45 protein-coding genes (1 of these 45 cut by a window edge) are annotated in these 56,740 nt (G+C 69.0%); 12 read left to right on the forward strand and 33 right to left on the reverse strand.

Going from position 1 to position 56,740, the window contains the following annotated elements; all coding sequences use genetic code 11:
- The 6 genes from ABDJ40_RS07900 to ABDJ40_RS07925 all read right to left on the reverse strand — a co-directional run.
- The coding region (locus ABDJ40_RS07900) for a condensation domain-containing protein (RefSeq protein WP_347608506.1) at positions 1-1,980 on the reverse strand (1,980 nt) is incomplete at its 3' end.
- Positions 1,981-2,204: 224 nt separating this feature from the next.
- A complete protein-coding gene (locus ABDJ40_RS07905; RefSeq protein WP_347608509.1) occupies positions 2,205-3,890 on the reverse strand; it encodes a hypothetical protein in 1,686 nt (561 codons plus the stop codon).
- Positions 3,891-3,985: 95 nt separating this feature from the next.
- Complete coding sequence (locus ABDJ40_RS07910) at positions 3,986-5,806, reverse strand: cyclic peptide export ABC transporter (RefSeq protein WP_347608512.1); 1,821 nt, start codon at positions 5,804-5,806, stop codon at positions 3,986-3,988.
- Positions 5,803-9,183 carry a non-ribosomal peptide synthetase gene (locus ABDJ40_RS07915; protein WP_347608515.1) on the reverse strand — a complete coding sequence of 1,127 codons (3,381 nt, stop codon included), beginning with the start codon at positions 9,181-9,183 and terminating at the stop codon, positions 5,803-5,805. The genes ABDJ40_RS07910 and ABDJ40_RS07915 overlap by 4 nt, the downstream gene beginning before the upstream one ends.
- An 11-nt stretch (positions 9,184-9,194) precedes the next feature.
- On the reverse strand, positions 9,195-11,219 hold the full coding sequence (locus ABDJ40_RS07920) for an AMP-binding protein (protein WP_347608518.1): 2,025 nt from the start codon (positions 11,217-11,219) through the stop codon (positions 9,195-9,197).
- Between the two features lie 211 nt (positions 11,220-11,430).
- Positions 11,431-11,922 (reverse strand): VOC family protein, encoded by a 492-nt coding sequence (locus ABDJ40_RS07925; RefSeq protein ID WP_347608521.1) that lies wholly within the window; start codon positions 11,920-11,922, stop codon positions 11,431-11,433.
- 535 nt (positions 11,923-12,457) lie between these two features.
- Here ABDJ40_RS07925 and ABDJ40_RS07930 point away from each other — a divergent pair.
- Both ABDJ40_RS07930 and ABDJ40_RS07935 read left to right on the forward strand, forming a co-directional pair.
- Positions 12,458-13,156, forward strand: a complete 699-nt coding sequence (locus tag ABDJ40_RS07930; protein ID WP_347608524.1) for a glutathione S-transferase family protein — start codon at positions 12,458-12,460, stop codon at positions 13,154-13,156.
- A 21-nt stretch (positions 13,157-13,177) separates the two neighbouring features.
- A complete protein-coding gene (locus tag ABDJ40_RS07935) occupies positions 13,178-13,462 on the forward strand; it encodes a YciI family protein (protein WP_347608526.1) in 285 nt (94 codons plus the stop codon).
- Positions 13,463-13,489: 27 nt separating this feature from the next.
- Here ABDJ40_RS07935 and ABDJ40_RS07940 read toward each other — a convergent pair whose 3' ends face one another.
- The 7 genes from ABDJ40_RS07940 to glk form a co-directional block, all read right to left on the reverse strand.
- A complete protein-coding gene (locus ABDJ40_RS07940) occupies positions 13,490-13,882 on the reverse strand; it encodes a DUF488 domain-containing protein (protein WP_347608529.1) in 393 nt (130 codons plus the stop codon).
- A 27-nt stretch (positions 13,883-13,909) separates the two neighbouring features.
- Complete coding sequence (locus ABDJ40_RS07945) at positions 13,910-14,542, reverse strand: hypothetical protein (protein WP_347608532.1); 633 nt, start codon at positions 14,540-14,542, stop codon at positions 13,910-13,912.
- A 23-nt stretch (positions 14,543-14,565) separates the two neighbouring features.
- Complete coding sequence (locus tag ABDJ40_RS07950) at positions 14,566-15,111, reverse strand: NADPH-dependent FMN reductase (protein ID WP_347608535.1); 546 nt, start codon at positions 15,109-15,111, stop codon at positions 14,566-14,568.
- A 16-nt stretch (positions 15,112-15,127) separates the two neighbouring features.
- Positions 15,128-16,234: a proline iminopeptidase-family hydrolase gene (locus ABDJ40_RS07955; protein ID WP_347608538.1), complete on the reverse strand. Its 1,107-nt coding sequence runs from the start codon at positions 16,232-16,234 to the stop codon at positions 15,128-15,130.
- A gap of 96 nt (positions 16,235-16,330) precedes the next feature.
- Positions 16,331-16,780: an SRPBCC family protein gene (locus ABDJ40_RS07960; protein WP_347608541.1), complete on the reverse strand. Its 450-nt coding sequence runs from the start codon at positions 16,778-16,780 to the stop codon at positions 16,331-16,333.
- Positions 16,781-16,930: 150 nt separating this feature from the next.
- Positions 16,931-19,621, reverse strand: a complete 2,691-nt coding sequence (locus tag ABDJ40_RS07965; RefSeq protein WP_347608544.1) for a TonB-dependent receptor — start codon at positions 19,619-19,621, stop codon at positions 16,931-16,933.
- A gap of 266 nt (positions 19,622-19,887) precedes the next feature.
- Entirely contained in the window at positions 19,888-20,916 is a 1,029-nt protein-coding gene (glk, locus tag ABDJ40_RS07970) for a glucokinase (RefSeq protein ID WP_347608547.1), read from the reverse strand.
- 414 nt (positions 20,917-21,330) lie between these two features.
- Here glk and ABDJ40_RS07975 point away from each other — a divergent pair, with 414 nt between their 5' ends.
- Positions 21,331-23,226 (forward strand): glucokinase, encoded by a 1,896-nt coding sequence (locus tag ABDJ40_RS07975; protein WP_347608550.1) that lies wholly within the window; start codon positions 21,331-21,333, stop codon positions 23,224-23,226.
- A gap of 55 nt (positions 23,227-23,281) precedes the next feature.
- On the opposite strand, the gene ABDJ40_RS07980 is transcribed toward ABDJ40_RS07975, so the two are convergent.
- The 4 genes from ABDJ40_RS07980 to ABDJ40_RS07995 all read right to left on the reverse strand — a co-directional run bounded on the left by ABDJ40_RS07980 (position 23,282) and on the right by ABDJ40_RS07995 (position 28,801).
- Positions 23,282-24,100: a hypothetical protein gene (locus tag ABDJ40_RS07980; protein ID WP_347608553.1), complete on the reverse strand. Its 819-nt coding sequence runs from the start codon at positions 24,098-24,100 to the stop codon at positions 23,282-23,284.
- 159 nt (positions 24,101-24,259) lie between these two features.
- The gene (locus ABDJ40_RS07985) at positions 24,260-25,153 is read right to left on the reverse strand and encodes a Rossmann-like and DUF2520 domain-containing protein (RefSeq protein ID WP_347608556.1); all 894 of its coding nucleotides are present in this window, start codon (positions 25,151-25,153) and stop codon (positions 24,260-24,262) included.
- Positions 25,154-25,219: 66 nt separating this feature from the next.
- Complete coding sequence (locus ABDJ40_RS07990) at positions 25,220-27,256, reverse strand: S8 family serine peptidase (protein WP_347608559.1); 2,037 nt, start codon at positions 27,254-27,256, stop codon at positions 25,220-25,222.
- Between the two features lie 366 nt (positions 27,257-27,622).
- Positions 27,623-28,801 carry an acyl-CoA dehydrogenase gene (locus ABDJ40_RS07995; RefSeq protein WP_347608562.1) on the reverse strand — a complete coding sequence of 393 codons (1,179 nt, stop codon included), beginning with the start codon at positions 28,799-28,801 and terminating at the stop codon, positions 27,623-27,625.
- 130 nt (positions 28,802-28,931) lie between these two features.
- On the opposite strand from ABDJ40_RS07995, the gene ABDJ40_RS08000 reads away from it, so the two are divergent.
- The gene (locus ABDJ40_RS08000; protein ID WP_347608565.1) at positions 28,932-29,843 is read left to right on the forward strand and encodes a LysR family transcriptional regulator; all 912 of its coding nucleotides are present in this window, start codon (positions 28,932-28,934) and stop codon (positions 29,841-29,843) included.
- A 412-nt stretch (positions 29,844-30,255) separates the two neighbouring features.
- Positions 30,256-30,867 (forward strand): PEP-CTERM sorting domain-containing protein, encoded by a 612-nt coding sequence (locus ABDJ40_RS08005; RefSeq protein ID WP_347608568.1) that lies wholly within the window; start codon positions 30,256-30,258, stop codon positions 30,865-30,867.
- A 243-nt stretch (positions 30,868-31,110) separates the two neighbouring features.
- Here ABDJ40_RS08005 and ABDJ40_RS08010 read toward each other — a convergent pair whose 3' ends face one another.
- Both ABDJ40_RS08010 and ABDJ40_RS08015 read right to left on the reverse strand, forming a co-directional pair.
- Positions 31,111-32,334, reverse strand: coding sequence for an esterase/lipase family protein (locus ABDJ40_RS08010; protein WP_347608571.1), 1,224 nt, complete (start codon positions 32,332-32,334; stop codon positions 31,111-31,113).
- 59 nt (positions 32,335-32,393) lie between these two features.
- Positions 32,394-32,849 (reverse strand): hypothetical protein, encoded by a 456-nt coding sequence (locus ABDJ40_RS08015; protein WP_347608574.1) that lies wholly within the window; start codon positions 32,847-32,849, stop codon positions 32,394-32,396.
- A gap of 132 nt (positions 32,850-32,981) precedes the next feature.
- Between ABDJ40_RS08015 and ABDJ40_RS08020 the strand changes: the two genes are divergently transcribed.
- A complete protein-coding gene (locus tag ABDJ40_RS08020) occupies positions 32,982-33,740 on the forward strand; it encodes a substrate-binding periplasmic protein (RefSeq protein WP_347608577.1) in 759 nt (252 codons plus the stop codon).
- A 61-nt stretch (positions 33,741-33,801) separates the two neighbouring features.
- On the opposite strand, the gene ABDJ40_RS08025 is transcribed toward ABDJ40_RS08020, so the two are convergent.
- The 14 genes from ABDJ40_RS08025 to ABDJ40_RS08090 all read right to left on the reverse strand — a co-directional run bounded on the left by ABDJ40_RS08025 (position 33,802) and on the right by ABDJ40_RS08090 (position 51,044).
- Positions 33,802-37,407 carry a carboxypeptidase regulatory-like domain-containing protein gene (locus ABDJ40_RS08025; protein WP_347608580.1) on the reverse strand — a complete coding sequence of 1,202 codons (3,606 nt, stop codon included), beginning with the start codon at positions 37,405-37,407 and terminating at the stop codon, positions 33,802-33,804.
- A 335-nt stretch (positions 37,408-37,742) separates the two neighbouring features.
- Positions 37,743-38,150, reverse strand: coding sequence for a RidA family protein (locus ABDJ40_RS08030; RefSeq protein WP_347608583.1), 408 nt, complete (start codon positions 38,148-38,150; stop codon positions 37,743-37,745).
- Positions 38,147-38,620, reverse strand: coding sequence for an acyl-CoA thioesterase (locus ABDJ40_RS08035; protein WP_347608586.1), 474 nt, complete (start codon positions 38,618-38,620; stop codon positions 38,147-38,149). Before ABDJ40_RS08035 ends, ABDJ40_RS08030 begins: the two co-directional genes overlap by 4 nt.
- 10 nt (positions 38,621-38,630) lie before the next feature.
- Positions 38,631-39,344 (reverse strand): ABC transporter ATP-binding protein, encoded by a 714-nt coding sequence (locus tag ABDJ40_RS08040; RefSeq protein WP_269629471.1) that lies wholly within the window; start codon positions 39,342-39,344, stop codon positions 38,631-38,633.
- Complete coding sequence (locus ABDJ40_RS08045; protein ID WP_347608591.1) at positions 39,341-40,108, reverse strand: ABC transporter ATP-binding protein; 768 nt, start codon at positions 40,106-40,108, stop codon at positions 39,341-39,343. The genes ABDJ40_RS08040 and ABDJ40_RS08045 overlap by 4 nt, the downstream gene beginning before the upstream one ends.
- Positions 40,101-41,129, reverse strand: a complete 1,029-nt coding sequence (locus ABDJ40_RS08050; protein WP_347608593.1) for a branched-chain amino acid ABC transporter permease — start codon at positions 41,127-41,129, stop codon at positions 40,101-40,103. The genes ABDJ40_RS08045 and ABDJ40_RS08050 overlap by 8 nt, the downstream gene beginning before the upstream one ends.
- Entirely contained in the window at positions 41,130-42,050 is a 921-nt protein-coding gene (locus ABDJ40_RS08055; RefSeq protein ID WP_347608595.1) for a branched-chain amino acid ABC transporter permease, read from the reverse strand.
- Positions 42,051-42,226: 176 nt separating this feature from the next.
- Entirely contained in the window at positions 42,227-43,432 is a 1,206-nt protein-coding gene (locus ABDJ40_RS08060) for an ABC transporter substrate-binding protein (RefSeq protein ID WP_347608597.1), read from the reverse strand.
- Positions 43,433-43,467: 35 nt separating this feature from the next.
- Positions 43,468-45,078: an AMP-binding protein gene (locus tag ABDJ40_RS08065; RefSeq protein WP_347608599.1), complete on the reverse strand. Its 1,611-nt coding sequence runs from the start codon at positions 45,076-45,078 to the stop codon at positions 43,468-43,470.
- Positions 45,079-45,139: 61 nt separating this feature from the next.
- Complete coding sequence (locus ABDJ40_RS08070) at positions 45,140-46,312, reverse strand: acyl-CoA dehydrogenase family protein (protein ID WP_347608601.1); 1,173 nt, start codon at positions 46,310-46,312, stop codon at positions 45,140-45,142.
- Between the two features lie 112 nt (positions 46,313-46,424).
- A complete protein-coding gene (locus ABDJ40_RS08075) occupies positions 46,425-47,276 on the reverse strand; it encodes an enoyl-CoA hydratase family protein (protein WP_347608603.1) in 852 nt (283 codons plus the stop codon).
- Entirely contained in the window at positions 47,273-47,893 is a 621-nt protein-coding gene (locus ABDJ40_RS08080) for a MarR family winged helix-turn-helix transcriptional regulator (RefSeq protein WP_347608605.1), read from the reverse strand. Before ABDJ40_RS08080 ends, ABDJ40_RS08075 begins: the two co-directional genes overlap by 4 nt.
- Positions 47,890-48,687 carry an SDR family NAD(P)-dependent oxidoreductase gene (locus ABDJ40_RS08085; RefSeq protein ID WP_347608607.1) on the reverse strand — a complete coding sequence of 266 codons (798 nt, stop codon included), beginning with the start codon at positions 48,685-48,687 and terminating at the stop codon, positions 47,890-47,892. Before ABDJ40_RS08085 ends, ABDJ40_RS08080 begins: the two co-directional genes overlap by 4 nt.
- Positions 48,688-48,689: 2 nt before the next feature.
- Entirely contained in the window at positions 48,690-51,044 is a 2,355-nt protein-coding gene (locus ABDJ40_RS08090; RefSeq protein ID WP_347608609.1) for a bifunctional salicylyl-CoA 5-hydroxylase/oxidoreductase, read from the reverse strand.
- A 213-nt stretch (positions 51,045-51,257) separates the two neighbouring features.
- Between ABDJ40_RS08090 and kynB the strand changes: the two genes are divergently transcribed.
- The 6 genes from kynB to ABDJ40_RS08120 form a co-directional block, all read left to right on the forward strand.
- Positions 51,258-51,881 carry an arylformamidase gene (gene kynB, locus ABDJ40_RS08095; RefSeq protein ID WP_347608611.1) on the forward strand — a complete coding sequence of 208 codons (624 nt, stop codon included), beginning with the start codon at positions 51,258-51,260 and terminating at the stop codon, positions 51,879-51,881.
- A gap of 13 nt (positions 51,882-51,894) precedes the next feature.
- Positions 51,895-53,226 carry a kynureninase gene (gene kynU, locus ABDJ40_RS08100; protein ID WP_347608613.1) on the forward strand — a complete coding sequence of 444 codons (1,332 nt, stop codon included), beginning with the start codon at positions 51,895-51,897 and terminating at the stop codon, positions 53,224-53,226.
- Entirely contained in the window at positions 53,223-54,086 is an 864-nt protein-coding gene (kynA, locus tag ABDJ40_RS08105) for a tryptophan 2,3-dioxygenase (protein ID WP_347608615.1), read from the forward strand. Before kynU ends, kynA begins: the two co-directional genes overlap by 4 nt.
- Before the next feature lie 143 nt (positions 54,087-54,229).
- The gene (locus tag ABDJ40_RS08110) at positions 54,230-54,397 is read left to right on the forward strand and encodes a hypothetical protein (protein ID WP_347608617.1); all 168 of its coding nucleotides are present in this window, start codon (positions 54,230-54,232) and stop codon (positions 54,395-54,397) included.
- Between the two features lie 231 nt (positions 54,398-54,628).
- Positions 54,629-56,437: an aminopeptidase P family protein gene (locus ABDJ40_RS08115; RefSeq protein ID WP_347608619.1), complete on the forward strand. Its 1,809-nt coding sequence runs from the start codon at positions 54,629-54,631 to the stop codon at positions 56,435-56,437.
- A gap of 145 nt (positions 56,438-56,582) precedes the next feature.
- Positions 56,583-56,740, forward strand: the 5' portion of a protein-coding gene (locus ABDJ40_RS08120; RefSeq protein ID WP_269629487.1) for a hypothetical protein. Its footprint extends 25 nt past the window's final position; the window shows 158 of its 183 coding nt (coding positions 1-158); the start codon lies at positions 56,583-56,585; its stop codon lies off the right edge, out of view.

Raw genomic sequence — 56,740 nt, forward strand, 5'->3', positions numbered from 1 at the left:
CTGCGCTTCCTCCACCGGCACCTGGCCCAGCAGCCGCTGCTGCATCAGCACCGTCCGCGCCCCGGAGTCCTTCACCATGTGTTCCAGGCGCTGCGCCGGGTAGCTCGGGTCCAGCGGCACATACGCGCCACCGGCCTTCAGGATGCCCAGCAGGCCCACCACCATCTCCAGCGAGCGCTCCATGCACAGGCCCACCAGCTCGTTGCGCTGCACCCCGCACGTGTGCACCAGGTACTGCGCCACGCGGTTGGCCTGTTCGTCCAGCTCCGCGTAGCTCAGGCTGCGGCCTTCGAAGCTCAGCGCCAGCGCCTGCGGGGCCTGCTGTGCCTGGGCCTCGAAGAGCTCGTGGATGCGCACGTGCTGCGGGAAGGCCCGCGTCGTGGCGTTGAAGCCTTGCAGCCGGGCCTGCTCGGCCGGGCTCACCCACCGCAGCGCGCCCATGGCGTCAGCGGGTCGATCCAGCAGGGTCTGGAGGGCCAGCTCGAAGGTATCGGCCAGCCGATGCACGACGTCGGCATCAAAGAGCCCTTGTGCAAAGCGCCAGTTCAGCGCCAGGCCCTGCTCCGCAGCGCGGATGTCCAGTTCGAGCTCGTACTGGCTGAAGCCCTGCTCCAGCTGCGCGGCGCGGCAGGCCAGGCCCGGCAGCGAGAACGCCGGCATCTCCTGGTTCTGGTAGGACAGGCAGATCTGCACGAGCGGTGCGATGCCGGCACTGCGGGCCGGCATCAGGCGCTCCACGATCTGGGCGAAGGGCAGTGCCGCGTGAGCCACCGCCTGCTGGAAGCCAGCGGTCGCCAGCTTCAGCTCATGGATGAAGCTGTTCTTCAGGTCGAACCGCAGCCGCAAGGGCAGCAGGTTCACGAAGTAGCCCACCAGCCCATCGAGCCTGGACGAGGGCCGCACAGCCAGCGGCGTGCCGATCACCACGTCCCTCGCATTCGAATGCATGCCCACGGCCAGCGCCAGCAAGGTGTGCAGGACGACGAATTCCGTCGTGCCGGCCTGCCGCCCCATGGCACGCACCTGCTCGAGCCGCCCAGCCGGCAGCAGGCGCTGGAAGGTCAAGACCTGACCCTCAGCGCCCAGCGCCCGTTCGCGGTTCACGCGCAGGCCGTGGACCTCGGGGGCATCGGCCAGGGCCTCCTGCCAGTAGGCGAGGTCCTGGGTGCGCTGTGCCTGGTGCAGCTCGGAACGCTCCCAGACCGCGAAGTCGGCGTACTGAAGGGGCAAGGGCTCCAGCACGGCGCTGTGCCCCGCATGCGTCAGCTCATAGAGCCGCCCCAGCTCCTGCACGAAGACACCCAGCGACCAGCCGTCGCTCGCCGCATGGTGGAAGGCCAGCCAGAGCTCATGGGTCTGCGCGTCCAGGCGGACCAGCGCTCCTCGCAGCTTGCAGTCCTTCGCCAGGTCAAAGGGAGCGAGGAAGACCTGCTCACGCAAGCCTTGCAGTGCAGCGTCGCGCAGCACGGGTTCCTGACCCTGCGTGCAGAGGCGGGCCAAGGCCTTGAAGGGGGCCTGGCCGGCCCGCTGCACGAGGCCCGTCGCGCTGACCTCCATCGACGACTCCAGCACCTGGTGCCGCGCGCACAAGGCGCGCAGCGCCGTCTCCAGGGCCTGCTCATCCAGCGCGCCAGCGCACTCGATGCGTGCGCAGAAGTGCAGGCCGGGGTGCCGGCCCTGTGCCTCGTAGGCCAGCCAGAGGGCCTCCTGGCCAAAGGACAGCGGCGCGGCCTCGCCGGTGAGCACCACAGGCCTCAGCTGCGCCTCTGTCCCCGTGAAGGCCGATGACGGCGAGGCGCCGTCGGAGGCCAGCCTCTCCAGCCAGGACTGGATCTGCGCCTTGCGCTCCCTCAGTTCAGCCAGCAGCTCGCCCTGCAGGACACCACGCGGCGCACTCGTCTTGAGCTGCCCCTGCTCCAGCTGGAAGCGGATCCCGAGCTGCTCGCAGCGGCCAAGAAAGCTGATCCACGATGTGTCCATTCCCTCTGCTCCTGATGCTGGGTTGTCCCAGACGTATCACCCATGTGCGGCCCCTGTGCGCAGGCTGCCAGCCCGGCATCGCGGCCTGATGACAAGACGCTGCCGCCGGTGCTGAGTGCAAACCGGCGGCATGCGCGTCGCGCGCAGCGCTCCCCCGCGGGGGGCGCTGCCGCGTTCATTGCTGGCTTGGCGCGGGCCGGGATCGCTCCCGCCCGCGGACGCCCTCAGTTCGCTCCGGCCTTGCGGATGCGATAGGTCCAGTTGATGCCGTAGTAGTCGCGCCCCACGATGCCGGCGTCTTCGCCGTAGATCACGGCGCTGTACTTGACCTGGTAGTTCGCACCGTCGCCCCAGACGAAGCGCAGCCGACGGACGTGGGCGAAGCGGTAGGTATCCAGCTTGGCCGGGTCGGTGAAGGCGTCGTGACAGACCTGGTAGCTCGGCTCGGAGACGCCCTGCTTGGAAATGCACTCGAAGCTGACCAGCTCGCCATCGGTGTCGATGAACCAGTGACCACCGACCGTGCCGCCGTCCAGGTTTCCATCGGGGCGGAAGTTGACCTTGACCAGGCTGACGCCGTCGACGCTGGGCATGTAGTAGCTGCCGGGGAAGGTCTTGGGGTCCAGCACGGGCTTGGCATCACGGATGACATCGGTCATGAGGTCCAGGTCGGAGCCATCCGCTGCGACGAAGCTGAGCACGGCGCTGTAGCCGCCCTTGATCTCCTTGACGAAGCGCAGGCGGTACTTGGACACCCGTCCCGGCATGTCGTCCAGCTGAAGGCTGATCGCGCCGCTGTCGTCGCGCGACCAGCTGAAGCCGCGGGACTCGCTGTGGCGGCCCTGGATGACATCGACATACTTCATCACCCCGCGCGTCGCCGAGCTGAACTCCAGGGTGTTGCCGATGCCGTCGATGGTGAACTGCGCATCGAAGGCGCCGGGGAAGGTCCCGAAGAAGCGGTCACCCGCCTTCACCTCGGGTCCGCGCACGAACTGGTTCACGATGGAGAAGGCGCTGGTGGCCTTGTGCGGCTTCTCGTACACGTCGACGCCCAGCGCGGCCCGGTCCATGCCGGCCGGCAGGTCCACCTTGCGGTGCAGCTCGTAGCTCACCAGGAGGTTGTTGGATGCGCCGGCCATGAGCACCGCGTTCTCCAGCCACTCCTTCACCTTCACGGTGATCGGCTCACCGGTCACCGGATGGGGCACGGTCAGCTGTGTGTCCACCGCCTCGTCCTTGCCCGTCAGCACGGGCATGGCACGCATGGGCGTGGGCGGCAGCGGGATGGTCAGCACGTGGGGCACGCTGGTGTCGAGCAGGCCCATCTGCATGAACTGGCCGTCGCTTCCCGCGGGATTCGCGTAGGAGAACTGCGCGGCCTTGGTCATCAGGAAGCGCCCGCCGGGCACCGTCGAGCTGCTCAGCGTGGCGGGGCGGAAGTTCAGCTCGCGCGTCGACGGCGCACTCGCACCTGCCGGCGTCGACTCGATGGTCCAGGCGTAATCCTGGGGACCGACCCGCAGTGCCACCTTGATCCGCTCCGTCCCCACCGCCGGACATTGGCGCAGATCGGGCAGATTGCAGATGGGGTCCACCTTGGTCAGCATGGCCTCGCCATTGCTGTTCACCGACCAATGGAAGCGTGACTGGACCTCGCCGCCCACGACGATGCGGCCGGTCTTCACCGCTTCCAGCTCCGCGCTGACATTGATGCTGGAGGGGGAGAACTCGTACTCCACCTCACCCGGCGTCTCGGTCCGCCAGCCGCCCAGCAGCTTGTCAGCCTCCAGGCGCACAGGCGCCTGCTGCGAGTCAGAGCCGCCGCCGCAAGCCGCGAGCGCCATTGCGGCCGCCACTGCAGCCAGCCAGCGCGCCATCTTGAATCCAGGGACTGTGTTCAGTTTCATCATTGCGTTCGTTGGTTGTGACAAGCCGTGGACGCCGCAAGGCAGCAGGCGCCGTGGCCTGCCCCGCGCAGCTCCCGTGGCCGGGAGGGATGCCGTCAGACCGCTTGCGGGGCCTGGCGCGCTGGGCTCTGGACGGCGGAAGGAGCGCTGCCGGCGTCGCCTCGGGAGGGAGGCCCGGAGTCGGCGATGTCAGCGCTGACGCGCTGGCCGCCTTCCATCTTGATGACGGCATCCGCGCAGTGGAAATAGCGGTCGTCGTGCGTGATCGCCAGCACCAGCTTGTTCCGCCTGCTCAGCTCCGGGAGGATCACTTCGTAGAAGGCGCGCTTGAACTCGGGATCCTGGTCGGCGGCCCATTCATCGAAGACGTACATGTCCCGGTCCTGCAGCAGGGCGACCAGCAGGGCCAGGCGCCGCCGCTGGCCGTCGGAGAGCTTGGTCGCGGTGAACTCGCCGTCGCGGTACTGGGTCTTGCCCTGCAGGCCCAGCATGGCGATCAGCCGGTCCACTTCCTGGGTGTCGACCGGCGTCGCCACATAGAGCTTGCGGAACAGGTAGTAGTTGGAATAGATCGCCGAGATCCGACGGCGCAGCGACTGCCGGTTGCCGTCATGGACCACGGTGCCATCGAAGGCCAGCTGACCGTCCTGCGGGCGGTAGTGCAGCGTCAGCAGCTTGGACAGCGTGGTCTTGCCCGATCCATTGCCGCCAACCAGGAAATAGACCTTGCCGCGCTCCAGGTCCAGGTCAATGGGGCCGACCGAGAAGGCCTTCTCGGAGCCGCCGTCCTCCGCGATGACGTAGTGATAGCGCAGGCCGCGCACCGTCAGGTGCTGCCACGGCTCGTGCGAGGCAGCGGCCTGCTCCTCCCGCACATCGGCCAGACGACGGAACAGCTCGGTCACGCGCTCCGCCGAGATCTTGCCGGCCTGCAGCTGCGGCAGCATGGCCAGGATGTTGCCGACCGGCGCAGCAATGCACAGCAGCACCATGACGGTCCCGGACACGGTGTCCGTCGGCAGACTCAGCAGGCGGGGCAGCACGAACACGGTCAGCCCGATCACGAAGAAGGCCAGCAAGTCGCTGAACACGCCGGCCGAATGCAGCAGGGCGTCGCCATGCTTTTCCCAGCGAACGGCGGCCTGCTGGCTCTGGACGACCTCTTCGTCCATGAAGCGTCGGGACTTGGGCCGGTCCAGCCGCAGTTCGTAGGCCCCGAGGATGACGCCCCGCACGCCCTCCAGCGTCACGTCGCGCAGCTGGGTGGAGCGCCGGTAGAAGCGCTCCGAGATGCCCAGCGGCAGCTGGAAGGCGACGACGCCCACGAAGATGGCCAGCAGCACCATCCCCAGCACCGTGAGGTTGAGATAGGCCAGGTAGGCCAGCATGCCCATCACGGTGACGGCAGAGACCATGATCATCGGGATCGCCGCGGCGGCGTTGGCGATCCGGTTCACGTCATCGACCACCACATTGATCAGCTTGGCGAAGCCGACCGCCTCCAGCGCATCGACCTCCAGGCGGTTCACATGCGCGGTGATCGACACGCGCAGGTCCGCGGCGGCCGACTTGGCAATGTGGTTGATCAGGATCACCGAGCCGGCCTTGGTCAGCATGATCAGCGAGCACAGGCCGAAGAACAGCCACGCGCTGGACAGTCCGCCCGCCTCGCCCGCGCCCTGGCTGCCCAGGCCCTTCATGATCATGGGCACCGCCGCGCTGTACAGCGCTCCGGCCAGGGCGCCCAGCGCGATGCCCAGGACCAGCCTGGCCGGCGCCTGCCGGAAGAGCATCCGCCCCACGGACAGCCCGCTGGGCGGGGGGCCGGAGAAGTCGGTCGCCTCGCTCGTCGGCGGGGTCGGCGCCGAGGGCGTGAGCTCGGCCGCCAGGGCCTGCTGCATGGGCCCTGCACTCATAGCAGCACCTCCTCAAGATCGTCGTCTTCCGTCGGCGCAGGCTGGGTCAGCGACTGCGCCATGCGTTGCATCACGGCGGCCTCGATCACTGCGGCACAGGCCCGCACGGACGAGTTGCCGTAGAACCGGGCGATCGGAAAGTCCACGCCAAAGCCTTCGCGGATCTGCGTCACCAGGCGCGAGGCCTGCAGCGAGTTGCCGCCGACCTCGAAGAAGTTCGCCGTCACGCCAAAGTCCTCGCGGCGCAGCACGGTCTGGCACAGGGCCAGCAGCTGGCGCTCGGTCTCGGTCGCCGGGGCCACCATGGCGTCGCTCAGGCGGGGCGCCGGCAGGCGCCGCCGGTCGACCTTGCCGTTCGGGCTTTGCGGCAGGCGGTCCAGGCGCATCAGCACGGCCGGTCTCATGGGTTCCGGCAGGTGGGTGCGGAAGGTGGCATGCAGGGCGGCCTCCAGCAGGGCCAGCTCGGGATGCTGCGGCGCCGTCACGTAGTACAGGGTCAGCGTGGCCTCTTCGTCGTCCGGCAGCGACGGCACCCAGGCGGCGGCCTGGCTGACGCCGTCCACGGACTGGGCCAGGGCCTCGATCTCGCCCAGCTCGATGCGCACGCCGCGCAGCTTGATCTGGTGGTCGGTCCGCCCCAGGAACTCGAAGCGTCCATCGGCCAGCCGCCGGACCCGGTCGCCGGTGCGGTACAGGCGCCCCGAGCCGCGCAGGCGATCCGGCACAAAGCGCTCGGCGGTCAGCTCGGGGCGGTTCAGGTAGCCCTTGGCAATGCTGGCCCCGCCGATGTAGAGCTCGCCGGGCGCGCCTGCCGGCTGCTCCTGCCCGCCAGGGCCCAGCACGTGGAAGCGGGCATGGCGATAGGGGCGGCCCAGCATGCAGCGCTGCTCGTCGTCATCGGACTGCGGCTCGTGGCTGGCGCAGACGATGGTGGACTCGGTCATCCCGTACAGGGCCAGCACACGGAGGTCCGGACGCCAGCGCCTGATCTTGCGCAGCAGCGTGCCAGTCACGGGCTCGCCACCGACCAGCATCAGGCGCAGGGGGGCATGGGAGCCTGGCCCCAGGGCCATGGCGGCGTCCAGCCAGCGCTGGGCCAGGCTGGGCACGGCATGCAGCACCGTCACGTCGGAGCTCAAGGCCGCCAGGCGGTCGATGTCGGCCACGTCTTCGCCCCGGACGATCTTGACCGAGCCGCCGCTGGTCAAGGGCAGCAGCAGTTCCAGCAGCGAGGCACCGAAGGCCTGCGAGCCGATGGTCGGCATGCTGTCGGACGGGCCGAAGCAGGTCACCTCGCGGTTCGCCAGCAGTGAATGCGCCAGGTTGACCTGCGTGACCTCCACGCCCTTGGGCTCGCCCGTGGAGCCCGAGGTGAAGAGCACGTAGGCCACGCGCTGCGGATCTGGGGTCAGCGGCGCGAGGGGCGGCTGCCCATCCGTGCCCAGGGACTCCACCCACCACCGCGCCACGCCGGGCGCCGGCGGGAAGGACTCGGCCTGCGCCTCGCTCAGCAGCACGCCGCGCGCCTGCGAGGTCAGCAGCATGGTCCCGATCCGTTCGGCGGGATAGCGCGGATCGATGGGCAGGTAGGCGGCGCCCAGCTTGAACAGGGCCAGCAGCGATGCGACCCAGTGCACCGAGCGGGCCAGCCCGACGGCCACCACGCAGCCGTCCCCCACGCCGAGCCGGGCCAGGTGCGCGGCGTAGGCGCTGCTGAGTTCGTCCAGCTGCGCGTAGCTGACACGCTGCCCCTCGTCGGACACCGCCAGGGCGTGAGGCTGGCTGCGCACCAGCGCGGCGAAGGCCTCGATGGCCGTGGGCAACGCGGCGCCGCCCTCACCGCCCGCGCTGTCTTCCACACGCGCGGCGGCTTCGGCCGGACCGCCGGACGCAGGCGCCACCGGCACGACGGCGAAGCTGGCCAGCGGCCGCTCGGGTTCCGCCAGGCCGCCTTGCAGGAGGCGCACGAAGCTGTGGCTGAGGGCCTCGATGGTGGCAGGCAGGAACAGCGCCGACGCGTACTCCCACGCCAGCACCGTGTGATCGCCATGCATGTGCAGGTGCAGGGCGATGTCGAACTTGGCCACCGGCTGCGACTGGATGATGGGGCGCACGCTCAGGCCATGCAGACGCAGCGCCTGGGGATCGCCGTCCTGCTGCGTGAGCATGATCTGCAGCAGCGGGTTGTAGGCGGCAGACCGGCCCGGGTTCAGGGCCTCCACCAGGGCGTCAAAGGGCAAGGCCTGGTGCCGCAGGCCGGCGACGGACAGGCGCTGTGACACCTCCAGCAGGCTGGCCAGCGTGCTGTCCGGCCCCAGCTGGAAGCGCAGGGCCAGGGTGTTGACGAACAGGCCGATGGCCTGGGCCGCCTCGGGGTGCAGCCGGTTGGCGGCGGCCACACCGAACACCACGTCATCCTCGCCACCGTGCCGCGCGAGCGTGGCGGCGAACACGGCCTGGTACACGGTGAACGGCGTCACGCCCCGCTGGAGGGCGAACTGCTGGACGGCGGCAGCGAGCCCTTCAGGCAGCGCCTGGCGATGCACCGCGCCGGCCACGTCGCGCACGGGCGCCCGGGGCATGTCCGGCATCAGCCCGTGCAACTGCGGCGCCTCGTGCAGGAGCTCGGTCCAGTAGGCCAGGTCAGCGCCGCGGTTCGCGGCCCCGAGGCGCTCCTGGTGCTCCATGAGGTCCGCGTATTGCAGCGCGGGACGCTGCGGTGCCTGGCCCTGCCCGAGGGCATGGGCATAGGCCTGTTCCAGGTCCCGATAGAGCCGGCGCGCACTGAGGCCGTCAGCGGCGATGTGGTGGAGCGTCAGGGCCAGCACATGCTCGCCATCGGCCAGCTTCACCAGCAGGGCCCGCAGCGGCCATTCATCGGCGAGCTGGAAGCGATGGTCGGCATGGGCGGCCAGCAGGGTCTCCAGCGCGGCGGGTTCGGCGCCCGCCTGTGTGAGGTCCCGGCTTTCCCACTGCACGGGGCCGGGGGCGTCGACGCATTGCTCGATGCCTTGCTCGCCCCGCAGGTAGCGGGTGCGCAGGATGTCATGGGCGGACACCACCCAGTCCAGCCCGCGCCGCAAGGCTTCCACGTCCAGCGGGCCGCACAGGCGGAGCGCCGCCGGGATGTTGTAGTAGGACCGGCCCTCGGCCAGCTCCTCCAGCAGCAGCATGCGCGCCTGCGCCGGCGAGACCCGCCAGCGATAGGGCGCCCGCTTGGGCGACAGCAGGCGCACCAGCTCCGCCTTGTGCTGGCGCACCAGCGGCAGCAGCGCCTCCAGCACCTCGTCCGTGGCGTGAATGGAGAGGTCGGCGCCCTCCACCCCGAGCTCCGCACCGCGGGCGCGAAGCAGGTCCAGCAATTCGTAGGGGCTCATACCGTTGGGGCTCATACGGTGACCGTCCGCTTCGGGGCTGCCTGCACCGTCGGACGGGCCTGCTGCCGGGCATCGATCCAGCGGGCCATGTCTTCCAGGCGAGGCGTCTCGAACAACTGGGCGACCTGCAGGTCGGGCAGCCCGTACTGGCGCCCGATGGCTGCCACCACTTCCGCGGCCGACAGCGAATCGCCTCCCAGCGCCAGGAAATGGTCCTGCGCGGACACGTGGCTGCGGTTCAGCGCCGCGCACCAGATGGCAGCCAGGGCCCGCTCCGTGGCCGAGTCAGGCGCCCGGCCGCCCGCCGCGGCCTCGTGCAGCACGCCGGTGTCGGCCAGGATCTCAAGGGTGCCGTCCTGCAGCATCGCCCGCGTCTGGCGGCGCTGGATCTTGCCGCTGGACGTCATGGGCACCTTGTAGGGCTTGACCAGCACCACGCGATTCACCACCGCCTCGTACTGCTCCATCACGGCCGACCGGATGGCGTCGACGACGGCCTGTGCGTCCATGCTGCGGAAATGGGCACGCTCGATCTCGGCCACCACGACCAGCTGTTCGCCCTCCTCGCCGGCCTGCGCGAAGGCCGCCACATGGCCCTCGCGCACGGCTTCATGCGCGCGCGCTGCGCTCAGCTCGATGTCTTGCGGGTACAGGTTGCGGCCATGCACGATGACCAGATCCTTGATGCGCCCCGTGATGTACACCTGGCCCTGATGCATCACGCCCAGGTCCCCGGTCCGCAGGTAGCGATGGGCGTTGTCCGGCTCGTCGACGATGGCCTGGCCGAAGGTGGCCAGCGAGAGCTCCGGCATTTCCCAATAGCCGCCGGCCACGCTGGGCCCGGCAAACCAGATCTCGCCCACCTGGCCTTCCGGCAGGGCTTTGCGGCTGTCGGGATCAACGATGCGAAGGTCGTGCGGTCCCAGCGCTGCACCGCAGGCCACGATCTGCGTCGCCCGCGGCGAATCGGGCGGCAGCAGGCTCAGCTGGCGATCGGCCAGGGCGAAGCGGTCCGCGCACTGCGTGATGGGCTCGGCCGCCGCGTCGCCGCCACTGATGAACACTGTGGCTTCGGCCATGCCGTAGCTCGGGTAGAAGGCCGTGGACCGGAATCCGCACGCCGCGAAATGGCGGGCGAACTGATCCAGCGTCGACGCCCGCACCGGCTCCGCGGCGTTGTAGGCCACCCGCCAGCTGGAGAGATCCAGGCCCGCCAGACGCTCCGGCCGGATCTTGTCCACGCACAGCTGGTAAGCGAAATTGGGCGCGCCGCACATGGTGCCGCGGTACTCGGTGATGGCGCGCAGCCACATTTCCGGATCGCGCACAAAGGCTGCCGGCGCCATCAGGGTGGATTCCGCCCCCATGGCGGCAGGCCACAGCACGGTCGTGACCAGCCCGAGGTCATGGAACAGCGGCAGCCAGTTGACGAAGCGGTCTGCCGGGTTGCCGGTGGACATCAGGGAGAGATGCTCGACATTGCCCATGATGTTGGCATGCGAGATCATCACGCCCTTGGGCATGCCGGTCGAGCCGGAGGTGTATTGCAGAAAGGCCAGGTCCGTGAGTGCGGGCCCGGGCTGCGCCAGGGGGCCGGCGCCGGCCAGCAAGTCCTGGTCCACCGCGTGAAACTGCAGGCGCGACGCCAGCGGTCCGATGGTCTCGGGACTGCTCAGCCAGTCGAGTTCAGCACGGGTGGTCAGCGCCAGCCTTGCATCGCAACTCTGGGCCACCTTGTCGATGCGCTCCTGCTTGATGCCGCGGCGCGGCAGATAGAGCGGTACGGCCACCCAGCGCGCCATCAGGCAGGCGAAGAACGCACGCACATAGTCCAGGCCCGGCGGGAACAGCAGCAATGCCCGGCTTCCGGCGGGGCCTCGCTCCTGCAGGAAGCCGGCGAGGCGCTGCGCCTCGTCCCAGAGCCCTGCGTAGCTGAGCACCTGCGGCTCGGTGGACATGTCGGAGAGGAACCGGAATGCCACGGCGTCAGGTTGCGATTGGGCATGCTGACGCAGCCGCTCCACGATCGTCTTCATGCGTACCCTCCCAGGCGCCCTTGTGAGGCGCCCATAGCTGTGCATCAACCCCAGCCAGGTGGAGTTTGAAATTCAATTGGGATGAAGAAATAACCCGGCACAGTCTTCGCAAGACCCTGCCTGCCGCCCATCGCCCTGGCGGCGCCGGCGGCACGCCCTCGGAGGGCGCCCGGCCCGCGCTCAGCCGGCGCTCGCGCGCCGCCGAGACACCTCAGTAGGCGCCGCTTTCCTCGAGCTGCTCGAAAAGCTGCTGAACATTACCCTGTTCAAAACCCTGAGCACCCGAAACGCGGGAGATGAATTCAAACATCATCCCCGAATTTGCATCACGCGAAGTGAATATCTGGACAAGCCCCTCACCCCGAATAACGCTGGTGGAGAATTTCATGCCGTTCTTCGCCAAGGCCTCGGAGGCACGAGCAACGTCGTCCACCTCTATGGCAATATGCTGAACGCCGGGGCCATATTCTGAAAGGTAACGGCTCACCTGCGAATCTTCCGCATTGCTCTGAAGCAGCACGATGGAAAAACCGCCGGCGTCCAGTTCTGCCGAGCGCATGCCGGAGTACTGGCCACGGGTCACACGCTCCGCCATGAGATGGAAGCCGAACACATCTCGATAAAGACTGATCGCCGCATCAAGATCGTGGACTGCGATGGCCACATGATCAATGCGGCCGCCTGCCAAGGATTTGGATTTCATACCACCCGCTTTATTCTTGGAATCAACGCTGCGCAATAAGGCTGCCATCCGCTGATGGCAAGAGACAGGCCAAATCAATACCAGCCCGAAACAGAAGACCCATCGGGCCTCCACCTCCCCAAGATGCGCACGAATTGCCCAGGCAAACCCAGCCGCATCTTCAACGGGAAAGCAGCCCGCAGCGTACCCCCACTCAAAGGCGGAATTATGACCCCCACCCCCAGACCGCCAAGCCAAGGGTAAACACTTAGCGTCGACACCCTGTAAGACATTCGTATTGCCATAGAGATTTTCAGTAAATTAATTGACTCGAATTTGGTCTTTTGTTAGGCAACAGAATCAATTCCCACATCTATTACAAATTATTTCGCCACTATCCGCCTCATTACTTTTGTCATTTGCCGGCCTCTTATGCTTAATTTTCTGCCCACAGTGCCGGGGCGAGCCTTGGTGCCCCGTTCCCCGGTGAGTCCCGGACAGGGCTCCTGCAGCCCTCCCGGAGCATCCCGGGCTCATGGGCATGAGAAACTGAGGCATGCGCCTCACCATTGCCAACAAGAACTACTCCTCCTGGTCTTTGCGCCCCTGGCTGCTGCTGCAGATGCTGGGCCTGCCCTTCGAGGAACGCCTGCTGCCCTTTGCCACCTCCGCCGGCGGCCTGGCCTATGCGGGCCGCACGCCCAATGGTCGGGTGCCCTGCCTGGAAGACGGCGAGCTGGTGGTCTGGGACTCCCTGGCCATCGTGGAGTACATCGCCGAGCTGGCCCCGGGCGCCTGGCCGGGAGACCGTGCCGCCCGCGCCTGGGCCCGCAGCGCCTGCGCCGAGATGCATGCGGGCTTTGGCCGCATCCGCGACGTCTGCACCATGAACTGTGGTCTGCGCGTGAAGGTGCGGGACTGGAGCCCTGCCCTGCTCGCCGAGTGGGCCCGCATGGATGCCCTGTGGTGCGAAGGCCTGCAGCGCTTCGGCGGCCCCTTCCTCGCGGGCCCGGCCTTCACCGCGGTTGACGCCTTCTTCGCGCCGGTGGCCCTGCGGGTGCAGAGCTACAGTCCGCCGCTGTCTCCCACCGCCCAAGCCTACGCCCAGCGCCTGCTGGACCTGCCGCCGCTGCAGGACTGGTACCAGGCCGCCCTGCTGGAGCCCTGGCGCGATCCCGCGCATGAAGCCGAGGCCCAGGCCGCAGGCGACTGGCTGCAGGACCTGCGCGCGCCAGCCGCCCCTTCCCGCCCCTAGCCCCTAGCACCCGAGACCGCCATGTACATCGCCCTGCTGAGCTATGTCCGCCCGCTGGAGGAAGTGGATGCACTGATCAATGCCCATCGCGCCTACCTGGAGCAGCAGTACGCCGCGGGCTTCTTCGTGGCCTCGGGCCGGCTGGAGCCGCGCACCGGAGGCGTCATCCTGATCCGCGAGCATCCGCGGGCGCTGGTCACCCAGATCCTGGAGCAGGACCCTTTCCACCAGGCCGGCGTCGCCCGCTACGAGTTGCTGGAGTTCACGCTCAGCCAGATGCTGGCGGGCTTCGAGAACTACCTCTGAACGCGCGGGCCCTGCCCCGCGGATGGGCTAGCCCTCGACGAGGGCCGCGCCGTGCTGGCGCATCAGCTCGCGCAGCACCGAGCGGTGGCAGCGGGCCTCGTCCTCGCAGTAGCAGCCCATGGAGAAGGCACTGTGCAGCGACAGCGCGGCCAGCAGCTGCAGGCTGCGCTCGGCCTCGGGCTCGGCCATCTCGGCCTTGTACCTGCGCATGAACTGCGCCCATTGCGCTGGCGTCTCGGCCGCCTGGCCCAGCTTCATGGTCTCGACCGAGGGGGCCAGATTGGGGTACCAGACGTCGTACCAGTTGCCGGAGGCGAACTCGCTCTTGGGCACGCCCCGCGGCGGGCGCCGCACGGTGCCGATGCGAAGCCCTTCATCGGGCGCCCGGGGGCTGCCCAGCCTGACGATGCGCAAGGCCATGGGGTGTCTCCTTTCCTGCTGGCGCGCTCAGCGCTCGCCTGCCGAGAGCAGCAGCTGCGGATGCTTGAGCCGCGCCGGGTCCGGCAGCTGGCGCCGCAAGGCGGCTCCGCGCAGGGCCGGGATTTCTTCCGCCGCCAGCTGGGCCTGCACGGCCAGGGTGCGGTCGTTCAGCACCAGCACGCCCTGAGGTCCTTCCCTGGACGCGCTGATGCCGCGATCCAGCGCCTCGTAGTGGCCGGCGTAGACGATGTCTCCCTCCTGGATGCGCAAGCGGACCTGCAGCGGGCGCAGCGAGCGGTCCACACGGGCAGTCTCACCGGCCTGCTGGACCAGCTCGAAGTCCTCGATCTCGTAGTCCCCCGCAGGCAATGCCAGCAGCATCAGCTCGCCCTGGGATTGGGGCGTGCGCCAGGGCCAGGTCTTGCCTCCCCAGCCAGGTTCTGAGGGGTACTGCAGGACCTGCGCCGCCTTTGCGCCCCCCTGCGCCGGCACGCCGCGCAAGCCCAGGGCGCAGGACCGGTAGGGCCGCTCGGCCGCGGTGCCCAGGCCCAGCAGCAGCCAGCCCGTGCCCGCCTGGGCGCGCACCGCCGGCGGCAGCAGCAGCGTCAGGACGGCGGACGAAAGGCCGAGCACGCAGCGTCGTCTTTGCAGGGCAGGCATGGCAGCAGCTCCGGTGGGGTGGCTCACCACTGTACGCTGGGACCGGCATCCACCCCGCCGGCCAGCTCGGCCTGCAGGGTGGCCAGCAGACCCCTCATCGAGGCCCGCAGCGGGGCATCGGCCAGCATGGCGGCTTCCGTCACGCAGGCGCCCAACAGGGGCAGGCTGAGGCTGGACCGGCGCAGCAGCCGCGCATTCATGGTGCGCAGCACCTCCTGCAGGCTCTCGAAGGCATGGTGGGCGCGGGGCGAGGTGTTGACCAGCGCGACCGGCTTGTCCACGAAGCCCTCGAAGCTCACCAGCCAGTCCAGGGCGTTCTTCATCACGCCGGAGATGCCGTGGGCGTACTCCGGGCTGGCGATCAGCAGCACATCCGCCGCCTGCACCGCCGCACGCCACGCCTGCACGGCGGCCGGTGGCTCGCTTTCGAGGTCCGGATTGAACAGCGGCAGGCGCCCCGCATGCTCGCTGACGTGGACCTGCTGCGGCCCCAGCTGGGCCAACGCACGGCAGAAGGCTGCGTTGATCGAGGCCCGGCGCAGGCTGCCGGCGACGGCCAGCACCTTCATGGCATGCTCACGATCGTCATTTCGCACCCTGGTCCACGTCCTTGATGAAGCGGATCAGGCCCTGGAACCAGGTCTTCTGGTCGTCGTACATCGACATGTGCGAGCCCTGGGCGCAATGCAGGTAGCGGCCCTTGGGCATCAGCGAGGCCATCTTCTCCATGTGCTTGGGATCCATGGTGTCGTACTGGCCGCCGATGGTCAGGGTGGGGACGGCGATCTTGCCGAGGTCCGCCATCCGGTCCCACTTGGCCAGCTTGCCGCTGGAGCTCATCTCGCTGGGGCCCTGCATGGGCACATAGACCTCGCGGTTGGTCTTGTCGAAGCCCCGCTTCACCGGATCCGGCCACTGGTCCGGCGGCATGCGCAGGATGTGGTGCACGTAGTAGTGAGGGATCAGCAGCTCCATGTAGCGCGGGTTGTCGTAGTCCTTCCTCGCCTCCAGCTTGAGGATCTCCTTGAGGGCCTGCGGGTCCATGGCGGGCATCAGCGTGGTCTCGGCGTAGCGCACGTACTCGGGAATGCTGGCCATCATGTTGGAGATCACCAGGCCCTTGAGGTGCTGCTGGTACTTCAGCGCGTACTCGATGGCCAGCATGCCGCCCCAGGAGTGGCCCAGCAGGTAGAAGTTGTCCTTGTCCAGCTTCAGGGCCTGGCGGACCTGCTCGACCTCATCCACGAAGCGGTCCAGCTCCCACAGGCTGCCGTCCTTGGGCTGATCGCTGTAGGCGGAGCCGAGCTGGTCGTAGTAGTAGTACTCGATGCCCTCGCCGGGGAAGTAGCTGTCGAAGGCCTCGAAGTACTCGTGCGTGGCGCCGGGGCCGCCGTGCAGCAGCAGCACCTTGATGCGCGGGTTGTGCCCCACCCGCTTGGTCCAGACCTTGAACGTGCCCTTGGGCGTGGTGATGGGGATCAGCCGGACGCCACCGGTCAGCGCATCCTCGCCGCTGGCGTCGTGATAGCTGGCCAGGCTGGGCTGAACGGCCCCGGAGGCGGCAGCCGCCGGCTTGTCGGCGCCGGGAGCGGTGGCCGGCGCCTGGCCCGCGGGCTGGCAGGCCTGCAGCCAGGCGGTGGCGGCCAGGATCAGGAGCCATCGCGCAGTCAATCCAGGGGGCAGGTAGGGCATGTCGGTCTCCGGGCTGGGAAGCCGCCTTTGTAGACGGTGGACGGGCCGCCGGCCACCGGGTCTTCACGGTGGCCACGGTCGCGCGGGGCCCCGGCCTCAGCCCGGGATGTCAGGTTCCACCAGCTGCGCCAGCAGCAGCAGGGACTCCTGCCAGCCCATCAGGCAGGCCTCCTTGGGAATCACGGCGGGGATGCCTTCCTGCACCACCTCCAGCTCGGTGCCGCAGAAGACCTGACGCAGCCGGATGGTGACCGTCAGCACACCAGGCAGGTTCGGGTCCTCGAACTGGTCCGTGTGGCGGATCAGCGAGGACGGCACCAGCTCCAGGTACTCACCATGGAAGCTGTGGCTGTTGCCGCTGCCGAAGTTCGTGAAGGACATGCGAAAGCGGCCGCCAACCCGCGCATCCAGCTCATGGACCGTGCAGGTGAAGCCATGCGGCGGCAGCCACTTGCACAGCGCACCGGCCTCCAGGAAGGCGCGGTAGACCCGCTCGGGCGGCGCGCGCAGGATGCGCTGAAGATGGACGGTATGGGTCTCGGGCATGGCGGCTCCTCTCGCAGGTTCCCGCGCATGCTAACCAGCTGCCGGCGAACTGCAAGCCCGCACCGCCCCTGGGTGATCTCTGCAGGCACCAAAAAAAAACGGCCGGGGAGACCCGGCCGTTGCAAAGGCATTGGTGATTGAAGCGAGAGATCAGAGCTTGTAGTTCACACCCAGCAGGGTCTGGCGGCCGTACTTCTCCCAGCCGCGGTAGCGGTCCTCGCTGCCGGAGAAGGTCTGGAAGGCCGAGTTCGTCAGGTTGTTGACCTGCAGCAGGAAGGACAGCCCCTTGTACGTGCCCTCCTGGATCTCGTAGCCCAGCTGCAGATCCACCACGGTGTCCGCCTTGATGAAGGTCTTCTCGCTGGTGCCGCCGGGGCCGCCGATGGAGCCCAGGAAGTTGGAGCGATGGCGCTGGCTCACCCGCAGGGAGTAGCCGTTGTTCTCGTAGTAGGCCGTCAGGTTCAGCACGCTCTTGGACAGGCCGGGCAGCGGCAGGTTCTGGTCACCGAAGCGCGAGTCCTTGACGTTGATGGAGCTGTCCGTCAGCGACAGGTTGCCCTGCACGCCAAAGCCCTTCAGCGAGGGGCTGACCATCTCCAGCGGCACCGACAGCGAGAACTCCAGGCCACGCAGCGAGCCGCCCTGGCCGTTCTCCGGGTGGGTGATGGTGCCGATGGTGGTGCTGGGCTTGATCGGCGTGCCATCGGGGGCGGTGCCGGTCAGCGGATAGTCCTTGAAGTCGAAGGGCGTGGTGACGTTGTAGATGTAGGACTTCAGGCGCTTGTAGAAGCCGGCCACGGCCACATAGCCCTTGCTGCCGAAGTACTTCTCCCAGGACAGGTCCAGATAGTCGGACTTCCAGGGATCCAGCCTGGGGTTGCCACCGCTGCCGCTGGGCGTGCCGGTATTGCCGGCAGACAGGCCCACCTGGAAGGAGGCGTTCAGGTCATCCAGCTTGGGGCGGGCGATCGCCTGGCCGGCGCCGAGGCGCAGCTGCTGCTGGTCGGGCAGGCTCCAGGAGAGGTTGAGGGTGGGCAGCACGTCGGTGTACTTCTTGCCATCCTGCACCGGCACCAGAGAGGCCAGCGGCCACTGCAGCAGGGTGTTGGAGGTCGAGCTCTGGTCGGTGTTGACCACCTGCAGGCCGACATTGCCGCGCACCGGGCGACCCAGCAACTCGGTCTCGAGGTTGGCCTTGGCGTAGACCGTGCTCACGTTCTCCTTGATCGCCCAGTTCTTGGTGGCGCCCCAGGGGTTCAGCACGGCGGGGGTGTAGGGACCGAAGTTGCTGGCCAGCGCCTTGTCGATGTCCCAGGCCAGGATGGCGGGCAGGCCGACGCGCGAGAGGTCGGTGGGTGACAGCAGGTCGGCGCTCGCGAAGTCGGACTTCAGCGCGTTGAAGCCGGTCTCCAGATGCTGGCGGCTCTTCTCGCGGCGCGAGTAGTTCAGGCCGAAGTCGACGCTGGTGATGATGCCGGCGTCGAAGTCACGCGTGAAGTCCAGGCGCACGGCGTCCAGCTTGTCGCGGAAGCTCGGCACATTGACATAGCCGTTGCCGAAGGGGCCGCCCAGCTTGACGGCGGCATTGCTGTCGTAAACCTTGCCGAACTTGAAGGTCGGCACCGGACCGGCGTAGTTGTAGGTGATGGTGTCGGCGCCGAGGCCCGAGTTCATCTCGATCAGGGTCTCGTCGTGGTCGGCGGTGGAGTGGCTCAGGTCCAGCACCGCGGTCCACTTGTCGACGACCCACTTGTTGTTCCAGCCGATGGCGCTGAGCTTGTCTTCGCGCGTCAGGATGTTGTTGCGCACCACCGGGGTGGCCTGCACCGTGCCGGCCAGGGCCAGACCGTTGGTGATGGTGGTCGAGTTGAAGTTGGCGCCGGACCAGTTCTCGAAGGGCACTTCCATGCCGCGACGGGTCTCGTCATACGAGAACTTGGAGTGGTAGACGTCCAGCGTCGAGCTGAAGCTGGTGCTCGGACGGTATTCCAGCACGCCCATCACGCCGTCACGCTTCTCGCGGCCGGTGTAGTACAGGCCCTTGAAGCCCTGGGGATACAGCGCATCCTTGTCAGCCACGCCGGCGCCGCTGAGGTTGCCACCGTTCTTGACCCAGTTCCAGGTCTCGAACTGATAGCGGCTGACCGGGTGGTCGCTGTGGGCGAAGCCCACGGCCAGACCCAGGGTCTTGTCGGCGAACTGGTCGATGTAGGAGGCGCTGACGCGGTTGCCCGTCGAGGGGGCACCGTCGGAGATTGCGCCGTTGGAGTTCTTTTCGCCGCGCACGTTGAAGGCCACGGTGCGCTTGCCGAAGTTCAGCGGCTTGACGGTCTGCAGGTTGACCGTGCCGGCCAGGCCCTGGCCGACCAGGGAGGCGTCGCCAGTCTTGTAGACGGTGACCGCACTGATCAGCTCGGACGGGTACTGGTCGTATTCGACGTAGCGGTCGCCACTGGTGCTGACCTGTTCGCGGCCGTTGAGCAGAGCGGACGACAGGTCCGGCGCCGTGCCGCGGATGCTGATCTGCTGCGCCTGGCCATTGACGCGCTGGGCAGCCAGGCCGGGCAGGCGCGAGATGGACTCGGCGATGCTGATGTCAGGCAGCTTGCCAATGTCTTCGGCGGAGATGGACTCCACCACCGACGTGGCGTTCTTCTTGACTGAGATCGCGTCTTCGATGCCCTTGCGGATGCCGGTCACGGTGACGGTATCCAGCTTGTTGTCACCCTGCGCCGCGGGCGCCTGCTGTGCCTGGGCGCCTGCCGCCAGCATCAGCAGCGCGCAACCCGCCACGACGGGGCTCAAACGGAATGTGTCGCGATGGACTTGCACTGTCTTCATCCTTGTCTCCTGTAGCTCTTTGAACAACTGCTGCCGCGCCCCTCAGGACGGCTGGGACTGCGGCGCCATGGAACCCTTTGACTGAAACAATTCTGTACTAAAACTAGATTCGCACACAACACGAAGAAAACCCTTACCAGCCCCGAACGATGCCGAAAAGCATCAGATTTGGCCCAAACACCAAGGGTAATCACCAATAATTCGACCCAAAACTGAATCAAGCGCCTGTGACCTTCGTCACCTGTATGTAGGTCAACTACACACAATCAGAACTTGACTACAGCCGCTCCCGGCAGTGATTGCTCGATCGCCAGGGACACACCACCCATGGCGGCCAGGGTGTCGGTGATCAGCACCGTGGGAATGCCCGCCAGGTAAGACTGGAAGCGCCCCTTGGCCTCGAAGCGCTCGCGGAAACGGGACTGGAAGAAGGCCTCGCCCAGGCGCGGCACGATGCCGCCGCCCACATAGACACCGCCACGGGCACCCAGGGTCAGGGCCACGCTGCCGGCAAAACCGCCTAGCATGGCGCAGAAGCTGTCCAGCGTGCGCTCGCACAGGGCGTCCTGCCCGGCCAGGCCGCGCTCCAGGATCAACTCCGGTGTCAGCGCTTCCGGCGCGGCCTGGCCGCCGAGCACGGCGCACACCGCCTCATGCAGGGTCGGCAGGCCGATGCCGGAGAGCAGGCGCTCGGCGGAGACGTGCGCATGGCGCCCCCGCACATGGGTCAGCAGGGCGCTCTCGAAGTCATCAGCAGGCGCCAGGGTGGCGTGCCCGCCCTCCCCCGGCAAGGCCTGCCAGCCCTGCCCCGTCTGCAGCACCGCCGCGACCCCCAGCCCGGTGCCCGGGCCGATCACCGCCAGGCAGCCGGCCGCCGCGGGCAGCTGCCCGCCCCAGGCGCGGACCTGGTCAGCGCGCAGGCGCGGCAGCGACAGCGCCAGGGCCTCGAAGTCGTTCAGCACCCGCAGGCTTTGCAGCTGCAGCGCCGCCTGCAAGGCCTGGCGGGAGAAGCGCCAGCGGCTGTTCGTCAGCACCACCTCGTCGCCCGCGACGGCGGTGGCCACCGCGACGGCGGCATGGCGAGGCGCCGGGCAGCCGCGTCCCTGCGCCCGCAACTCCACAGCCAGGTCCTGGAGATAGCGGCGGACGGCCTCCTCCAGGCCTGGGAAGTCCTGGACGGCGTAACTGCGCAGCCGGGCCACCGGCGCGCCGGGGCCTTCCACCCAGCCGAAGCGGGCGTTGCTGCCGCCGACGTCGGCCACCAGCCACGGATACAGATCCTGCGGGCCGCTCATGCCCGCCCCTCGTGGCACATCAGGGCTGCGGGAACCGGCACCGGTGGGCCGGACACCCGGAGCCACTTCAACTTGTCTTGCATGGATGATCTTTCCTCGCTCGGCCTGCCGCGGTCCGGCCAGCCGTGGCGCCTGTAGTTTTACAAGCGCATTACATGCAGCGAAAGGTAGCAAAACTACATGCCGCTGACAAGCTCTCGCTAGCCCCGCCCGCAAGCTGTCTGCAGGACGCCTTCAATTCATGGCCGGTATTGAGGAAGAAATGCCGGGCAAGTCCCTGATCTGTCGAGCTTTCGTTCCACAATATGGCAAGCGCTGGCACTGCGGGCGCCCCTGCTGGTCAGGCCCACGGCCCGGCCCTGGGCATGTACCGATGCCCACCTGCTGTAGTTGCGTTACACCCTGACCCATCCCATGAGCTCCTTCGACAGCCCCCGACTGATCGCCGACATCGGCGGCACCTATGCGCGTTTCGCCCTGGAAGCCAGCCCGGGTGAGTTCAGCCACAGCGCCTCGCTGCGTTGTGCCGACTACAGCGACTTCCACGCCGCGGTCTCGGCCTACCTGGACGGGCTGGGCGGCGCCCACATCGAGCACGCTGCCATCGCCATCGCCAATCCAGTGGAGGGCGACCAGGTCCGCATGACCAACTACCACTGGCAGTTCTCCATCGAGGAGATGCGCCAGCGCCTGGGCCTGGACACCCTGGTGGTGGTGAACGACTTCACCGCCCTGGCCATGGCCATCCCGCGCCTGGGGCCCGGCGAACTGCACCAGATCGGTGGCGGCGAGGCCCGGCGCCAGAGCGTGGTCGGCGTATTGGGCTCCGGCTCGGGCCTGGGCGTGTCGGGCCTGATCCCGGCGGGGGACGCCTGGATCTCCCTGGGCTCCGAAGGTGGCCACACCAGCTTCGCCCCGCGTGACGAGCGCGAGCTGGCCATCCTGCGCTTCGCCTGGCGGCAGTTCGACCACGTCTCCTTCGAGCGCCTGGTCTCGGGCCCCGGCCTGGAGCTGATCTACCGTGCCCTGGCCGACCGCGCCGGGGAGGCCGCCAAGCCGCTCAGCGCCCCTGACATCACCCAGGCCGCGCTGGATGGCCGCGACGCCGTCTGCGCCGAGGCCCTGGAGGTGTTCTGCGCCCTGCTGGGCACGGCCGCCGCCAATCTGGCAGTCACGCTGGGCGCTTTGGGCGGCATCTACATCGGCGGCGGCATCGTGCCGCGCCTGGGCGAGTACTTCGCCCGCTCCCCCTTCCGCAGCCGCTTCGAGGACAAGGGCCGGTTCAGCAGCTATGTGGCGGGCATCCCCACCTTCGTGATCACGGCGGAGAACGCCACCTTCAAGGGCGCTTCCGCCATCCTGGAATCCCAGCTCAAGAGCCTGCACAGCAGCGCCGGCGCGGCCATCCTGGGCCAGATCCGGCGCGCCCGCAGCGAGCTCTCGCCGGCGGAGCTGCGCGTGGCCGAGCATGTGCTGGCCCATCCGCGCGACGTGCTCAACGCTCCCATCGCCGACATCGCCCGCGCCGCCCAGGTCAGCCAGCCCACGGTGATCCGCTTCTGCCGCTCCCTGGGCTGCGAGGGCCTGTCCGACTTCAAGCTGCGCCTGGCCTCCGGGCTCACCGGCACCGTTCCCGTCACCCACACCCAGGTCAACATGGACGACTCCATGGTGGAGCTGGGCGCCAAGGTGCTGGGCAACACGGCTTCGGCCATCCTGCAGGTGCGCAGCCAGCTCAACCGCGAGATGATCGACCGCGCCATCCAGCTGATGCTGCAGGCGGGCCGCATCGAGTTCTATGCCGCCGGCCACTACGGCGTGGTGGCGCAGGACGCCCAGTTCAAGTTCCTGCGCTTCGGCGTCTCCTGCGCGGCCTACACCGATCCACGCCTGCAGCAGCTGGCCGCCGATGTGCTGCGCCCTGGCGATGTCGCCGTGGTCATCAGCAGCTCGGGCCGCCTGCCGCAGCTGATGGACGTGGTGGAACGCGCCCATGCCCGCGGGGCCACGGTGATTGCCATCACCGCCAGCCAGTCACCGCTGGCGCGCAAGGCCGATGCGGCGCTGATCATCGACCACGTGGAGGACGTCAGCACCCATCTGCCCATGGTGAGCCGCATCCTGCACCTGCTGGTGATCGACATCCTGGCCGTGGGCGTGGCCCTGCGCCGCAATCCCGAGGCCATGCAGCTGATGGACGACGACGACAAGGCGGCCCTGGAACAACAGCGCGATGCCGGTGCCCGCCGTGCCGCGCCCGGCGTAGGCGTGGCGGCGCCGCTGGCCAGGCTGACTTCGCATACCCGCTGAAGCACCGCACGCGGGCTCCCCGCCAGCACATGCGCCGGCCCCGAGCTCCCGCGCTTCAGCGGCTCTTGCTGCCCGTCAGGCCGTTGATCCACGGCCCCAGGGTCGCCCCGGCCGCGGCCTGCAGGCGCGCATCCGCAGGCAGGCCTGCGGGGTCCAGCACGGCGCAGCTCTGCTTGCCGTCCTTGGTCTCGTAGAGGAAGGTGATGCGGTGCGTGCCGCTGGACGAGACCCACACGGCCGGCGCTTCACCGGCCGGCTGGCACAGGGCCACGCCCGAGACGCCTGGCAGCATCCAGCGGAAGGCCCAGGGCAGCAAGCCCTTGATGTCGCCCACGAGATTGCGCAGCTGCACGTCCGCGCGCCCCACCTGCTCCGGCGTCAGGCTGGCCACCTTGGGGACCACCTCGAGGCTCAGGCGCAGGCCCATGCTGCCCTTGGGTTGGTTGGGAATGAGCTTGGCCGTCTCGGCCTGCGCCGGCGTCAGCGGGGGCAGGCTCAGGGTGCCGTCCTCCGCCATGCCCACTGGCAGCTCCTGCTCGCTGTCCAGCTCCACCACCAGCCGGGTGCCCGGGGCCGGCAGCTTCTGCTTGCTGGCATGGGCCTTGAAGTCCAGGCGGATCAGCTCGCTGGCGTGCTTGCGGGCCACGCCGTCGATCAGGTAGATGAACTTGGCGGGCATGATGGCGGGATCGGGCGCGCGCTTGCCCTGCACCGCCACGGGAGCCAGGACCAGGTCCGGTGCGGCGGAGGCCGGGCTTGCAGGCACGGCGGCCGCGCTCTCGTTGGCCTGTGCATTCAGGGCCAGCGCGCACATCGCCAGGCCCGCCACGCCAAGGCTGCGGCGCCCACCGCAGCTGCTCTTGTTCTTGCTCATCGATTGTTCCTCTGTTCCGGCCCTCGCCGGTCCCTGTCATCCGGGTCCGCAGTGTAGGCAAGGCCTGGCCGTCGCGGATCGCCCAGATGACCTGCTGCTGCGCCAGGGGGACCAGATGCAGGCGGGGATGACGAGTGACGGCCGGATCGCCAGAGGGGGTCAGGTCTTGCCAATCGGCGCAGGCCGCTCGGCGCTGGCCGCCAGCAGCGCGGCCAGCGCCGAGCGCGCCGCCGGCTCGGGCTTCCCGCTGTCAGCCAGCAGATCCAGCTGGCGCTGGCTGAGCCAGCGATAGAGCTGCAGGGCTTCGTCGTCGCGCGCCGCCATCACCTGCAGATGGGCGGCCAGGACCCGCGCATCGCCCCGGGCCACCGGGCCGGCGATGGCCCCTGGCAGGCCGCGCTGCGAGGCGGCGTCCAGGGCTCCGCGGGCCAGCGGCATCAGGGCCGCCAGGGCCTGGTCGGCGGCCAGCCCGAGCTGTTCGAACAGGCTGCAGGCCTCGCTGAGCACCGACAGCACGCCGCTCGCCGCGATGTTGGCCGCGGCATGGTAGGCCGCCCGCTGCCTGCCGCTGAGGGCCAGCGGGCGCAGGCCCAGGCGTCCGGCAAGGCGATGCAGCTGCTCGCCCAGCGATCCGTCCGGTGTCTCGATGGCCACCACCGAGCCCTTCAGGCGCTCGCGGGCCGTCCGGGGATCGGAAAAGATCTGCAGGGGATGGAAGCCCCCGACCATGGCGCCGGCGCGGTGCGCCGTGTCCAGCACGTCCAGGCCGGTGGCACCGCTGCAGTGCACGGCAGCCTGCCCGCGCCGCCAGGGCAGACTGGCGGCCAGGGCCTCGATGGCGTCGTCCGGGGTGCTCAGGAAGACGATGTCCGCGACAGCCAGGCAGTCGGCAGCCGGCAGGGCGTGCACCCCGGGCAACTGATCCGCCAGCCGCTGGGCCGCCGCCGGATCACGGCTCGCAATGGCCGTCACCGCCTCGCCCTGCTCCGCCAGCGCGGGCGCCAGGCACTGCGCCAGACGCCCGGCTCCAATGAATGCGATACGTGGACTCATGCCCGCGAACATACCATCCCGTCAGCGGCCGGACGGCTCGGGCGCCAGTCCGGCCCCGGACGGTGCTCAGGGCTGGAGCTGCATCAGCTGCGCCTTGTCACGCAGCTTGCGAGCGATCTCGCCCGGGCTCTCAGGAACAGCAGCGCCCATGGCTCGCCGCTGGGTCTGCCCAAAGGCCTGGGCGGCCTTCGGACCCGGCATCCCGAGGCTCTGCACCTCCGCCAGGCGCATCTGCAGTGCCTGCGCCAGCTGGCCCTCGCTCAAGCTCGGCGGCCGTGACTGCACGCCGCCGCTGCGGAGCCGCATGCCGGTGAGCGTGTAGCAGCTGGAGAGGTCCTTGGTCGAGCGGTAGACCAGGTAGTAGCAGCCGCTGGCGATGGTGCCCGGACCGTTCCAGGTGAATTCATAGAAGCTGTCGAAGCTCGACCAGCTCGGATTCAGCGTGTACATGTAGTAGGACTTGGCACTGCTGCTGTAGGTGGCCAGCGTGAGGCTGTCGTACTTGTCCAGGCCTTGCGCGAAGTACTCGAATTCGTCGGAGACCCCCGAGATGATCTGCGAGAAGGTGAAGTCCTCCGTCCAGGACGTGAGGATGCTGTACTGGAAGAACCAGTCCCCCAGCACCGGCTTGAGCATGCGCACGCCCTCGGGCTCGCCCAGCAGGGGCGTGTCCGTGCCGAAGCCCAGATAGCGGCTGAGGGCCAGCTGCCGTCCATCCGGCAGCGTGAGCTGGGCGTTGCGTGCATCGGAGAAGCTCAGGCGCACCATGGACTGCGGAACCGGCACCAGCGAAGGCGCCTGGTAGGGCTGCCCGATGGCCTGCCCTCCGCGATAGGCCAGCCAGCTGCCCTCGTAGCTCGTGGCGCTCTTCATCTTGCCGCCAGTCACGTACCAGGTCGGGCGGCCGTTGCCGTCATACATGAAGGCGCCCATGAAGATCTGGTCGCCCTGCACCTCCAGCGCAAAGCCGCGCCCGCCCTCGGAGGCGTTCCACCACCAACCGGCCTCGGGTGCAAAGCCCCCCTGCGGCAGGCGCGAGCCGCCGCTGACGATGTCGTAGCGCTGGATGCTGGTACTGCTGCCGTCCGGCCAGAAGATGCGTCCGGCCGTGGCGCTGCTGAACTCGAGCCGGATGGCCCCCACCTCCCCGAGGTAGTTCGGGGACTTGTAGCTGCCGGTCAGGGTCTGGCCCGCCTCGTAGCGCAGCATCTGGCCGGAGAAGGTGCGGGCATCGCTCATCGGGCCGTTAACGACGAACCAGGTGGGATCACCATTGCGTTCATAGAGGAAGCCGGCCATGAAAAGGCCGCCGTTGCGGATCTCGATGGCATAGCCCCGGCCGCCCTCGCCCGCGTTCCACCACCAGCCCGACTGAGGAGCCGCCAGCGTGGCGCCCACCTCGCCCGCCGCCGCCGCCCGCACGGCGGACAGGGCGTTGACCTGCCCGGCGCCACACAGGCTCAGCGAGCAGTCACGGCCGGTGCCTCGCTTGAAGGCACTGACGGTATTGGTCAGGATCTGCTTGACCTGGTCCGGCGTCAGCGCCGGATTCAGCGAGAGCACCAGCGCCGCCGTGGCGGACACCACCGGCGCCGCCATGCTGGTGCCGGCCGCGTACAGCGTGGTGCCGTCGTTGCGGGGCGTCGTGCTGCCGCCGTCACCGAGAGAGAGGATGAGCGCATCGTCGTCGCCCCCCGGTGCGGAGAGCGTGACGCCCGAGCCATAGTTCGCATTGATTCCGCCGGCAACGCGCTCGGGCTCTGCCAGGAACCACTGCTGGGCGAAGCCCGGGTCGTTCGCCGTGGCGGCGATCTGCGCCCGGTGGTCCGGCTCGGCGAACTCGACCTCCTTGAGCTGGCTCAGCTTCTGAGCCAGCTGGCTCAGCCCGGCCTTCGTGCGGACCTCGGGGGCGGAGACGACCCGGGTGTCCAGGGCCGCCTGGCGCGCCCACTCGATGCGCTGCCCGCCCTGGGCATTGAGCCTCACCAGGGCTTCCTGGGACATGCGCAGGGCCTGGGTCTTGAGCGCCGAGGGGCGCAGGCGCAGCAGCAATCGAGGCGGCGTGCTCAGGACGTCAGCAGCCTCGGCAGGCTCAGCGTTCACCGCCACCGAGGCTCGCGACGGGCCTGGCGCGTCCTCGCGCGACGCGGTCCCGCCGCCACACCCGACCAGCACACCACCCGCGGCCACGACCGCGGTCAGCGATGAAAACAATCCCTTTCGCGCCCCGAACCCCTCAATTTGAAACCGCGTGAATTCCAGGAAACCCTAAACGTCCAGGAGGTGACCAATTCACGGCCAGTCGCGCGCCGCAACACCCCTCTCTGGAGCCATTGACTGCATCGCTCGCACCGCGGTGCGCCTGCGTCGGGGTGCAGGAAGGATCCGGCCGCGCTGCCGGGGCGGGACGGCCGGCGCCGGTCGATGGAGACGGGAGGCGCGGCGGCCCATGCGGGTGCCGCGCGGCACTCAGAAGGCGGGGATGCCCGTCTGCGCGCGGCCCAGGATCAGGGCGTGGATGTCATGCGTGCCCTCGTAGGTGTTGACCACCTCCAGGTTCACCAGGTGGCGGGCGATGCCGAACTCGTCGGAGATGCCGTTGCCCCCCAGCATGTCGCGCGCGGTACGGGCGATGTCCAGGCTCTTGCCGCAGCTGTTGCGCTTCATGATGGAAGTGATCTCCACCGCGGCCGTGCCCTCGTCCTTCATGCGGCCCAGGCGCAGGCAGCCCTGCAGCGCAAGGGTGATCTCGGTCTGCATGTCGGCCAGCTTCTTCTGAACCAGCTGGTTGGCCGCCAGGGGCTTGCCGAACTGCTTGCGGTCCATCGTGTACTGGCGCGCCATGTGCCAACAGAACTCGGCCGCACCCAGAGCGCCCCAGGCGATGCCGTAGCGGGCGCTGTTGAGGCAAGTGAAGGGGCCCTTGAGGCCGCGCACTTCGGGGAAGGCGTTCTCCTCGGGGCAGAAGACCTCGTCCATCACGATCTCGCCGGTGATGGAGGCACGCAGGCCCACCTTGCCGTGGATGGCCGGCGCCGTCAGGCCCTTCCAGCCCTTCTCCAACACGAAGCCACGGATGGCGCCTTCATCGTCCTTGGCCCAGACCACGAAGACGTCGGCGATGGGGCTGTTGGTGATCCACATCTTCGAGCCGGTGAGGCTGTAGCCGCCCGGCACCTTCTTGGCCCGGGTGATCATGGAGCCGGGGTCGGAGCCGTGGTTGGGCTCGGTCAGGCCGAAGCAGCCGATCCATTCACCGGTGGCCAGCCTGGGCAGGTACTTCTGCTTGGTGGCTTCGTTGCCGAATTCGTGGATGGGCACCATCACCAGGGAGCTCTGCACGCTCATCATGGAGCGGTAGCCGGAGTCCACGCGCTCCACCTCGCGCGCCACCAGGCCATAGCAGACGTAGTTGAGGCCGGCACCGCCGTAGGCCTCAGGGATGGTGGGGCCCAGCAGGCCCAGGGCGCCCATCTCGCGGAAGATGGCCGGGTCCGTCTGCTCATGGCGGAAGGCCTCCAGCACGCGGGGCATCAGCCGCTCGCTGCAATAGTCGCGGGCGGCGTCGCGCACGGCGCGCTCGTCGGCCGTCAGCTGCTGGTCCAGCAGCAGGGGGTCGTCCCAGTGAAAGCTTGCCTTGGTGGCCATGATGATCTCCTGTCCAGTCTTGTCTCGATCGCTGCGGGGCGGCTTTGCTGCACCTTGATGGGCGACAAGTATTCCTTGTGAGACGATTCGTGTCCAATACGAATAAGCCATTCAACGATAGGCAGCGAATATGGCAAGCTCACTGGCGACCGCCGCCCTCTCCCGCGTGGAACTGCGCCATCTGCGCTACTTCCTGGCCCTGGCCGAGGAGCTGCACTTCGGGCGGGCGGCACAGCGCCTGGCGATGTCGCAACCGCCGCTGTCCGTGGCGCTGCAGCAGCTGGAGTCGGCCGTGGGCGCGCGGCTGCTGGACCGCGACAGCAAGGGCGTGCGCCTCACCCCCGCCGGCGAGAGCTTCCGCGCCAGCGCGCAGGCCCTGCTGGGCCGCTTCGAGGAGGCCTGCGCCCAGGCCCGCGAGGTGCAGGCCGGCGAGGTCGGCCGCCTGCGCCTGGGTTTCGTGGGCTCCACGGTCTTCCATGGCCTGCCCGACTGGCTGGCCACCTTCCAGGACTCCCATCCCCGGGTGGAGGTGGTGGTGATCGAGCTGAACTCGCAGGACCAGATCCAGGCCTTGCTCCAGGAGGAGCTGGACCTGGCCCTGCTGCACACCGACCGCCTGCCCCCTGCCCTCACCTGCGAGCCGCTGTACGACGAACCCTTCCTGGCCTGCCTGCCCGCCTCGCACGCGGCCGCGGGCAAGCGCCGTGTGGCCCTGGCCTCCCTGAGCGACCAGCCCTTCATCCTCTTCTCCCGCCGCGGCTCGCCGGACTACCACGCCCGCATCGTCGAGATGTGCCGCCAGCAGGGCTTCTACCCGCGCCTGCAGCACGAGGGGCGGCACTGGCTGTCGGTGGTGTCCCTGGTAGCGCGGGGGCTGGGCGTGTCCATCGTGCCCGCGGCCTTCCGGGACGCCGGCATCCAGGGTGCGGTGTTCAAGCCGCTGGCGGAGACCATGGAGCGCAGCCGGGTGTTCGCGGCCTGGCGGCAGGACTCGGCGCCGGCCTTGCGGGTCGCTTTTCTGGAGGAGTGCCGGAGCGCTTGAGACCGGCGCCGAGCCTGCTGTCGATGCCCTCGATGCGCTCCGGCACGGCTGAAGCGGTACCCGCCGACACGGCGCCCGGCCCTGCGGCCGCGTGCCGGCTGACTCAATGTTTCAACGGGCAAGACCTGACCTTGGTCTTGCCAGCGAATGACCGGCCCAGAACGCCCCCTGGAGGCCCTCACAAGGGGCATGACATAATTTGCGCCCCAATCCGGGGAGGGTCACCGAGTGACCGGCGTGGATTCGGGCAGAGTGCGAGCGGGCGCAAGTCAGTGCCATGCCTCGCCACTCTCGCAAATCATCCGGGCGTTTCGGACCGGCTCCGAGGCAGCCCGGCAATAACGAAAACAAAAATGTCCAGGCCGCGATCCAGCGAGATGCGCGCCAGGGCATAGAACAGCAAGGTTCAATAATGAGCTTCCTCAATCGACCGGCCATGCGCCTGGGCGCCGCAGCCCTGGCTGCCGCCTGCTTCATGGCGCCTGCCCAGGCACTGGTGCTGGCCAATGGCGACTACGTGCAGTACGACTTCGATCTCTCCGGTCTGGTCGACACGTCCGCCCCTGCCCGCGGCCTGCTGATCCTGCAGCGTTACCGTGGCGACATTCTCTCTGGGTACGACAAGGTCAAGCTCGAGGTCTTCTATGCGAACGACGCCTCTCGGTCCTCCATCCCGGTCATCTGGACGACGATCACCGAGTGGAACTTCGGACCGACATCCGCCTGGGGCTTGCAGATGTATCGCTCGTCGGAGACGGACCGCCCGCTGGAGCCCATCATGACGAGCTTCAAGGGCTCCTACCGCATCACGGCGTTGTGGGGCTCCGTCGACCTGGTCGAGGCATCGGCCACCATACGCGACGTCGCCTTCAATGACGTGACTCAGGTGCAGTTTCGCGAGGAAGTGCCCGAGCCGGGCACCCCCAGCCTCCTGCTGGCAGGCGTCGCGGCACTCGGCTGGCTGGGCCGCAAGAGCCGGCCTGCGCTGAATCGCGAGCACCGGGCGGGCGCCCAGGCAGCCTGAATGCCCCGGGCTCTGCCTGGAGCGGCCCGATCCAGCGCCGCATTGACGAAGCCGTCCCTGCCCTGTCCGTCAGCCCTGGCTGTGCAGAAATGCCCCGGTCAGCGGTGCTGCACTTGAGGGCGCCGTGTTCAAGCCCCTTGGCCGAGGCCATGGAGCGCAGCCGGGTGTTCGCGGCCTTGCGGCAGGACTCGTCACCCGCCCTGCGGCAGGCCTTTCTGGCGGCCCGGCTGGGGCGTTGAGCCCTCAGCGGCGCAGGGCCTTGTCACGGACTGGCCTCAGCCACTGCAGCAGCTTCGCATACACCTCGGCATCGCCCAGCAGGGCCAGATGGCCCAGGCCGTAGCCGATCCACTGCCGCTCGGGCGCGAAAGCCAGGGTGCGCTGAGGGTCCGGGTGGCGGCCCAGGGCGCTGTCCAGGGGCACCAGACCGTCGCCCAGCAGGCGGTCCTTGAGGTCGTCGCGGCGGGCGCCGATGCTGCCGGCGACCGTGTAGCAGCGGATCTGAGCCGGCAGCGGCAGGTGCCGGGGCAGCGCCGGCCCGGGGCTGAAGCGATCGCGTCCCTGCCAGTCCTCCTCGAGCAGGCTGCCGTGGCGCAGATCCGTGATGCCCTCGCTGCGCACGCGGCCCAGGCGTGCAAAGGGCGTGGCATAGGGCGTCTGCTCCAGCAAGCGCTCGAACCAGTGACCCAGGCGTTCCAGCGGCGCGCCGTGGTGGGGCGTGCCCAGGAACAGCAGATCGCTCACCAGCGAAGGCCAGCGGTGCCCTGCAACGGCGCCTTGGTGCAGCGCGCTGCGCGCCACCAGGCCGCCCATGCTGTGGCCCAGCAGGGTCAGGCGGCGCAGCTCGCCGGGCCATTGCGCCACCAGGCGTTCCAGAAGGGTCGCCAGGGCCTGGCCGTTGCGGGCGATGTGCAGTCCGGTGTTGTAGCGGAGGTAGAGCGGCGTATAGCCGAGATCCCGGGCCAGCACGGCGCCGTGGTCATGGCCGCCGTACAGCCACTGCTGCTCGTTCATGCACAGGCCATGGAGCATCACCAGGGGCGCATCCCCCCCTTCAGGCAGCGCGCCGGACTGGAGGTCCAGCGGATGCCCGCCGTGGTGAATCGCCATGGGAATGGCCAAGGGGTTGTGAGTCCGCTCGAGGTGATCCCCCAGCACGCCGTTGAGGGCCGAGACCAGGGCATCACCCTGCGGCAGGCCGGTGCTGCGGCCCAGCGCGGGCTCCAGCAAGGCCAGCAGTTCGTCGGCCCCCGCACCCGCGACCCGCGTCACGCCTCGGATGCTGCGATAGACCAGCCCCGTCAGCCCGCCGGCGCGGTCCGGGGCCTCACGTCCGGCCGCCAGCGGGCCGTTCAGCACGCGGGCATGCACGGCTTCGACCAGGTCTGCCAGGGCCAGCGTGGCGCTGGCCGTGAGCTTCACGAGGCCGCGCACCGGATGCCCGCGGCGCGAAGGAGGTTCAGCCATGCCCGCATTCCCCGTCTGGTGGTGACGGGCCATTCTGCATCAGCGGGCGGCAGGGGCGCTCAATGCGTGTCCATCCTCAGCTGCCCGGACTCCACGGCGACCTCCAGCCTCAGGGCCAGCTCGCCATCCTTCGTGTGCACGAACCAGAAGGACGCCGGCACGCCGCAGCGGGTCCGGCCCTTGTGCGGCCCGATCGTATGCACGCCTGCTGCCGCATCGCCACCCAGCGCCTTGAGGGCGCGGTCGGTGAACTCGCAGTAGTTCCTGAACAGGCCGGCCTTGTCACCAGCGCGCTCGGCGGATGCCCGGGCCTGACTGGTCTGGAGGCGGAAGAAGCGCTCCGGCTGCTGGGAGCGGCAGGCCGCCCCCATGCTGTTGAGCAAGGCGACGCCCTCCCCGCGCGCCAGATCTGCCGGTGTGGCGGTGCGCGTGCCGGCGCAATCCTGCGCCCATGCCTGGGGTGTCCCCATGAGGGCCAGCAGAGTGGTGGCCACGAGCGTTCTGTTCAATTGCATGCCTGTTCCTGTGTTTCTTGTCCGTGTCAATTGTCCGGGCTCCTCATCCATGAAGCTGACTATGATCGCCCACATCCAGGCTGCCGGCCACGCTCAGGGCGCTGGCCGGCGGTCATGACAGGGAGGTGTGGCATGAGAGCTGTCCTTGCCCTGGCGACGGCGCTGGCACCGCTGCTGGCGCTTCGCGCCGGGCCCGCCTTCGGGGAACCCGCCGACGCCGGGGAGCCCCCGCTGCGCCTCTACTACTACGAGCGCCCGCCGTTCCACTACACCGATGATCAGGGCCGCGTCACCGGCCTGTTCGCGGACACCACCGAGCAGATCCTGCACCGTGCCGGCCTGCGCTTCGAGTGGGTGCGCATGCCCGCCAACCGCATCCTGCTGGCGCTGCGCAAGGAACCGGAGGTGGCCTGCTCGCCCGCCTGGTATGCCACGCCACAGCGGCAGGCCGACTTCTGGTTCAGCAAGCCCATATTGCGCGACAAGCCGCTCATCGCTCTGCTGCGTGCGGACTTCCCGCTGGAGCCCGGCACCACGGCCCGGGACTTCTTCCAGAGCCCCAAGGTGAGGCTGCTGCTCAAGCAGAACTTCTCGCAGGGCGCCTACATGAACGCGCTGATCGCCCGCATGCCGCCGGCACAGGTGCAGCAGGTATCCCTGGAGGTGCCGGCCATGGTGCAGATGCTCAAGCGCAACCGCGCGGACGCCATCATCACCACGGCCGAGGAGGCCGGCATCTTCGTTCGCCAGGCCGGCTATCCCATGAGCGAGTTCCTGGTCGTGCAGTTCCCGGATGTGCCGGCCGAGGAGTACCGCTACATCCTGTGCAAGCGCTCCATGTCCGCCCAGGTCCGCCAACGCATCGACGAGGCCATCCCCGCCCTGCCCTAGCGGCCGCCCGGAAGAAAAAAGCGCCCCGGTGAGGGGCGCTTCGCTGGAGAGTCCGCCGTGCTCAGCGGGCGGCGCGCTGGGCGCGACGCAGGGCGGCCGGCCTGGCCGCCGCGGCGCTGAAGCGCTTGAGGCGCCCCTCTGCCGCCTGGGTGGCCTTGGCGGAAGGACTGGCCGCGCTGGGCAGGAAGTTCGTCATGCGCGTCAGGCCCGGGGCATCGGTCTTGAGGTAGAGCAGATCCATGATGAAGCTGCTGCCGCTGCCGCTGCCGTCCACGCTGAAGACGGGCAGCAGGCTGGCCTGGCCGTAGTTGAACACATAGGCATAGCTGGTCGCCATCGGGCCGGTGGGCAGCTTGCCGTAGGTGACCAGGGTCTGGCGGGTGTCGCCCTGGACGCTGCGCAGGGTGCCACCGGACATGTTGAAGGGACCCACGGCGCCATCGACCAGGAACAGGGCCCAGCTGGCCGAGCCTCCCAGCCAGGAACGCACCGGCCACGTCTTGGCGCCCATCCAGCCCACCACCATGCTGCCCGGCAGCCATTGCTGCGAGCCGCCGTCGGGGGCACTGATCAGGGTGCGCACGGAGGGGCTGGGGCCGATGCCCAGCACATTCACGTACACATTGCCGCCCGAGGTCTGGGACTGGCCGAAGGCTTCGCCATCAGCCAGGGTGTACAGCACGCTCTTCGCGCCGCCCGCACGGGCGATGCCGATGACCTGGCCCTTCTTGCCGCTCAGGCCGAGGCTCTGCACCACGACATGGCTGGAGGTCAGCTGCACGTCGCTGGCCTGCACGTCCAGCGTGGCCAGGGTGTCGACGGCCAGGGTGTCGGTGATGTGCAGGATGCGGGTGCCGCTCAGGGACGTCAGTGCCAGGTAGCCGTGGGGGCCATCGCTGACCACCGTGCCCTGGTGGCTCTCGTCGGCCGCGAGGGTGGCCAGCAGCTTGGCGCCATCGAGCTTGGCCAGGTCCACGCCGTAGAGCTTGCCGCCTTCGATGAACAGCCAGATGCCCGGGCCCGAGGAGCCGATGTTGCCGTCGCTGAGGTTGTTGAAATCGGCGCTGCCCAGCTTGAACAGGGCCGTGGGCGAGCCCAGGTCGGCGTCCACCCGGCTGAGCTGCGTGCCCTTGCGCAGCACGAAGCCGGCCAGGGTGCCGTCGTTGTTGCGGATCTCCGCCACGGGCATGTCGATCAGACGGGCGGAGCTGCCGCCATCCATGTTGAGGCGCACGGCCCAGGCCTGGTTGTCGGCGCTGGTGTCGCAGCGGCCGTCCGGGCCGGGTGCGACCATGAACATCCACGAGCGCGACGGATCGGCGAAGTCACTGCCCATGCCATCCAGCATTGCCAGGTCCATGGTGACGCTGGAGCGACCGCAGACCTCGCTGCTCTTCAGGCTGGACAACAGCGCCGGCACCGGCACGCCACTGCTGATGGACTGGTCCACCTTGTACAGGCGGTTGCCCTTGAAGTAGGCGTAGTAGCGCTGCTGGACATTGCTCACCTGGCCACCCGACACGCTGGCCTGGATGACGCTGTGGTTCCAGAAGGACATCTGGCCACCGGCCTCGACCGTGCTGGTGCCCAGGCCAGGGTTGTCGGCCTTGACGGCCACCAAGGCCGGCGTGCCCGAGGTTTCAGGACCGTCAGCGAAGGTGGTGGTGACGTTCACCGAGGGGCCGGCGTAGGACAGCAGGTAATAGCCGGAGCCGCCCGAGCTGCCTGCATTGACCGTCACCGTAGCGCTGCTGCTGGTGACCTTGCCCACGCTGTTGCTGAGCACGACCTGGTAGCGGCTGCCGCTGTCCTTCAGCTCCAGCACGGGCGTGACGTAGCTCGCCGAGGTGGCCCCGGCGATGTCCACGCCATTGCGCTGCCACTGGTAGCTCACCGGCGCGATCTCGTTGGCCTCGGCCACCACGGACAGCGAGGCGTTCTGGCCCACGCTGACCGTCAGGTCACGCGGCTGCGTGGTGATGACGGGGGCAAGGGGCACGGCCACGCTGAGCAGGGCCGTGTCGGAGTTCACCGACTTCTTGTTGGCCGTCACCACGACACGGAAGCCGACGCCGTTGTCGGCCGCGGTGAGCTTGGGCGTGGTGTAGCTGGCGGCGGTGGCGCCTGCGATGTCGGTCCAGGCGCCGGCACGCAGCTGCTGCCACTGGTAGCTCATCGGGAAGCCGGCGGCATTGGCGTCGACGCGGAAGGTCACGGTGGCCCCGACGGCGGCCTTCTGGCTCGCCGGCTGCTGGTAGATCACCGGCGATGCGGCGCTCGTCAGGTGCAGAGTGGCCGGCAGGCTGGTGACGCTGCCGAACTCGTTGCTGACCTTGACGGTGAAGCGGGCGTTGTCGTCGGCCGCGCCCGTGGGCACGAACTCGAAGGTGCTCTGGGTGGCGCCGGCGATGGGCACGCCGTCGCGGCTCCACTGGTAGCTCAGGGTGCGAGCCCCGGCCGCGTAGACGGTGAACGGGGTCGGCCAGGCCACCATGCTGTTGGCGTCCTGCGGCTGCTGCAGGATGACGGGGGCCGACGTGCTGGCGCTGAGCACCAGGCAGCTGGGCAGGGTGATGTCGGTCGACGAAGGGCCGACCTTGACGAAATTGGACAGCAGGTCGCCCGTCTGGGCGAAGAGGGTGGCCACGCTGCCGCGGCGCATCACCACATCGAATTCGCCGGTGCTGCCGGTGTAGGCCGTCGTGCGGGCGCTGTAGTCCACGCCGTCGGCGAACACGGGGACGCCGGACTTGCGCTGACCCTTGTCGTCCTGCACGCAACCGTGCACCCGGATGGAGTCATAGACGCGGTCCGCGTTCCAGGTCGTGAAGTGGCTGACCTGGCCTTCGTAGTAACGCTGGCTGCCCTCACCCACCAGGCGCGCTTCGCCTTCCTGCACCCAGAGGCCGGTGGTCTCGTTCAGGTAGAAGAGCGGGATGGTCGCGGGCACCTCGGCCGAGCGCGTGGCCAGCGGGATGCGGATGACGGCGTTGACGCCCTTGGCCAGCTGAAGGTCCTGGCCGGCGCTGTCGCGCAGCATGACGGTCAGGGCGCCCAGGCTCTCCATGGGCTGCGGGGCGGCGCCTGCGGTGGCCGGCTGCGCCATGTAGCCGCCGGGCATGCGGGCCGCATCGGTCGCGGGATCGATGGGCGTGATCTCCACGGCGATGGTGCCGGTGTAGGCGGCGCCCTTGGCGTCCACCACGGCATTGGCGGGCAGGGTGACCCGGGCCGTCGAGTTCGGCACCTGGGCCGAGCCACCGCTGACAGCGTTCACGCTGGCCGTGGCACCCACACGCACCAGGCTGGCGCTCACGGCGCTGGCCACGCCCTGCTGCACCTGCGTCTTGGTCTGGTGACCGGCGTGACCGGCATGGCTGATGGCCAGCAGCGCGTCGCCCACCGGCAGCTCGGCCAGCGTGAAGGCGCCCTTGGCATCGGTGGTGGCGCTCAGCGTGCCACTGCGCACCGTGGCGGCCGCGATCGGCAAGCCGGTGCCGGCCTCATAGACGAAGCCGCTGACGGAGCCCGTCTTCACCACGACCGGCGGGATCGGGGGTTCGGGTGTGGGGGTGGGTGTTGACGAGTCGCCGCCGCAGCCGCTCAGCGCGGCGGCCAGACTCACGAGGCACGCGCCAAAGCGCAGGCGCCAGCCATGATTTCGCATGAGATTCCTCCCGAGGCGCCTGGACTTGGGCAGCTCGACCCAACGTCAGCTGCGGGGCTGCACGCGCTCTGCGGCACGCTGTGGACCAGCCCGTCCGTCCAGGACAAGATTGCTAAGGATCAGCGGCCTGCATCGCCCCGGACCTGCCCGCACGCGGGCACGCCGGGCCGCGCAGGGGGCCGCCTGATGTCGCCGCGGATTCTGCCGCCCGGGCCAGCCCCGGCATGCCGGGAGAGGTAATGGTTTGTAAGCCACCCCCTGCTTGGGCGGGTCATGCCGCCAGGCCCCTCATGCCGGCTCGACGGCGGGCGATGAGCGATGGGCGATCAGCGCCCTCAGCCCAGCACCGCCGTCACCTCGATCTCCACCTTGGCCCGGTCCTCCATCAGCGCCGCGACCTGCACCGCGCTCATGGCCACGCCGTACTCGCGGCCCAGCACCTCGCGGTAGACCTGCCCCACCTCCCGGCCGCGGGCCAAGTACTCGCGCTTGTCCAGCACATACCAGGTCATGCGGCAGATGTGCTCGGGCCCGGCACCGCCCTCGGCGAGCACGGCCTTGATGTTCTGCAGGGCCTGGCGGACCTGGTCGACGAAGTCGTCGCTCTCGAACTGGCACTGCGCGTTCCAGCCGATCTGGCCCGCCACGAAGAGCTGGCGGCCGGTGGCGGCCACGCCGTTGGCATAGCCCTTGGGTGCGGCCCAGTCGGCGGGCTGCAGAACGGTCTTGGGAGTCGTGGTCATGGGGTGCTTTCCTGCAGGCCGCCCGGGCTGCTCAAGGCGAGCAGGGCGCTGCGAATGTCGTCGGGCAGGGGCTGGGCACGGTGGGTCTCCAGGGACGTGCACACCAGCGACTGGCGGAACCAGGCCCGTCGTCCGTCGGGGCCTTCGTAGTGATGGAAGAGGCGCAGCGAGCTGCGTCCCAGGTGCTCGAGGGCCACACGCTGGCGCAGCACATCGCCCATGCGGCTGATGCGCTCGAAGCCGCTGTCCAGCTGCACCGTGGGCAGGCCCACGCGGCGCGCGCCGAGCAGGTGATCAAAGGGAATGCCCAGGCCGAAGGTGAAGAAGTCCTCCACCACGGCATTGAGCATCTCGTAATAGCGCGGGTAGAACACGATGCCGGCCGGGTCGCAATGGCCGAAGCGCACGCGCTCCTCGCGCTCGAAGATGAATCGGGGGGCCGGTGCCCTGCTGATGTCCGTCTCGCTCATGCCTTGCTCCTCAGACACCCAGGTAGCGCTGCCACAGGGCCGGATCGGCCTCCAGCGCCGCCGAGTCGCCCTGCCACACCATGCGGCCGCGCTCCATGATGTGGTGCGCATCGCCCAGGCGCAGCAGGCGCTGCACGTATTTGTCGACCACCAGGATGGTCTGGCCCTGGGCTCGCAGCTCGGCGAGCACGCGCCAGATCTCCTCGCGCACCAGGGGAGCCAGGCCCTCGGTGGCCTCGTCCAGGATCAGCAGCTGCGGGTTGGTCATCAGCGCGCGGGCGATGGCCAGCATCTGCTGTTCGCCCCCGGACAGCTGTGCCCCGCCATGATGGCGCCGCTCGGCCAGGCGCGGGAAGGCTTCGTAGACGCGGGCCAGGGTCCAGGGCCGGGGCAGGCCACGCCGGTTGGCGGCGAAGGCGACGAGGTTCTCCTCGACGCTGAGATTGGGGAAGATCTGCCGCCCTTCCGGCACCAGGGCCAGGCCTTGCCGGGCGATGCGCTCGGGCGACCAGCCGGTGACGTCCTCGCCACACAGGCGGATCCGGCCGGCGGCGGGTTTCAGCCAGCCCACCAGGCACTTGATCAGGCTGCTCTTGCCCATGCCATTGCGGCCCAGCAGGGAGCGCACCTCGCCCTGGCGCACGTCCAGATCCAGGCCGAAGAGCACAGGGCTGCGACCATAGGCAGCCTCCAGGCCGCGGACTTCCAGCACCGTCTCGCTCATGCCGCGTCCTCCGCTGCGGGCATCTCGTCGCCCAGGTAGGCCTCGCGCACGCCTGCATGGGCACGGATGTGCTCGGGCGTGCCGCTCGCGATCACCCGCCCGCCCACCAGCACCGAGATGCGCGTGGCCAGGCGGAAGACGGCGTCCATGTCGTGCTCCACCAGCAGCAGGGTCATGTTCAGGCGCAGCAGCTGCAGCAGCTCCAGCATGTGTTCGGATTCGTCAGGTCCCATGCCGGCCATGGGCTCGTCCAGCAGCAGCAGGCGCGGCTTGGCGGCCAGGGCCAGGCCGATCTCCAGCTGGCGCTGCTCGGCATGCGAGAGGCTGCCGGCCGCGCGCTCCAGCTGCGAGCTCAGGCCCACCTTCTGCGCCAGAGCCTCGGCCTCGGCCATCACCACGATCTGGGTGCGGCGCGCCTGCCACCACTGCCGGGCGCCGCCGCGGCGGGTCTGCACCGCGAGCACGAGGTTGTCCAGCACGCTGCAACGCGGGAAGACGCTGGTGATCTGGTGGCTGCGCACCAGGCCGGCCTGCACACGCGCGGCCATGTCGAAGGGGGCCAGGTCTTGCCCCCGGAAGCGGATGCAGCCGCCGTCAGGCCGCAGGCTGCCCGCGATCTGATGGATCAGCGTGGTCTTGCCCGCGCCGTTGGGCCCGATGAGGGCATGGACCTCGCCCTCCAGCACCTCGAAGCTGGCCTCGTCCGTGGCCCGCAGCGCGCCGAAGCGCTTGACCAGGCCTTGCACGCGCAGGAGCTCAGCCATGGGCGCCCTCCCCCCGCTGCGCCCGGCGGATGCGCAGGCCGGCCAGCAGGCCCGCCAGACCCTTGGGCGCCACCATCACCACCGTCAGCAGCAGCAGGCCCAGGGCCAGCTGCCAGTGCAGGGTGTAGGCCGACAGCAGCTCCTCCAGCAGCAGGAACACCGCAGCGCCCAGCGGACCGCCCCACAGCGCCCCCGCACCGCCGAGGATCACCATCACCATCAGCTGGCCTGACTGTGCCCAGTGCAGCATCTGCGGGCTCACCAGGCCGTTGAGGTTGGCCAGCAGCGCGCCCGCCAGGCCGGCCTGTGCACCGGCCAGGATGAAAGCGCTGCACTGCAGACCGAAGACGGGCGCACCCAGGGCGCGCATGCGGCCCTCGTTCTCGCGCACGCCCTGCAGCAGCAGGCCGAAGGGCGAGTTCAGCAGGCGCTGCAGCAGGGCCATGCAACCGGCAAAGCAGGCCAGCACGCAGAGGTAGAAGCTCGTGTCGTCCTTGAGATCCACGCCCGGCAGCAGGGAGCGCTGCGGCAGCGGGAGCCCGTCATCCCCGCCATAGGCCTTGAGGGACACGGCCAGGTAATAGAACATCTGCGCGAAGGCCAGCGTGATCATGATGAAGTAGACCCCGCGCGTGCGCAGCGCCACCAGGGCCACCAGGCCCGAGGCACAGGCGCTCACCGCCATGGCCAGCGGCCAGGCGACCAGGGCTTGCTGGCCCAGGCCGCCGCCGTTCATCAGCGCGCCCACCGTGTAGCCGCCCAGGCCCATGAAGGCCGCATGGCCGAAGCTCACCAGGCCGCCGAATCCCAGGATGAGGTTGAGGCTGCTGGCCGCGATGGCGAAGATCAGCACGCGGGTGGCCACACCGGTGTAGAACTCCTGGCCCATCAGCTGCAGCAGCCAGGGCAGGCCGGCCAGCGCCAGCAGCAGCAAGACCTGACCCCACAGGCCCAGGCCCGGGTGGTCCAGCCTCAGGGGCGTGGAGGAAGACGCAGCGGTGGAAGTGGTGGAGACAGACATTCAGCGCCGAGCAGGAAAGAGGCCTTGCGGACGCCAGAACAGCACCGCAGCCATCAACACATAGATCAGGATGGATGCCAGCGCCGGGCCCAGGCTCGAGGCCAGCTCCGGCGAGGCCAGCGCGCGCAGCAGGGCCGGCAGCAGCGTGCGGCTGGCGGTATCCACCAGCCCCACCAGCAGCGAGCCGATCAGCGCGCCGCGGATGGAACCAATGCCGCCGATGACGATCACCACGAAGGCCAGGATCAGGATGCTCTCCCCCATGCCCACCTGCACCGCCAGCAGCGGGCCCAGCAGGCCGCCGGCCAGCGCACACAGGGCGGCGCCCAGGCCGAAGACCAGGGTGAAGAGCTTGCGGATGTCCACCCCCAGGGCCTGGGCCATGGCGCGGTTGGACGCCCCCGCCCGCACCCACATGCCCACGCGCGTCCGCGTGACGCCCCACCACAGCCCCAGCGCCACCACCAGGCCCACGCCGATGATCAGCAGCCGGTAGGCCGGATAGAACAGCCCAGGCAGCAGCTCCACCGGCCCCGACAGTGCGGCCGGCGTGTTGAGCATCAGCGGCTGCTCGCCCCAGAGGATGCGCACCCCTTCGTTGATCATCAGGATCAGCGCGAAGGTGGCCAGCACCTGCGAGAGGTGGTCGCGTTGGTAGAGCCGGCGCAGCAGGCTCACCTCCAGCAGCATGCCCAGCACCGCCGTGCCCGCCACCGCCGCCAGCAGCCCCAGCACGAAGCTGCCCGTGGCCGCCCCCACCGCCGCCGCCAGGTAGGCGCCGACCATGTACAGCGAGCCATGAGCCAGGTTGATCATGTCCATGATCCCGAACACCAGCGTCAGCCCGGCGGCCAGCAGGAAGAGCATCAGCCCGAACTGCAGGCCGTTCAGCAACTGTTCAGCAATGAGTACGAGGTCCATCAGAGGCAGGCACGATCAAGAAGGTGTCCCCAGCGGGGATCGCGGGTCCAGCGCAGTTGGCAAGAAGAGATCCCCTTCCCCAAGCCGGCCGCCCGCACAGCGCATGAGGATCCGGCTCTGCCGGTCCTGCATGCGCGCCCCCCTGGGGGGCCGGCGAAGCCGGTAGGGGGGGCGGGCTATTTCATCTTGCAGAGCGGCGCGTAGGCGTCTGCATGCTGGCTGAAGATCTTGCCCAGGGTCTTGTTGGTGACCCGACCCTGGCCGTCCTTGCCGATGATGCGCAAGTAGTAGTCCTGGATGGGGTACTGGTTGTTGTTGAACTTGAAGGCCCCGCGCACGGAGGTGAAGTGCGCGGCCTTCAGGGCCTTGAGCAGGGCGGGCTTGTCTTCGATCCGGCCCTTCACATCGGCCACCGCGCCGTCGATCAGCAGCGCGGCGTCGTAGCCCTGGCTGGCATAGAGCGAAGGCAGGCGGCCGTACTCCTTCTGGAAGTCGGCCACGAACTGCTTGTTGGCCGCGTTGTCCATGTCATGCGCCCAGTGCGAGCTGTTGAACATGCCCAGCATGGGCTCGCCCACGGCCTTGATCACGTCCTCGTCCGCCGAGAAGCCGGGGCCGAAGAGCGTGATGTCGCGCGAGAGGCCGGCGCCCACGAACTGCTTGATGAAGTTGATGCCCATGCCACCGGGCAGGAAGATGTACAGGGCGTCCGGCTTGGCCGCGCGGGCCTGCGCCAGCTCGGCGGCGTAGTCCAGCTGACCCAGCTTGGTGTAGATCTCCTCGGCCACCGCGCCCTTGTAAAAGCGCTTGAAGCCGGTGATGGCGTCCTTGCCCGCGGGGTAGTTGGGGGCGATCAGCACCACCTTCTTGAAGCCCTTGTCCGTGACGACCTTGCCCACGGCCTCGTGCAGGTTGTCGTTCTGCCAGGCCACGTTGAAGAAGAAGGGATTGCACTGCTCGCCCGCGTACTGCGAGGGGCCGGCGTTGGCGGACACATAGGGCGTCTTGCTGTCGAACACCGTGGGGCCCACGGCCAGCATGATGTTGGAGAAGACCACGCCGGTCATCACGTCGACCTTGTCGCGCTTGAGCAGGCGGTCGGTGGCCTGCTTGGCGACGTCGGGGTTCTGCTGGTCGTCCGCGATCACCACCTCGGCCGGCAGCCCGCCCAGCTTGCCGCCCTTGTGCTTGAGCGCAAGATTGAAGCCGTCACGGATGTCCACGCCCAGGCCGGCACCGGCGCCGGACAGGGTGCTCAGCATGCCGACCTTGATCTTGTCGGCGGCCTGCGCAGCCGGCGCCAGCGCCGTCAGGGCCAGGGCTGCAGCGACAGCGCGCGTGGGGGTCAGGTCTTGCTTTCGGAACAGGCGGGGCAGGCTCATGCGGGTCTCCATCCGGTCATTTGGGGGAAAGAAGCTCAGGGCTGGCGCAGCTTGAAACGCTGCAGCTTGCCGGTCTCGGTGCGCGGCAGGCTGGGCAGGAACTCTATCGCACGGGGATACTTGTAGGGAGCGATCGTCGCCTTGACGTAGTCCTGCAACTGGCGCACCAGCTCGGGGCCCGCCTTGTGGCCGGGGCGCAGCACCACGAAGGCCTTGACGATCTGCCCGCGCTCCTCGTCCGCCTGGCCGATCACGCCGCATTCAGCCACGGCCGGATGCGCCAGCAGGGCCGACTCCACCTCGGGACCGGCGATGTTGTAGCCGCCGGAGATGATCATGTCGTCGGTGCGGGCCTGGTAGACGAAGTAGCCGTCGGCGTCCTGCAGGTAGGCATCGCCGGTGAGGTTCCAGCCCTTGAGCACGTAGTTGCGCTGGCGCTCGTCATCCAGGTAGCGGCAGCCCGTGGGACCCTTGACCGCCAGGCGACCGATGGAGCCGGGCGGCAAGACCTGACCCTCTTCGTCCAGCACGCAGGCCTGGTAGCCCGGCACCACGCGGCCGGTGGCGCCTGGGCGGGCGTCCGATTCGCCATGCGAGATGAAGATATGCAGCATCTCCGTGGCGCCGATGCCATCGATCAGCTCGATGCCCGTCGCCTCCTTCCACAGCGCCCGCGTGGCCGCCGGCAGCGCCTCGCCGGCGCTGACGCACTTGCGCAGCGACGTCAGGTCATGCTGGCCCACCTGCCCCGCCATCGCCCGGTAGCTGGTGGGTGCGGTGAAGCACACGGTGGCGCGGTGCTGGGCGATGGCGCCCAGCAGCACGTCCGGGGTCGCCTTCTCCAGGAGCACGCTGGAGGCGCCCACGCTCATCGGGAACAGCACCAGGCCGCCCAGGCCGAAGGTGAAGGCCAGCGGAGGCGAGCCGATGAAGACGTCCTCCGCCGTGGCCTTCAGGCAGTGCGGCGGCCAGCAGCGGCAGATGGCCATCACGTCACGATGGAAGTGCAGGGTGCCCTTGGGCTGGCCCGTGGTGCCGGAGGTGAAGGCGATCAGGCAGACGTCGTCCGAGGCGGTGTCCACGTTCTGGAACTGCCCGGGCTTGCCTGCCGCGAGCGCCTCCAGCCCGTCTTCAGCCTCCGAGTGATAGTGCACGATCCGCTGCAGCACCGGATGCTCCACCTGCGCCCGCGCCAGCTCCTCGCCCAGGGCCGCATCGCACAGGGCATGCGTGACCTGGGCCTTGGCGACGATCTGGCCCAGTTCCTTGGCCCGCAGCAGGGGCATGGTGGCCACGGCGATCGCGCCAGCCTTCTGGAGGGCGAACCAGCAGGCCGCCAGCATGGGCGAATTGCCGCCGCGCAGCAGCACGCGGTTGCCGGGTTGCACGCCCATGTCCTGCACCAGCACGTGGGCAATGCGGTTGGCCTCGGCCTGCAGCTGGGCATAGGTCCAGCGGTGGCGCGCGCCCGTCAGGCAAGACCTGTCCCCCAGGCCTTGGTCAACCCAGGCATCCAGCAGCTCGCTGGCGCAGTTGAGGCGCTCTGGGAACTGCAGCGCGGGCAGTTCGAACAGCAGATCGGGCCATTGCTCGGTCGGCGGCAGCCGGTCCCGGGCAAAGCTGTCGGTGTGGGCACTGCGATGCATGGACGGTCTCCTCGTGATCTTTGTGTGGTCGTCCGGAATCGTGGGCGGGGCGGGTGCCTGATCAGCCGTTCTTGAGCAGGTCCCGCCCGATGATCAGCTGCTGCACCTCGCTGGCGCCTTCGTAGATGCGCAGGGCACGGATCTCGCGATACAGGGACTCGACGATCTCCCCGCTGCGCACGCCGCGCCCGCCGTGCAGCTGCAGCGCAGCATCGATGACCTGCTGCGCCGTCTCGGTGGCCATCAGCTTGGCCATGGCGGCCTCGCGGGTGATGGCCTGACCCTGGTCGCGCTGCCACGCGGCGCGGTAGACCAGCAGGGCCGAGCTGTCCACGCCGCAAGCCATGTCCGCCAGCTTGGCCTGCGCAAGCGGCAGGTCGGCCAGATGGCCGCCGAACATGGGCCGGGACTGCGCCTGGCTCAGGCCTTCCTGCAGCGCGCGGCGGGCAAAGCCCAGCGCGGCGGCGGCCACCGAGGTGCGGAACACGTCCAGCGTCCGCATCGCGATCTTGAAGCCCTCGCCGGGCGCCCCGATCATCTGGCTGCGCGGCACGCGGCAGTTCGTGAAGCGCAGGCGGGCCAGCGGATGCGGCGCGATCACCTCGATGCGCTCGGCGATCTCGAAGCCCGGCAGCCCCGCATCGACGACGAAGGCCGAGATGCCCCGCGCACCCGGCGCCTCGCCGGTGCGTGCGAAGAGCACGTAGAAGTCGGCGATGCCGCCGTTGGAGATCCAGGTTTTCTCGCCGTTGATCACGTAGTCGTCGCCATCGGCCATGGCGCTGCACTGCATGGCCGCCACATCGGATCCAGCCTCGGGTTCAGATAGCGCAAATGCGGCCAGCGCTTCACCTGAGGCGACGCGTGGCAGGTAGCGTGCCCGCTGCGCGTCCGTCCCTGCCAGCGAGATCGCCCCGCTGCCCAGGCCCTGCATCGCAAACGCGAAGTCCGCGAGGCCGTGATGCCGCGCCAGCGTCTCCCGCAGCAGGCAGATGGATCGCGTGTCGATCACCTCCGCCGCGCCGCCCAGGGCCGTGCCCGCCACCGCATGTCGCAGCCAGCCGCCCTGCCCCAGCGCCTTCACGAGCGCCCGGCATTCGGCATCGACATCCGCCCCATGCCCGGGGTGCAGATGCTCGCTGCACCAGGCCTCCAGCGCCACGGCCAGCACCCGATGCCGCTCTTCGAAAAAGGGCCAGGCCAGATGCCTCAACGCCGCATGTCTCTCATTCATCGTGCAATCCTCTGCAGTCAGCAGCCCACCGCGTGGAGGGCGGGGATCCGGCCTTGCCGGGCCCTCGCCCTCGCCCCCTTGAGGGGGCCGGCGAGGCCGGTACGGGGTGGTCCTAGTCACCTTCGAAGACGGGTCGCTGCTTGGCCACGAAGGCGTGATAGGCGCGATGGAAGTCCTGCGTCATCATGCAGATGGCCTGCGCCTGGGCCTCGGCCTCGATGGCCTCGTCCACGCCCATGCTCCATTCCTGATGCAGCATGCGCTTGGTCATCGCATGGCCGAAGCTGGGGCCGGTGGCGATCTCGGCCGCCCAGGCCAGGGTGTGCTCCAGCAGGTCGTCGGGCTCGACCAGGCGGTTGTGGAAGCCCCACTGCAGGCCCTCCTCGCCGCCCAGCGAACGGCCGCTGTAGAGCAGGTCCGAGGCACGGCCCTGGCCCACGATGCGCGGCAGGATGGCGCAGGCGCCCATGTCGCAGCCGGCCAGGCCGACGCGAGTGAAGAGGAAGGCCGTCTTGGAACGGGCCGTGGCCACGCGCAGGTCCGAGGCCATCGCCATGATGGCGCCCGCGCCGGCACAGGCACCGTCGATGGCCGCGAACACCGGCTGCGGGCAGGCCCGCATGGCCTTGACCAGATCGCCCGTCATGCGGGTGAAGGCGAGCAGGTCGGGCATGCTCATCTGGGTCAGCGGGCCGATGATCTCGTGGACATCGCCGCCGGAGCAGAAGTTCTCGCCCGCGCCCTGCACCACGATGGCCTTGATCTCGTCCACGTAGCTGAGGTTGCGGAAGAGGTCGCGCAGCTCGGCGTAGGAGTCGAAGGTCAGCGGGTTCTTGCGCTCGGGCCGGTTCAGCGTGACCAGGCCGACGGCGCCGCGCTGCTCCCAGCGGAAGTGCTGGGGCGTGAAACCGGCCAGGCTGATCTTGTTGCCGTTGGCCAGATGGGAACTGATGGGTTTGCTCATGGACTTCCTTTGCGGCGCGGGGCCGGACTCGCGGCGGATGCCTTGGCTGGCTTGCCTGCCTTGCCTGAAGGCCGGGCCTGATCGAGCCCCGCCAGATGGAGTTTCAGATGGGCCAGCAGACTGTAGACCTCGCCCTTCTGCGCGGCATTCCAGCCACCCAGCAGCTCCACCACCCAGGCTTCGTGCGTGGCCGCCATGCGGCGGAAGAGGCGGCGGCCGGTGGGCGTGAGGGTCACGGTGAAGGAGCGGCGGTCGCTGGCATGGGGCTGGCGTTGTACCAGGGATTCGGCCTCCAGCTGGTCCACCACGCCGGTGACATTGCCCCCCGTCACCATCAGCCGCTGCGAGAGCTCGCGCATGCTGAGCCCCTCCGGATGGCGTTCCAGCTGGGCCAGCAGGTCGAAGCGGGGCAAGGTGGTGTCGAACTGCTGGCGCAGGCGGTTGCGGATCTGGTCCTCGACGCGTGTGGTGCAGGCCAGCAGACGGAGCCAGAGCTTGAGCGCCTGGTGGTCGTCGTCGACCACGCGGGACTCGAGGTCCGGACCCAGCAGCGCGGCCTCGCCGGCCTGCTCGGACGGCAGCGCCTCGGCCGGTGCGTCGTGGTGCGGCCGGCTCATGTCACGCACTCGCCGCCGTCAATGGCCAGGGCCTGGCCGTTGATGCCGACGGCGGCCGGGCTGGCCAGCATCAGCACCTGCAGGGCGACCTCGTCCGGCTGGATCAGGCGCCCCTGCGGATTGGCCGCCGCCAGCTCGGCACGGGCCTCGTCTGCGCTGCGCCCGGTCTTCGCGACGATGTTCTCGACGGCGCGCTGCACGATTTCCGTCTCGGTATAGCCGGGGCAGACGGCGTTGACGGTGACGCCCTTGCGCGCCACCTCGGCCGCCAGCGCCCGCGTCAGGCCCAGCACACCGTGCTTGGCCGCACAGTAGGCCGCGACATAGGCGTAGCCCTTCAGTGCCGCGGTGCTGGCCACGTTGATGATGCGCCCCTGGCGCGCCGCCAGCATGGCAGGCAGCACCTCGCGGCTGCACAGAAAGGTACCGGTGAGGTTGACCTGCAGCATCTGCTGGAACTGGGCCAGGCTGGTGCGGGTCAGCGGTGCGGTCTCAACCTGGCCGGCGTTGTTGACCAGGATGTCCACGGCGCCCATGCGCTCGACGGCCTGGGCGAAGGCCGACTGCACGCTCGCTTCCTCGCCCACGTCGCAGACCTCGGTGTGCAGGCGCTCCAGCGCGGGCGGGGTCAGGTCTTGCGCCGCGGCGGCCAGGCGGCTGCCGTCGCGACCCATCAGGGTCACGCGGGCGCCCGCGGCGAGCAGCTGCCGGGCGATCGCCAGGCCGATGCCGCTGCCGCCGCCGGTCACCACGGCGTGGCGTTCATGCAGGTCCAGGACCTTCGACGCTGCCATGATCAGACTCCCATCGCCCGGTTGGCCTGCTCCAGCGCGGACAGCCCGGCGCCCTGTGCCGCCTGGGCTCGCTGGCGTTCGTGCTCCTTCTCCAGCTGGCCCTTGCCCGAGAGATAGGGCCTGGGCCAGTCCAGGCCCGGGCCGGCCGTGTAGCCGATCTTCGCGGCTTCATGCAGGGTCCAGGCTGGATTGGCGAGGTGCGGGCGGGCCACGGCGCAGAGATCCGCACGGCCGGCGGCGATGATGCTGTTGACGTGGTCCGCCTCGCTGATGGCGCCCACCGCGATGGTGGCGATGCCCACGCGGTTGCGGATGCTCTCCGAGAAGGGCGTCTGCCACATGCGGCCGTAGACCGGCTTCTCGGCCTTGCTGACCTGACCCGAGGACACATCGATCAGGTCGGCCCCCGCCGCCTTGAAGGCCGCGGCGATCTGCACCGCATCCTCCGGCGTGATGCCGCCCTCCACCCAGTCATGCGCGGAGATGCGCACGGACAGGGGCCGGTCCTGCGGCCAGACCTCGCGCAAGGCGGTGAACACCTCCAGCGGGAAGCGCAGGCGGTTCTGCAGCGAGCCGCCGTATGCGTCTGTGCGCCTGTTGGTCAGCGGCGAAATGAAGCTGGACAACAGATAGCCGTGCGCGCAATGCAGTTCCAGCCAGTCGAAGCCGGCTGCGGCGGCGCGCCGGGCCGAGGAGATGAAGTCCTCGCGGACGCGGTTCATGTCGTCGCGCGTCATGGCGCGTGACCAGGCGCTGACGCCCTCCAGGTACTGCTGCGGCGAGGCCGAGATCAGCGGCCAGGCGCCCTCCTGCAGCGGCTGGTCGATGCCGTCCCAGGCCAGGCGCGTGGCGCCCTTCGCGCCGGCGTGGCCCAGCTGCATCGCCACCTTGGCGCTGCTGTGTGTGTGGATGTAGCGGACGATCCGGGTCCAGGCCGACTGCTGCTCGTTGGTGTAGAGACCCGGGCAGCCGGGCGTGATGCGGCCGTCCTCGCTGGGCGCCGTCATCTCGGCGAAGACCAGGCCGGCGCCGCCCATGGCGCGCGCGCCGAGGTGCACCAGGTGATGCTCGCCCGGCAGGCCGGCCTCGCAGCTGTACTGCGCCATGGGTGAGACCACCACGCGGTTCTTCAGCGTCAGGCCGCGCAAGGTGAAGGGCGTGAACATGGGCGGCACGGCCTGCTTCGGCAGGCCAGATCGCTCGGCCAGCCAGGCCTCGTAGCCGCCGACATAGGCCGCATCGCGCAGGCGCAGGTTCTCGTGCGAAATGCGCTGTGAGCGGGTCAGCAGGGAATAGGCGAACTGCTCGGGCGGCAGTTGGGCATGGCGCTCGATGTTCTCGAACCACTCGGTGCTGTTGCGCGCGGCGTTCTGGATGCGCAGGACCTCGATGGAGCGGCTCGCCTGGTAGGCCGCCAGGGCCGGTTCCAGCGCGCCCTTCGCCTCGCCGATGTCGCGGGCCAGCGCGATGGCGTCTTCCAGGGCCAGCTTGGTACCCGAGCCGATGGAGAAGTGCGCGGTGTGCGCTGCATCGCCCATCAGCACGACCGGCACGCCGTCGGCGCGGCGGTGCACCCAGGTCCTGCACACCACGCGCGGGAAGCGGATCCACTGCGCCGAGCCGCGCAGGTGAGAGGCATTGGAGATCAGCGTCTTGCCATCCAGCACCTTGGCAAAGAGCTTCTCGCAGAAGGCGATGCCCTCCTCCTTCTCCATGCGGTCCAGGCCCGCGGCCTGCCAGACGCTGTCAGGCGCCTCGACGATGAAAGTGCTGTGCGTGCCGTCGAACTGGTAGGCATGGGCCTGGAACCAGCCCCATTCAGTCTTCTGAAAGTCGAAGGTGAAGGCGTCGAAGAGCTTCTCGGTGCCCAGCCAGACGAAGCGGCACTGGCGCAGGTCGATGTCTGGCTGGTAGGTGGCGGCGTACTTGCTGCGGATGCGGCTGTTGAGGCCGTCGCTGGCAATGATCAGGTCGGCGTCAATGCCTTCGTCGTCCGGCTGCTCATGTTCGTAGACCAGCTCCACGCCCAGCTGCTCGCAGCGTGCCTGCAGGATGTTCAGCAGCTTCTTGCGGCCGATGCCGCAGAAGCCGTGGCCGATGGAGCGCATCGTGCGGCCGCCGATGTGGACGTCGATGTCGTCCCAGTGGTTGAAGGCGGTGAGGATCTCCTCGGCCGTCTGCGGGTCGGCCTCGCGCAGGCCGGCCAGGGTCTGATCCGAGAAGACCACGCCCCAGCCGAAGGTGTCACCCGGCTTGTTGCGCTCCAGCACCCGCACCTGATGGGACGGGTCCTGCTTCTTCATCAGGAGGGCGAAATAGAGGCCCGCGGGGCCGCCGCCGATGCAGGTGATGCGCATGATGTCCCTCGCCTTTCAAGCTGGTCTGCGACGCACTTTAGGCATCGATAGTTTAGGTGTCAATTATTTTTGGAATGTGCCAGACTACGGACATTCCCGGGCGCCTGACGACTGCGGACCCGCTTCGCATCGCCACGCAAGCCTTGTTGGAATTAACCGACACCACGCCCCTGCAAAGCCCCTTAAGGTGCGCGCCGTTGACGAAAGACGCCCATGAAAAAGCTTTGGGACATCTCCCCCCTGGTGCACCCTGACGCACCCATCTTCCCCGGCGACGAGCCCTACCGCCTGCAATGGACCGCGCGGCTCTCGCCCCAGTGCCCGGTGAACCTCAGCGCGCTGACCATGTCGCCCCATGTGGGCGCCCATGCGGACGCGCCGCTGCACTACGCCAACGAGGCGGCGGACATCGCCTCGGTGGACCTGGACGCCTACCTGGGCCCCTGCCGGGTGATCCATGCCATCGGCTGCGGGCCGCTGATCCGCGTCGAGCATGTCGCCCATGCCGCCGAGGGCCTGCCCGCCCGCGTGCTGGTGCGCACCTGCGAACGGGCGGACACCGCCTGGCGCGAGGACTTCACGGCCTACGCACCGGAAACCGTGGCCTGGCTGGCCGCACGCGGCGTGCGCCTGATCGGCCTGGACACCCCCAGCGTGGACCCTGCCACCAGCAAGTCCCTGGACAGCCACCAGCAGCTGCTGCGCGTCAACCTGCGCGTGCTGGAGAACCTGGTGCTGGACGAGGTGCCTGCGGGCGACTATGAATTGCTGGCCCTGCCCCTGAAGCTGGCCGGCGCCTGTGCCTCACCCGTGCGCGCCGTGCTGCGCGAACTCTGAAGGAGCTCTCTTGATGAAGCAAAGACAAGACTGCCAGGCCCTGGACGCCGCCGATGCCCTGCGCCCCCTGCGTGAGCACTTCGTGCTGCCGGAGGGCGTGATCTACCTGGACGGCAACTCCCTGGGCGTGCTGCCCGCCGCCACCGAGGCGCGGGTGCAGCAGGTGATCCGCCAGGAGTGGGGCACGGACCTCATCAAGAGCTGGAACACCGCCGGCTGGATGGACCTGCCCCGGCGCATCGGCAACAAGATCGCCTGGCTGATCGGCGCGGGCGAGGACGAGGTCGTGGTGGCGGACTCCACCTCCCTGAACCTCTACAAGGTGCTGGCCGCCGCCCTGCGCATCGCCGGCGAGGACCATCCGGAGCGTCGCGTGATCCTTTCGGAACGCAGCAACTTTCCGACGGACCTCTACATCGCCGAGAGCCTGGCCGCCCAGCACGGCTACACGCTGAAGCTCTTCGACCATGTGGACGAGCTGCCCGGCCTGATCAACGCCGAGCTGGCCGTGCTGATGCTCACCGAGGTCAACTACCGCAGCGGCTACAAGCACGACATGGCAGGCCTCACCCGCCTGGCCCATGCCGCCGGTGCGCTGGTGATCTGGGACCTGGCCCACTCGGCCGGCGCCGTGCCGGTGGACCTCAAAGGCGCAGACGCCGACTTCGCCATCGGCTGCGGCTACAAGTACCTCAACGGCGGCCCCGGCGCCCCGGCCTTCGTGTGGGCCCACCCCCGCCAAGTGGACCGCTTCTGGCAGCCGCTGTCGGGCTGGCTGGGCCATGCGGCGCCCTTCCAGTTCACGCCCAACTACACGCCGGCGCCGGGCATCGGCCGCTACATCTGCGGCACGCCGGCCATTCTCTCCATGGCCGCACTGGAATGCGGCGTCGACGTCTTCCTGGCCAGCGAGCCCCTGGGCGGCATGCCGGCCCTGCGCCGCAAGTCCATCGCGCTGACCGAGCTCTTCATCGAATTGGTCGAGACGCGCTGCGGCATCAAGGCAGCAGGGGCCCAGGGCGGGTTCCGCGACCTGGGCGTGCGCCTGGCCTCGCCCCGCGATGCCGCCCATCGCGGCAGCCAGGTCTGCCTCCGGCTGGAATCCCCCCTGCAAGAAGCAGGTTATGCTGTCGTCCAAGCTCTCATCTCGCGCGGTGTAGTTGGCGATTTCAGAGCCGGAGACCCGAAGCAGCTCGAGGCCACGCCTCACATCCTGCGCTTCGGCTTCACCCCTCTTTACCTCCGCTTCACGGACGTCTTCGACGCCGTCGAGCACCTGCGTCAGGTGCTTGAAACAAGCGAATGGCGACAACCCCAATTCAATTCGAAGGCCTCTGTGACATGACCTGCCCTTACCACTCCGCCGGCCCCCGCGGCGAAGCTGTCGTCCAGGAAGAAGGCGCCCAGCTCGACTTCTCCGCTGACATGAGCTATGGCGATTACCTGAAGCTCGACCAGGTCCTGTCGGCGCAGCATCCGCTGTCGCCCGAGCACGACGAGATGCTCTTCATCGTCCAGCACCAGACCTCCGAGCTGTGGATGAAGCTGATGCTGCATGAGCTGCATGCGGCGGTGGAGCACCTGAAGCGCGATGAACTGCCCGCGGTGTTCAAGATGCTGACTCGCGTCGAGCGGGTGATGGAGCAGCTGGTCAATGCCTGGGACGTCCTGGCCACCATGACGCCGCCCGAGTACACGGCCATCCGGCCGTATCTGTCCAACAGCAGCGGATTCCAGAGCTGGCAGTACCGTCAGATCGAATTCCTGATGGGCAACAAGAACGCCGCCATGCTGCGCCCCCATGCGCACCGGCCGGACCTGCTGGCCGACGTGGAGCAGGCGTTCAAGGCGCCCTCGCTGTACGACGAGGTGTTGCGCCTGATGGCCCGCCGCGGCATCGACGTCCCCGCCAGCCACACCGATCGCGACTGGACCCAGCCCTATGCCGCCAGCGAGGCCGTCAAGGCGGCCTGGCTGCAGGTCTACCGCGACCCCAAGGCGCACTGGGACCTTTACCAGATGGGCGAGGAGCTGGTCGACATGGAGGACGCCTTCCGCCTCTGGCGCTTCCGCCACGTCACCACGGTGGAGCGGGTGATCGGCTTCAAGCGCGGCACGGGCGGCACGGGCGGGGTGAGCTATCTGCGCAAGATGCTGGACACCGTGCTCTTCCCCGAGCTGTGGGCCCTGCGCACCGAGCTCTGACTCTGGCGTTCGCCCCGGGGCCGGGGCGCCGTTCACCGCCCTGGCCTGCCACCGAGCCGCCCAGCCCGCCATTCGCCGCACCGGACCGGCGGGCTCGAGCGGGCCCCGGCACAGTACGTTCATCCCCTAAGGAGGAACGCACCATGAATGCCAAGACCCTGTCCCTGCTGATCAGCGCCGCCTGCACCCTGGCCGGCCTCCTGAGCGGCCTGGCCCCCACGCGCGCCGAAGCCGGACCGGCCCCGGCGGTCGCGTCTGCCGCGGCGGTCACCCCTTGCGACGGCCCCACGTTCCAGACTGCCCGGGGCTGACATCCCGACCGGGCGCCCTCCCGCCGCCGCCCTGCCGGCCGGCCTGTCCTGTGCGCATTCCGGCCGCTTCCTGCAGATACGAAGGGCGGTTCACCCCTGACGAACAGCCGGACGCTGGCATATCTCTAGAATGCTTGGCTTGCGCGACGTGCACGACCTGCGCGCCGCCGACGACCTACCCGCGCCATCCAGGATCGGCCCATGACGCCGATCCAGCCTCCGGAGACAGCCATGGACACCCGCACTTCCGAGATCAGCCTGCGCATCGCGCGCGTTCGAGACGAGCTCCGCGCTGCCGGCGCCCACGCCCTGCTGGTGCCCTCGGCCGATCCGCATCTTTCCGAATACCTCCCGGAACGCTGGCAGGCCCGCCAGTGGCTGTCGGGCTTCACGGGTTCGGTCGCCACCCTGGTCATCGGCCTGGACCGCGCCGCTCTCTTCGCCGACAGCCGTTACTGGACACAGGCCGAGGTTGAGCTGGCCGGCTCCGGCATCGAGCTGGTCAAGGTGATGAGCGCCGTGTCTCCCGATTTCATGCACTGGATCGGCAGCGCCCTCCAGGCCGGGCAGACGCTGGCCGTGGACGGCCAGGTGCTGGGCCTGGGCCTGGCACACCAGCTGCGCGCCGTGCTGGGTGCCAAGGGCATCCAGGTGGCCACTGGCCGCGACATCGTTCAGGCCGTCTGGGACAGCCGCCCGGGGCTGCCCGCCGCACCGGTCTACGAGCACCTGGCGCCTCAGGCCACGGTGAGCCGCGCCGCCAAGCTGGCCGATGTGCGCGCCGCCATGGCCCGCCATGGCGCCAGCCACCACTTCATCTCCAGCGTCGACGACGTGGCCTGGCTCTTCAACCTGCGTGGCAGCGACGTCGAGTGCAATCCCGTCTTCATCGCCCACGCCCTGCTGGACAGCACCCAGGCCACGATCTTCATCGCCGAAGGCAAGATCCCCGCCGACATCGCCGCCCGACTCGCCGCGGACGGCGTGCAGCTGCGCCGCTACGAGGAAGCCGGCGCGGCCCTGCGCGGGCTTCCGGCCGGCGCGGTGGTGCTGATGGACCCCCGCCGCGTGACCCTGGGCCTGCGCGAGGCCGTGCCCGCCGGCTGCGCCGTGGTCGAGGCCATCAATCCCAGCACCCTTTTCAAGAGCCGCAAGACTGAGGCCGAAGCCGCCTTCGTTCGCGAGTGCATGGAGCAGGATGGCGCGGCCATGTGCGAGTTCTATGCCTGGTTCGAGCAGGCCCTGGGACGCGAGCGCATCACCGAGCTCACCATCGACGAACGCCTCAGCGCCGAGCGCGCCAAGCGCCCCGGCTTCGTGGGCCTGAGCTTCTCCACCATCGCCGGCTTCAATGCCAACGGCGCCCTGCCCCACTACCGTGCCACGCCCGCCGCCCATGCGGTGATCGAGGGCAAGGGTCTGCTGCTGATCGACTCCGGCGGCCAGTACCTCGGCGGCACCACCGACATCACGCGCGTCTGGCCCATTGGCGAGGTCAGCGCCGCGCAGAAGCGGGACTACACCCTGGTGCTCAAGAGCACGATCGCGCTGTCCCGCGCCGTGTTCCCCCGAGGCACCCTGGGCCCCATGCTGGATGCCATCGCCCGCGCGCCGATGTGGACGCACGGTCTGGACTACGGCCATGGCACCGGCCACGGCGTGGGCTATTTCATGAACGTGCACGAGGGTCCGCAGAACATCTCCAAGGCCCTGCCGGACCCGAACATGGCGATGGAGGTGGGCATGATCACCTCCATCGAGCCGGGCGTGTACCGCCCCGGCCAGTGGGGTGTGCGCATCGAAAACCTGGTGCTCAACGTGCCCCAGGCCACGCCGGAGAACGGTGCCTTCGGCGAGATGCTGGCCTTCGAGACGCTGACGCTGTGCCCCATCGACACCCGCTGCATCGAGCCCAGCCTGCTGACGGCCGAGGAGACCGGCTGGCTCAACCGCTACCACGCCGAAGTGCGCCGCCGCCTCAGCCCCCTGGTGCAGGGCCCGGCCCTGGCCTGGCTGATGACCCGCACCGAGGCGATCTGACCCGGGCGACCGCCTCCGGTCCCGGACGACGCGACCTCCGGGTCGCGTTTTTCATGCGCCCGCCAGGCCTTCACTGGAAGCGAATCCGGCCATGGCCTACAGTCGGGTCAGCCCTGCCCCTTGCACCGCAGGGCGGGAGCGCATCATGACCAGCAAGTCCCTGCATGAGTTCTCCGACAGCGGCCTGCACACGGCACTACTGGTGGTCCTGTTGCTGATGGCGCTGGTCGGCGTCGTCGACGCCCTCTTCTTCACGCCGGAAGGCAAGACACCCGTGGTCTGGCGGCTCGAGACCGTGGTGGT

The organism is Roseateles flavus (genome assembly GCF_039872765.1).
GTDB lineage: Bacteria > Pseudomonadota > Gammaproteobacteria > Burkholderiales > Burkholderiaceae_C > Roseateles_B > Roseateles_B flavus.

Bases quoted from the DNA above. Each gene is read 5' to 3' on its own strand.
- ABDJ40_RS07965 (WP_347608544.1), bottom strand. From the start codon at position 19,621: ATGAAGACAGTGCAAGTCCATCGCGACACATTCCGTTTGAGCCCCGTC.
- ABDJ40_RS07910 (WP_347608512.1), bottom strand. From the start codon at position 5,806: ATGAGTGCAGGGCCCATGCAGCAGGCCCTGGCGGCCGAGCTCACGCCC.
- ABDJ40_RS07995 (WP_347608562.1), bottom strand. From the start codon at position 28,801: ATGGCCACCAAGGCAAGCTTTCACTGGGACGACCCCCTGCTGCTGGAC.
- ABDJ40_RS08090 (WP_347608609.1), bottom strand. From the start codon at position 51,044: ATGCGCATCACCTGCATCGGCGGCGGCCCCGCGGGCCTCTATTTCGCC.
- kynU (WP_347608613.1), top strand. From the start codon at position 51,895: ATGAAGCAAAGACAAGACTGCCAGGCCCTGGACGCCGCCGATGCCCTG.
- kynA (WP_347608615.1), top strand. From the start codon at position 53,223: ATGACCTGCCCTTACCACTCCGCCGGCCCCCGCGGCGAAGCTGTCGTC.
- ABDJ40_RS08070 (WP_347608601.1), bottom strand. From the start codon at position 46,312: ATGAATGAGAGACATGCGGCGTTGAGGCATCTGGCCTGGCCCTTTTTC.
- ABDJ40_RS08040 (WP_269629471.1), bottom strand. From the start codon at position 39,344: ATGAGCGAGACGGTGCTGGAAGTCCGCGGCCTGGAGGCTGCCTATGGT.
- kynB (WP_347608611.1), top strand. From the start codon at position 51,258: ATGAAAAAGCTTTGGGACATCTCCCCCCTGGTGCACCCTGACGCACCC.
- ABDJ40_RS08110 (WP_347608617.1), top strand. From the start codon at position 54,230: ATGAATGCCAAGACCCTGTCCCTGCTGATCAGCGCCGCCTGCACCCTG.
- ABDJ40_RS07940 (WP_347608529.1), bottom strand. From the start codon at position 13,882: ATGGCCTTGCGCATCGTCAGGCTGGGCAGCCCCCGGGCGCCCGATGAA.
- ABDJ40_RS07915 (WP_347608515.1), bottom strand. From the start codon at position 9,183: ATGAGCCCCTACGAATTGCTGGACCTGCTTCGCGCCCGCGGTGCGGAG.
- ABDJ40_RS08085 (WP_347608607.1), bottom strand. From the start codon at position 48,687: ATGGCAGCGTCGAAGGTCCTGGACCTGCATGAACGCCACGCCGTGGTG.
- ABDJ40_RS07925 (WP_347608521.1), bottom strand. From the start codon at position 11,922: ATGAAATCCAAATCCTTGGCAGGCGGCCGCATTGATCATGTGGCCATC.
- ABDJ40_RS07955 (WP_347608538.1), bottom strand. From the start codon at position 16,234: ATGCCCTACCTGCCCCCTGGATTGACTGCGCGATGGCTCCTGATCCTG.
- ABDJ40_RS07935 (WP_347608526.1), top strand. From the start codon at position 13,178: ATGTACATCGCCCTGCTGAGCTATGTCCGCCCGCTGGAGGAAGTGGAT.
- ABDJ40_RS07905 (WP_347608509.1), bottom strand. From the start codon at position 3,890: ATGAAACTGAACACAGTCCCTGGATTCAAGATGGCGCGCTGGCTGGCT.
- ABDJ40_RS08035 (WP_347608586.1), bottom strand. From the start codon at position 38,620: ATGAGCGAGACGGACATCAGCAGGGCACCGGCCCCCCGATTCATCTTC.
- ABDJ40_RS08065 (WP_347608599.1), bottom strand. From the start codon at position 45,078: ATGCATCGCAGTGCCCACACCGACAGCTTTGCCCGGGACCGGCTGCCG.
- ABDJ40_RS08030 (WP_347608583.1), bottom strand. From the start codon at position 38,150: ATGACCACGACTCCCAAGACCGTTCTGCAGCCCGCCGACTGGGCCGCA.
- ABDJ40_RS08010 (WP_347608571.1), bottom strand. From the start codon at position 32,334: ATGGCTGAACCTCCTTCGCGCCGCGGGCATCCGGTGCGCGGCCTCGTG.
- ABDJ40_RS08115 (WP_347608619.1), top strand. From the start codon at position 54,629: ATGGACACCCGCACTTCCGAGATCAGCCTGCGCATCGCGCGCGTTCGA.
- ABDJ40_RS07980 (WP_347608553.1), bottom strand. From the start codon at position 24,100: ATGAGCAAGAACAAGAGCAGCTGCGGTGGGCGCCGCAGCCTTGGCGTG.
- ABDJ40_RS08080 (WP_347608605.1), bottom strand. From the start codon at position 47,893: ATGAGCCGGCCGCACCACGACGCACCGGCCGAGGCGCTGCCGTCCGAG.
- ABDJ40_RS08050 (WP_347608593.1), bottom strand. From the start codon at position 41,129: ATGTCTGTCTCCACCACTTCCACCGCTGCGTCTTCCTCCACGCCCCTG.
- ABDJ40_RS07950 (WP_347608535.1), bottom strand. From the start codon at position 15,111: ATGAAGGTGCTGGCCGTCGCCGGCAGCCTGCGCCGGGCCTCGATCAAC.
- ABDJ40_RS07945 (WP_347608532.1), bottom strand. From the start codon at position 14,542: ATGCCTGCCCTGCAAAGACGACGCTGCGTGCTCGGCCTTTCGTCCGCC.
- ABDJ40_RS07975 (WP_347608550.1), top strand. From the start codon at position 21,331: ATGAGCTCCTTCGACAGCCCCCGACTGATCGCCGACATCGGCGGCACC.
- ABDJ40_RS07920 (WP_347608518.1), bottom strand. From the start codon at position 11,219: ATGAAGACGATCGTGGAGCGGCTGCGTCAGCATGCCCAATCGCAACCT.
- ABDJ40_RS08025 (WP_347608580.1), bottom strand. From the start codon at position 37,407: ATGCGAAATCATGGCTGGCGCCTGCGCTTTGGCGCGTGCCTCGTGAGT.
- ABDJ40_RS07960 (WP_347608541.1), bottom strand. From the start codon at position 16,780: ATGCCCGAGACCCATACCGTCCATCTTCAGCGCATCCTGCGCGCGCCG.
- ABDJ40_RS07985 (WP_347608556.1), bottom strand. From the start codon at position 25,153: ATGAGTCCACGTATCGCATTCATTGGAGCCGGGCGTCTGGCGCAGTGC.
- ABDJ40_RS08060 (WP_347608597.1), bottom strand. From the start codon at position 43,432: ATGAGCCTGCCCCGCCTGTTCCGAAAGCAAGACCTGACCCCCACGCGC.
- ABDJ40_RS08075 (WP_347608603.1), bottom strand. From the start codon at position 47,276: ATGAGCAAACCCATCAGTTCCCATCTGGCCAACGGCAACAAGATCAGC.
- ABDJ40_RS08000 (WP_347608565.1), top strand. From the start codon at position 28,932: ATGGCAAGCTCACTGGCGACCGCCGCCCTCTCCCGCGTGGAACTGCGC.
- ABDJ40_RS08015 (WP_347608574.1), bottom strand. From the start codon at position 32,849: ATGCAATTGAACAGAACGCTCGTGGCCACCACTCTGCTGGCCCTCATG.
- glk (WP_347608547.1), bottom strand. From the start codon at position 20,916: ATGAGCGGCCCGCAGGATCTGTATCCGTGGCTGGTGGCCGACGTCGGC.
- ABDJ40_RS08055 (WP_347608595.1), bottom strand. From the start codon at position 42,050: ATGGACCTCGTACTCATTGCTGAACAGTTGCTGAACGGCCTGCAGTTC.
- ABDJ40_RS07930 (WP_347608524.1), top strand. From the start codon at position 12,458: ATGCGCCTCACCATTGCCAACAAGAACTACTCCTCCTGGTCTTTGCGC.
- ABDJ40_RS08045 (WP_347608591.1), bottom strand. From the start codon at position 40,108: ATGGCTGAGCTCCTGCGCGTGCAAGGCCTGGTCAAGCGCTTCGGCGCG.
- ABDJ40_RS08005 (WP_347608568.1), top strand. From the start codon at position 30,256: ATGAGCTTCCTCAATCGACCGGCCATGCGCCTGGGCGCCGCAGCCCTG.
- ABDJ40_RS08020 (WP_347608577.1), top strand. From the start codon at position 32,982: ATGAGAGCTGTCCTTGCCCTGGCGACGGCGCTGGCACCGCTGCTGGCG.